36 protein-coding genes and 1 pseudogene are annotated in these 43,228 nt (G+C 53.3%); 7 read left to right on the top strand and 30 right to left on the bottom strand.

The features are described from left to right. From V3C63_RS10270 to V3C63_RS10235, 8 genes are all read right to left on the bottom strand, one after another. On the bottom strand, positions 1-115 hold a 115-nt coding region (locus V3C63_RS10270; protein WP_329887736.1), incomplete at its 3' end, for a GTP-binding protein. Positions 116-244: 129 nt separating this feature from the next. Continuing rightward, positions 245-2,320: an elongation factor G gene (gene fusA, locus V3C63_RS10265; RefSeq protein ID WP_329887732.1), complete on the bottom strand. Its 2,076-nt coding sequence runs from the start codon at positions 2,318-2,320 to the stop codon at positions 245-247. 33 nt (positions 2,321-2,353) lie between these two features. Then, on the bottom strand, positions 2,354-2,824 hold the full coding sequence (gene rpsG, locus V3C63_RS10260) for a 30S ribosomal protein S7 (protein WP_329887730.1): 471 nt from the start codon (positions 2,822-2,824) through the stop codon (positions 2,354-2,356). A 186-nt stretch (positions 2,825-3,010) separates the two neighbouring features. Beyond that, complete coding sequence (gene rpsL / locus V3C63_RS10255; protein WP_006598937.1) at positions 3,011-3,385, bottom strand: 30S ribosomal protein S12; 375 nt, start codon at positions 3,383-3,385, stop codon at positions 3,011-3,013. 85 nt (positions 3,386-3,470) lie between these two features. Then, a complete protein-coding gene (locus V3C63_RS10250; protein ID WP_329887729.1) occupies positions 3,471-3,761 on the bottom strand; it encodes a L7Ae/L30e/S12e/Gadd45 family ribosomal protein in 291 nt (96 codons plus the stop codon). An 83-nt stretch (positions 3,762-3,844) separates the two neighbouring features. Continuing rightward, positions 3,845-7,699 (bottom strand): DNA-directed RNA polymerase subunit beta', encoded by a 3,855-nt coding sequence (gene rpoC / locus V3C63_RS10245; protein WP_329887728.1) that lies wholly within the window; start codon positions 7,697-7,699, stop codon positions 3,845-3,847. Between the two features lie 8 nt (positions 7,700-7,707). Further along, complete coding sequence (rpoB, locus tag V3C63_RS10240) at positions 7,708-11,490, bottom strand: DNA-directed RNA polymerase subunit beta (protein ID WP_329887726.1); 3,783 nt, start codon at positions 11,488-11,490, stop codon at positions 7,708-7,710. Positions 11,491-11,529: 39 nt separating this feature from the next. Then, positions 11,530-11,688 carry a hypothetical protein gene (locus tag V3C63_RS10235; protein WP_329887724.1) on the bottom strand — a complete coding sequence of 53 codons (159 nt, stop codon included), beginning with the start codon at positions 11,686-11,688 and terminating at the stop codon, positions 11,530-11,532. A gap of 361 nt (positions 11,689-12,049) precedes the next feature. Here V3C63_RS10235 and V3C63_RS10230 point away from each other — a divergent pair, with 361 nt between their 5' ends. Further along, entirely contained in the window at positions 12,050-12,595 is a 546-nt protein-coding gene (locus V3C63_RS10230; RefSeq protein ID WP_329887722.1) for a nitroreductase family protein, read from the top strand. Between the two features lie 37 nt (positions 12,596-12,632). Beyond that, positions 12,633-14,621 (top strand): fructose-1,6-bisphosphatase, encoded by a 1,989-nt coding sequence (locus V3C63_RS10225; RefSeq protein ID WP_329887720.1) that lies wholly within the window; start codon positions 12,633-12,635, stop codon positions 14,619-14,621. 53 nt (positions 14,622-14,674) lie between these two features. Here the strand turns inward: V3C63_RS10225 and V3C63_RS10220 are convergent, their stop codons facing one another. Both V3C63_RS10220 and V3C63_RS10215 read right to left on the bottom strand, forming a co-directional pair. Then, positions 14,675-15,553 carry a DegV family protein gene (locus V3C63_RS10220; protein WP_329887719.1) on the bottom strand — a complete coding sequence of 293 codons (879 nt, stop codon included), beginning with the start codon at positions 15,551-15,553 and terminating at the stop codon, positions 14,675-14,677. A gap of 138 nt (positions 15,554-15,691) precedes the next feature. Then, on the bottom strand, positions 15,692-15,982 hold the full coding sequence (locus V3C63_RS10215; protein ID WP_329887718.1) for a Veg family protein: 291 nt from the start codon (positions 15,980-15,982) through the stop codon (positions 15,692-15,694). 459 nt (positions 15,983-16,441) lie between these two features. On the opposite strand from V3C63_RS10215, the gene V3C63_RS10210 reads away from it, so the two are divergent. Further along, entirely contained in the window at positions 16,442-17,368 is a 927-nt protein-coding gene (locus V3C63_RS10210; protein ID WP_329887716.1) for a prephenate dehydratase, read from the top strand. 80 nt (positions 17,369-17,448) lie between these two features. Here the strand turns inward: V3C63_RS10210 and V3C63_RS10205 are convergent, their stop codons facing one another. After that, positions 17,449-18,591 (bottom strand): acyl-CoA dehydrogenase family protein, encoded by a 1,143-nt coding sequence (locus V3C63_RS10205; protein WP_329887714.1) that lies wholly within the window; start codon positions 18,589-18,591, stop codon positions 17,449-17,451. 268 nt (positions 18,592-18,859) lie between these two features. Further along, positions 18,860-20,296, bottom strand: coding sequence for an FAD-binding oxidoreductase (locus V3C63_RS10200; protein ID WP_329887712.1), 1,437 nt, complete (start codon positions 20,294-20,296; stop codon positions 18,860-18,862). Positions 20,297-20,641: 345 nt separating this feature from the next. On the opposite strand from V3C63_RS10200, the gene V3C63_RS10195 reads away from it, so the two are divergent. Continuing rightward, positions 20,642-21,847, top strand: coding sequence for an FprA family A-type flavoprotein (locus V3C63_RS10195; RefSeq protein ID WP_329887710.1), 1,206 nt, complete (start codon positions 20,642-20,644; stop codon positions 21,845-21,847). 109 nt (positions 21,848-21,956) lie between these two features. On the opposite strand, the gene V3C63_RS10190 is transcribed toward V3C63_RS10195, so the two are convergent. Then, the gene (locus V3C63_RS10190) at positions 21,957-23,510 is read right to left on the bottom strand and encodes an L-lactate permease (protein ID WP_329887708.1); all 1,554 of its coding nucleotides are present in this window, start codon (positions 23,508-23,510) and stop codon (positions 21,957-21,959) included. Between the two features lie 192 nt (positions 23,511-23,702). Between V3C63_RS10190 and V3C63_RS10185 the strand changes: the two genes are divergently transcribed. Beyond that, positions 23,703-24,437, top strand: a complete 735-nt coding sequence (locus tag V3C63_RS10185; protein ID WP_329887707.1) for a FadR/GntR family transcriptional regulator — start codon at positions 23,703-23,705, stop codon at positions 24,435-24,437. A gap of 197 nt (positions 24,438-24,634) precedes the next feature. Here V3C63_RS10185 and V3C63_RS10180 read toward each other — a convergent pair whose 3' ends face one another. The 9 genes from V3C63_RS10180 to V3C63_RS10140 form a co-directional block, all read right to left on the bottom strand. Further along, positions 24,635-24,760 carry a hypothetical protein gene (locus V3C63_RS10180; RefSeq protein WP_329887706.1) on the bottom strand — a complete coding sequence of 42 codons (126 nt, stop codon included), beginning with the start codon at positions 24,758-24,760 and terminating at the stop codon, positions 24,635-24,637. 72 nt (positions 24,761-24,832) lie between these two features. Beyond that, positions 24,833-26,113 carry a nickel-dependent lactate racemase gene (gene larA, locus V3C63_RS10175; RefSeq protein ID WP_329887704.1) on the bottom strand — a complete coding sequence of 427 codons (1,281 nt, stop codon included), beginning with the start codon at positions 26,111-26,113 and terminating at the stop codon, positions 24,833-24,835. 239 nt (positions 26,114-26,352) lie between these two features. Continuing rightward, the gene (locus V3C63_RS10170; protein ID WP_329887702.1) at positions 26,353-27,390 is read right to left on the bottom strand and encodes an L-threonylcarbamoyladenylate synthase; all 1,038 of its coding nucleotides are present in this window, start codon (positions 27,388-27,390) and stop codon (positions 26,353-26,355) included. 15 nt (positions 27,391-27,405) lie between these two features. Next, on the bottom strand, positions 27,406-28,857 hold the full coding sequence (locus V3C63_RS10165; RefSeq protein WP_329887734.1) for a nicotinate phosphoribosyltransferase: 1,452 nt from the start codon (positions 28,855-28,857) through the stop codon (positions 27,406-27,408). A gap of 225 nt (positions 28,858-29,082) precedes the next feature. Continuing rightward, positions 29,083-29,823: a hypothetical protein gene (locus tag V3C63_RS10160; RefSeq protein ID WP_329887700.1), complete on the bottom strand. Its 741-nt coding sequence runs from the start codon at positions 29,821-29,823 to the stop codon at positions 29,083-29,085. A gap of 130 nt (positions 29,824-29,953) precedes the next feature. Continuing rightward, complete coding sequence (locus V3C63_RS10155; RefSeq protein ID WP_329887699.1) at positions 29,954-30,274, bottom strand: rhodanese-like domain-containing protein; 321 nt, start codon at positions 30,272-30,274, stop codon at positions 29,954-29,956. 161 nt (positions 30,275-30,435) lie between these two features. Then, positions 30,436-32,682: a formate C-acetyltransferase gene (gene pflB, locus V3C63_RS10150; protein ID WP_329887697.1), complete on the bottom strand. Its 2,247-nt coding sequence runs from the start codon at positions 32,680-32,682 to the stop codon at positions 30,436-30,438. Between the two features lie 99 nt (positions 32,683-32,781). Next, positions 32,782-33,522 (bottom strand): pyruvate formate-lyase-activating protein, encoded by a 741-nt coding sequence (gene pflA / locus V3C63_RS10145; protein ID WP_329887696.1) that lies wholly within the window; start codon positions 33,520-33,522, stop codon positions 32,782-32,784. A gap of 200 nt (positions 33,523-33,722) precedes the next feature. Beyond that, a complete protein-coding gene (locus tag V3C63_RS10140) occupies positions 33,723-34,460 on the bottom strand; it encodes a Crp/Fnr family transcriptional regulator (protein WP_329887694.1) in 738 nt (245 codons plus the stop codon). A 222-nt stretch (positions 34,461-34,682) separates the two neighbouring features. On the opposite strand from V3C63_RS10140, the gene V3C63_RS10135 reads away from it, so the two are divergent. Both V3C63_RS10135 and V3C63_RS10130 read left to right on the top strand, forming a co-directional pair. After that, on the top strand, positions 34,683-35,339 hold the full coding sequence (locus V3C63_RS10135) for a YARHG domain-containing protein (protein WP_329887692.1): 657 nt from the start codon (positions 34,683-34,685) through the stop codon (positions 35,337-35,339). A gap of 9 nt (positions 35,340-35,348) precedes the next feature. Then, entirely contained in the window at positions 35,349-36,170 is an 822-nt protein-coding gene (locus V3C63_RS10130; protein WP_329887691.1) for an N-acetylmuramoyl-L-alanine amidase family protein, read from the top strand. A gap of 61 nt (positions 36,171-36,231) precedes the next feature. Here the strand turns inward: V3C63_RS10130 and V3C63_RS10125 are convergent, their stop codons facing one another. The 8 genes and pseudogenes from V3C63_RS10125 to V3C63_RS10095 all read right to left on the bottom strand — a co-directional run bounded on the left by V3C63_RS10125 (position 36,232) and on the right by V3C63_RS10095 (position 42,934). Beyond that, positions 36,232-37,194, bottom strand: coding sequence for a L,D-transpeptidase family protein (locus V3C63_RS10125; RefSeq protein ID WP_329887689.1), 963 nt, complete (start codon positions 37,192-37,194; stop codon positions 36,232-36,234). Further along, positions 37,176-38,222, bottom strand: coding sequence for a chromophore lyase (locus V3C63_RS10120; protein ID WP_329887688.1), 1,047 nt, complete (start codon positions 38,220-38,222; stop codon positions 37,176-37,178). The genes V3C63_RS10125 and V3C63_RS10120 overlap by 19 nt, the downstream gene beginning before the upstream one ends. 659 nt (positions 38,223-38,881) lie before the next feature. After that, the gene (locus tag V3C63_RS10115; protein WP_329887686.1) at positions 38,882-39,223 is read right to left on the bottom strand and encodes a hypothetical protein; all 342 of its coding nucleotides are present in this window, start codon (positions 39,221-39,223) and stop codon (positions 38,882-38,884) included. Positions 39,224-39,307: 84 nt separating this feature from the next. Then, positions 39,308-39,469, bottom strand: a complete 162-nt coding sequence (locus V3C63_RS10110) for a DUF4368 domain-containing protein (RefSeq protein ID WP_483434131.1) — start codon at positions 39,467-39,469, stop codon at positions 39,308-39,310. After that, on the bottom strand, positions 39,447-39,548 hold the full coding sequence (locus V3C63_RS11860) for a DUF4368 domain-containing protein (protein ID WP_425355383.1): 102 nt from the start codon (positions 39,546-39,548) through the stop codon (positions 39,447-39,449). Before V3C63_RS11860 ends, V3C63_RS10110 begins: the two co-directional genes overlap by 23 nt. Positions 39,549-39,567: 19 nt before the next feature. After that, positions 39,568-39,786 (bottom strand): annotated as a pseudogene (locus V3C63_RS10105) (recombinase family protein); the annotation flags it as partial. Positions 39,787-39,948: 162 nt separating this feature from the next. After that, positions 39,949-41,223 (bottom strand): serine--tRNA ligase, encoded by a 1,275-nt coding sequence (gene serS, locus V3C63_RS10100; protein ID WP_329887684.1) that lies wholly within the window; start codon positions 41,221-41,223, stop codon positions 39,949-39,951. Between the two features lie 172 nt (positions 41,224-41,395). Continuing rightward, positions 41,396-42,934: a hypothetical protein gene (locus V3C63_RS10095; RefSeq protein ID WP_329887682.1), complete on the bottom strand. Its 1,539-nt coding sequence runs from the start codon at positions 42,932-42,934 to the stop codon at positions 41,396-41,398. Positions 42,935-43,228: the final 294 nt, after the last annotated feature.

The raw sequence follows: 43,228 nt of genomic DNA, 5'->3' as shown, positions 1-43,228 counted from the left end.
GCCCGTGAAGCACTTTCGTGATCGCCGCTGTTAATGTGGTTTTTCCATGGTCGACATGCCCGATGGTCCCGATGTTTACATGCGGCTTCGATCTTTCAAATTTTTCTTTTGCCATTTTATGTGGTTCCTTTCAATATTTTTCAGTATCAAGTCAAGGCTGGTTTGAAATCATTTGAGATCAAACGCTACACTGTGATCGCGGCCGGTCAGGCCTTGGCCTGCCCGGCCGATTTTATCTGATGGATTATTTCTTGCCTTCGGCGATTTCTTCAGCGATGGATTTCGGCACCGCTTCGTAGTGTGAGAACTGCATGGTGTAGATCCCGCGGCCTTGGGTTTTGCTTCTCAGCGACGTGGCATAGCCGAACATTTCGGCCAGCGGCACCACACCCTTGATGGACTGCGTTCCATTAGCGCGGGCTTCCATCCCTTCGACGCGGCCTCGGCGGGAGTTGATATCGCCCATGACATCGCCCATGTATTCTTCGGGCACGAGCACTTCCAGTTTTTCCATCGGTTCCATGATGACCGGGGCCGCTTTGCGCATCCCGTTTTTGAAAGCCATCGAACCGGCGACCTTAAAGGCCATTTCGGAAGAGTCAACTTCGTGATAAGAACCGTCGTAAACCGTCGCCTTGACATCGATCACCGGATAACCGGCAACAACGCCATTCTGCATGGCTTCCGCGATCCCGTTTTCGATCGGTCCGATGAATTCCTTCGGAATCGCTCCGCCGACCACTTTATTTTCAAAGACAAAGCCTTCGCCGGCTTCCAGCGGCTCCAAGGTGATCAGGCAGTGCCCATACTGGCCGCGGCCACCGGACTGACGGGCAAATTTCCCTTCAGCATCCACTTTCTTGGTGATCGCTTCTTTATAGGCCACCTGGGGTTTGCCGATGTTGGCTTCCACCTTGAATTCGCGCAGCATGCGGTCGATGATGATATCCAGATGCAGTTCACCCATCCCGGAAATAATGGTCTGGCCGGTTTCCTCATCGGTATGGGTCTGGAAGGTCGGATCTTCTTCCGCCAGTTTCATCAGCGCGACAGACATCTTCTCCTGACCGGCTTTGGTCTTGGGTTCGACGGCGACGGAGATAACCGGATCTGGGAATTCCATCGATTCAAGAATGATCGGATGATCCGGATCGCACAGGGTATCACCGGTGGCCGTGTCCTTCAGGCCGACGGCGGCAACAATATCTCCGGTATAGACTTCGGTGATTTCCGCTCTGTGATTGGCGTGCATCTGCAGGATACGGCCCAGGCGTTCGCGTTTGCCCTTGGATGTGTTGAGCACGTAGGAGCCGGCTTCCGCTTTCCCAGAGTACACACGTATAAAGGCGAGCTTCCCGACATAGGGATCCGTCATGATCTTAAATGCCAAAGCAGAGAACGGTGCGTCGTCGGATGCCACCCGTTCGTCATCTTCTTCCGTATCTGGGTTAACCCCCTTGATGGCCAGGATGTCTACCGGCGAGGGCATGTAGTCGACGATAGCGTCGACGAGCATCTGCACTCCTTTATTCTTATAGGAAGAGCCGCAGGTCACGGCAACGAGTTTCAGTTCAACCGTCCCTTTGCGGATGGCCGCTTTGATTTCTTCTTCGGAAATTTCCTGACCGTCCAGATATTTTTCCATCAAATTGTCGTCAACTTCGGCCAGCTGTTCAAGCATCTTTTCGTGATATTCTTCAGCTTTGTCCTGCATCTCTGCCGGAATATCGGTCATTTCAAATTCGGTGCCGTCTTCGTTTTTGTAGACTTCGGCCTTCATTTTAATCAAATCGATAATACCGACGAATCCGTGTTCGGCGCCGATCGGCAACTGAATGCAAACCGGATTGGTTCCCAGGCGATCCACCAGGGTATCCACCGACATATAAAAGTCGGCGCCGGTCACATCCATCTTGTTGATGTAAACCATTCTCGGAACGTGGTATTCCTCGGCCTGGCGCCACACGGTTTCGGACTGCGGTTCAACGCCGGCCTTGGCGTCGAACACCGCAACCGCGCCGTCGAGAACCCTCAGGGAGCGTTCCACCTCTACGGTGAAGTCGACGTGCCCGGGGGTATCGATGATGTTGATGCGATTACCCTTCCAGTAACAGGTCGTCGCCGCCGACGTGATGGTGATCCCTCTTTCCTGTTCCTGTTCCATCCAGTCCATCTGGGAAGCCCCGTCGTGGGTTTCGCCGATCTTGTGGATTTTACCGGAATAGTAGAGAATTCTTTCGGTCGTCGTGGTCTTACCGGCATCGATATGAGCCATGATCCCGATGTTCCGAGTGTTTTCCAAACTATATTCTCTAGCCACAATTTCTCCTTATTTGGTTTGCGCTTTTCGCAATTACCATCTGAAATGGGCAAAAGCCTTGTTGGCCTCAGCCATTGCATGCATGGTTTCTTTGCGTTTAACGGCGCCGCCGCTGTTGTTGCAGGCGTCCATAATTTCGCCGGCCAGGCGCTCCACCATCGTCCTTTCGGAACGTTCACGCGCAAACGCAACAAGCCATCTCAGAGCCAGAGCTTGCTTGCGGTCGGCACGAATTTCAATCGGCACCTGATAGGTGGCCCCGCCGACACGTCTCGCTTTAACTTCCAATACCGGGGTGATATTGGCCAAAGCTTCCTGAAAAGCTTCCAAGGCTTCTTTTCCTGTTTTTTCTGCCACAGTATCAAACGCACCGTAAACAATGCGCTGAGCGACCCCCTTCTTACCATCCAACATGACGTTGTTGATGAGCTTTGTCACCACCACGTTGTGGTAAATCGGATCCGGCAGTACTTCCCTTTTAGGAACTGGTCCTTTTCTAGGCACTTACTTCCCTCCTTAACAAAATTCAGATTTCATCGGTACTCGACATCCAATGTCGTCGTGCTATCGTCTTATCTCAAAAATTCGAGCCGATTCGTCGACTCAAATTGATTACATTAAGATCAATAATCGGCCAATCCACATCTCTATTAAGATGCGGCAGCTGATGGCGCATTCACGCCCGATGCACTACTTTTTGGGTTTCTTGGCCCCATACTTGGATCGAGCTTGCTTGCGGTCTTCAACACCGGCGGTATCGAGGGCGCCGCGGATAATCTTATAACGCACACCGGGCAAGTCTTTAACACGACCGCCCTTGACAAGAACAATCGAGTGCTCCTGCAGGTTGTGCCCGATTCCCGGAATATACGCGGTTACTTCCATACCGTTGACGAGCTTGACTCTGGCGATTTTACGCAGAGCCGAGTTCGGCTTCTTCGGCGTGGCGGTACGAACTGCCGTGCAAACGCCACGTTTCTGAGGGTTCTGTTTCAGAGCCGGGGTTTTGGTTTTCAGTTCAGCGGTTTTTCTTCCTTGTTTAACAAGCTGATTAATCGTAGGCATTCTGTGCTGCACCTCCTCTTTAAATTTTTATTAAAAACCGCAAAGCCGGCCGAAAGGCCAGCTTCGGGATTTAATACGCATTGTTCTAATGATCTTCGGACGGCAATGGTTCCGGGGCTTTTACAAACCCGACGACGGCCGCCGGCCGTTCGATGCCGCAGGCCCGTCCCAAATCTTTTTTCGATCCGGCCGTGACGCAGGGCACCTTTGCCGCCGCGCAGGCTTCTTTTACCTGAAGGGCGATCCCATCGTCGCAGTCACGGGATAAGACCACCCGGTCCATCTCGCCATTCGCCAGTTTTTTCAGCGTCTGTTTCATTCCGACCACCTTGGGTGCGGCCGTAAAACTTTCTGCGCTTAATCCAAATTGATTCATGCGTTACCTCTGCACGCTCCGTTCTGCCAGAGCATACCTGTTCATTTTACTTCGTTTCTCTGATAAAGTCAAACTTTTTTTGCCTAACCCAGCAGATCGTCATCCTCGGAAGATTCAATGGTTTCTTCGTCGGCCGTTTGCGATTTATCGTCATCCGTCAGGAAATCCATATCGAACATGTCGAAAGCCTTCGAGAGTTCCGGATTTTCTTCGGCATCCTTATCGACGGCCGCCCGTTCTTCTTCGACGGTCTTGGCGAGGATGTTATCGTCATCCATAAAAACGTCGAGATCTTCCCCATCGCCGCCGACAAAATCATCGATCACCACTTCATCGGCCAGCTCCTGGGCTTCGTATTCGGCATCTTCCGCCGCATAATCTTCGGCTTCATATTCGATGTCGACGCCGCGGTAAGTGCCGACCCCTGTCCCGGCGGGAATCAGCTGCCCGATAATCACATTTTCCTTCAGGCCCATCAGTGGATCCCTCTTGGCCTTGATGGCCGCATCGGTGAGCACCCGGGTGGTTTCCTGGAAGGATGCGGCCGACAGGAAGGAATCCGTGGCCAGCGCCGCCTTTGTGATCCCCATCAGGTCCCGGGAGAAGGTCGCGGGCTTAAGCCCTGCGTCGTAGACTTTGTCATTGGCTTCCCGCACGGTAAAGATGTCCTGAACGGTGCCGGTGATGAGTTCCGTATCGCCGGCGTCTTCGATCTTCACCTTGCGCAGCATTTGTCGGATGATGACCTCGATGTGCTTGTCGGAGATATGGACCCCCTGCAAGCGGTAAACCTTCTGCACTTCGGTGAGCAGATATGCCTGCACCGCTTCAACGCCTTGGATTTCAAGAATATCGTTGGGATTAATGGAGCCTTCCGTCAGCGGCTGGCCGGCGGTTACCGTGTCACCGGAAGCCACCTTCAAGCGGGAGCCGTACGGAATCAGGTAGCTCTTGGAGGCGCCGTCATCCGCGACGATCACCGCTTCGACCTTGCGCCCCTCCTGAATATCCACCGTCCCGGCAATTTCTGTGATGATGGCCTGACCCTTCGGCTTGCGGGATTCAAACAATTCCTCAACGCGAGGAAGCCCCTGGGTAATGTCGTCGCCGGAGGCCACGCCGCCGGCGTGGAAGGTCCGCATGGTCAGCTGCGTCCCCGGCTCCCCGATGGACTGAGCCGCGATGGTCCCCACCGCTTCGCCGATATTCACCGGCTTCCAGGTGGTGAGATCGACACCGTAGCACTTGCGGCAGACCCCGTGCTTGGCTTCGCAGTTAAACACGGCCCGAATGCTGACGCTTTCGATGCCGAGACTGTCAATCCTCTCGGCCATTTCGCGGGTGATGACCTCATCCTTGGCGACAAGCACTTCCCCGGTGTTCGGGTCACACACATCTTCGTGGGCATAACGGCCGGCAATGCGTTCCGCCAACCCCTCGATCACCTCGTTGTTTTCCTTCAGGGCATGGACTTCGTAACCGTGCTCGGTGCCGCAGTCTTCTTCCCGGACGATCACATCCTGGGAAACGTCAACCAGCCGGCGGGTCAGATAGCCCGAGTCGGCCGTTCGCAGCGCCGTATCGGTCAGGCCCTTTCTGGCCCCGTGGGAACTGGAAAAGAATTCGAGAATGTTAAGCCCTTCCCGGAAGTTGGAACGAATTGGCAATTCGACGATATCCCCGTCGGTTTTTGCCATCAGGCCGCGCATTCCGGCAAGCTGGCGGATCTGGTTGTCGGAACCTCGAGCCCCGGAATCCGCCATCATGTGAATCGGGTTGAGCCGCCCCAGATTTCCCAGCAGCGACCGGGTCACTTCATCGGTGGCACCGTTCCAAATGTCGCGCACGTTATTGTGACGTTCTTCGTCGGAGATCAGTCCCATATCGAAATTCATCTGGTTTTCGTCGATTTTTTCGTCGGCTGCCGCGAGAATTTCCTCTTTGTTCCCGGGCACCTGCATATCCGCCACACCCACCGTGATTCCGGAAAGTGTGGAGTGCTTGTAGCCCAAGTGCTTGATTTCGTCCAGCACCTCGCTGGTGACGGTCGGGCCGTGCTTTCTGAAGCATCGGTCGACGATGTCGCTGAGCACGCCCTTCTTCACCACCGTGTCCACTTCGAGCTTAAAATAGGTTTCCGGGCGAGCGGGATCGCGTTCGACAAAGCCCAGATCCTGGGGCAGCACTTGGTTATAAAGAAAGCGGCCGACGGTGCTTTCGGCGAGACCGATGTGATCTTTTCCGTTAATCACACGGTGTTCCCGCACCTTGACGCGCTTATGCAGGCCGACGATATGATTAGCATAAGCCATTTCCATTTCGGCTTCGTCACAAAACACCGGAATGTTTTCCGACGTCACCGTTTCGATATCCGCCGGTGCAAAGGAGCCGTGTCCGGCTTCTTCCTCATCGTTCATCTCAAGGGTCATATAATACGCGCCGAGAATCATATCCTGCGTCGGCACGACCACCGGCGTCCCGTCCTGGGGCTTTAAGATATTGTTGCAGGCCATCATCAGGAAACGGGCTTCCGCCTGAGCTTCCACCGAAAGCGGCACGTGAATGGCCATCTGATCGCCGTCAAAGTCGGCGTTATAGGCCGTGCAGGCCAGCGGGTGCAGCTTGATGGCGCGCCCTTCCACCAAAATCGGTTCGAAGGCCTGAATCCCCAGACGGTGAAGGGTCGGGGCGCGGTTAAGCAGCACCGGATGCTCGTGAATCACATCTTCCAGCACGTCCCAAACGATGGGATCCAGCTTTTCCACCATTTTCTTCGCGCTTTTGATATTCTGGCTTAAGCTCCGGGAGACCAACTCGTGCATGACGAAGGGCTTGAACAACTCGATGGCCATCTCCTTCGGTAGACCGCATTGATACATCTTGAGCTCCGGTCCGACGACGATAACTGAACGGCCGGAGTAGTCGACACGCTTGCCGAGCAGATTCTGACGGAAGCGGCCCTGCTTCCCCTTGAGCATATCGCTGAGGGATTTGTAAGGGCGATTGCCCGGGCCCGTGATGGCGCGGCCGCGGCGGCCGTTGTCGATCAAGGCGTCCACCGCTTCCTGGAGCATGCGCTTTTCATTTTGCACGATGATGTCCGGCGCATCGAGTTCGAGGAGTTTCTTCAATCGGTTGTTACGGTTGATCACCCGGCGATACAGATCGTTCAAATCCGAGGTGGCAAAACGCCCCCCGTCGAGCTGAACCATCGGCCGCAATTCCGGCGGAATCACCGGGATGGCATCGAGGATCATCCATTCCGGCTTGTTATTGGACTTGCGGAAGGCTTCCACCGCTTCAAGGTGACGCGCTGTTTTGATGCGCTTCTGCCCTCTGGCATCGCTCAACTCTTCTTTGAGCACCGCCGCATCCTGATCGAGATCGACCATTTCGAGCAGTTCCTTAATGGCTTCGGCGCCGATGCCGGCTTTAAAGGCGCGGCCGTAATTCGCTTTGGCTTCCCGGTATTCCCTTTCGGTCAACAGCTGCTTATAAGCCAGCGGAGTCTCGCCCGGATCAATCACGACATAAGATGCGAAATAAATCACTCGTTCGAGTTCCTTCGGGGACATTTCAAGGATAAGTCCCATGCGGCTCGGAATCCCTTTGAAGTACCAGATGTGGGAAACCGGAGAAGCCAGCTCGATGTGCCCCATGCGTTCTCTTCGCACCTTGGCACGCGTCACTTCGACGCCGCAGTTTTCACAGACGATGCCCTTGTGACGAATGCGTTTGTATTTGCCGCAGTTGCACTCCCAGTCCTTGGTGGGTCCAAAAATCTTTTCGCAGAAGAGCCCTTCCTTTTCGGGTTTGAGGGTGCGGTAATTGATCGTTTCCGGCTTTTTGACTTCTCCCCGGGACCATTCCCGAATTTTTTCCGGAGAGGCCAGACTCACCTGGAGCGATTTAAATTTTAATTCCTGTGGATTGATCATTGCTTATCTTACTCCTCATTATTCAAATCAGCATCAATATCGGCTCCGTCGATGATCGCGAACATATCTGCATCGGAATAATCGTCCTCGGTGGCCGGGGCGTCCTGCATATTGGCCAGATCGTCAAAAATGGCATCCACCGGATCAATCTTTGCATCATCGTCCGCCGTTTCGACGTCTTCCGCGTTATCGTGACGGTGATAGTCATGCTGATCGAATTCACCGTTGTCAAGCGCTTCCTGGGCAAGGTCAAGCTCCAGCACGTCCATCTTGTTGTCCTCACCGTAAACCGTCACGTCGAGGGCCAAAGACTGGAATTCTTTGATGAGCACCTTGAAAGCTTCCGGCAGGCCGGGCTCTGGAATATTTTCGCCTTTCACAATGGCTTCGTAGGCCTTCACTCGGCCGACCACGTCATCGGATTTGATGGTCTGGATTTCCTGAAGGGTATGGGCCGCGCCATAGGCTTCGAGGGCCCAAACTTCCATTTCGCCAAAGCGCTGGCCGCCAAACTGAGCTTTCCCGCCCAGCGGCTGCTGGGTGACGAGCGAATAAGGCCCGGTGGAGCGGGCGTGCATTTTTTCGTCAACCATGTGATGCAGCTTGAGGTAATACATCACACCCACGGTGACGCGGCCGTCAAAGGGTTCGCCGGTGCGGCCGTCGTAAAGCTGGATCTTGCCGTCCTGGGGCAGACCCGCTTTGCCGAGCAGCTCCTGAATATCCCCTTCGTTGGCAGCGTCAAAGACCGGGGTCGCGATGTGCATCCCCAGCGCCCGCAGCGCCATCCCCAAGTGCACTTCGAGCACCTGACCGATGTTCATTCGGGAAGGCACGCCCAGCGGGTTCAGACAGATATCGAGGGGCGTCCCGTCCGGCAGGAACGGCATATCTTCCTGGGGCAGGATGCGGGAAATCACCCCTTTATTCCCATGGCGGCCGGCCATTTTATCCCCGACGGAAATCTTGCGCTTGGTGGCAATATAAACCCGGACCATGGTGTTGACTCCGGGCTTAAGATCCTCGTCTTTGTTGGCGCGGGAGAAAACCTTGACGTCAACGACGATCCCGGCTTCCCCATGGGGCACCTTCAGCGAAGTGTCGCGGATCTCCCTGGCCTTTTCGCCGAAGATCGCCCGCAGGAGTTTTTCTTCCGGCGACAGATCGGTTTCGCCCTTGGGCGTGACCTTCCCGACCAGAATATCTTCGGACTTCACTTCCGCCCCGACATAGATAATCCCGTTCTCGTCCAAATTCTTCAGGGCATCTTCCCCGACATTGGGAATATCCCGGGTGATTTCTTCGGGCCCGAGCTTGGTTTCTCTGGCTTCGCATTCAAACTCTGCGATGTGGATCGACGTATAGCAGTCTTCCTTGAGCAGATTTTCATTCAAAAGGACGGCGTCTTCGTAGTTATAGCCTTCCCAGGTCATAAAGCCGATCAGGGCGTTGCGGCCGAGGGCGAGCTCCCCCATTTCTGTCGCCGGTCCGTCGGAGATCACGTCCCCCGCCTTCACATGCTGACCCTGGTCCACCCGAGGCCGCTGATTCATGCAGTTGCCCTGGTTGGTGCGTTCAAATTTATGCAGCTTGTATTCGTCGATGTCCTGCACGTCGTCCCGGCGGATGCGAATGGTATCCGCGGAGACATAAACCACTTCGCCGTCGTGACGGGCGACCTGACAGTTGCCGGAATCCTTGGCGGCCTTGGCTTCCATCCCGGTTCCGACCAGCGGCGCTTCGGGAATGAGCAGCGGCACAGCCTGACGCTGCATGTTAGCGCCCATCAGCGCGCGGTTGGCATCGTCGTTTTCAAGGAAGGGAATGAGCGCCGCCGCCACAGAGATGACCTGCTTCGGCGAGACATCCATAAAGTCGACGTCTTCCTGACGGATCGAAACGAAATCGCGATTTTTACCGGCGCGACCGGTAACCTGCTTGTTGACAAAATGATTATTTTCATCCAGCGGCTCGTTAGCCTGGGCAATGGCGTATTCCCCTTCTTCGTCGGCGGCGAGATAAACCACTTCGTCGGTCGCCACGCCGTCAACCACCTTGCGGTAGGGCGATTCGATAAAACCATATTCATTGATACGGGCGTAAGTTGCCAGCGATCCGATCAAGCCGATGTTCGGGCCTTCAGGCGTTTCAATCGGACACATCCGGCCGTAATGGGAATCGTGAACATCCCGGACTTCAAAGCCGGCGCGTTCCCGGGAGAGACCGCCCGGCCCAAGAGCCGACAGACGGCGCTTGTGAGTCAGCTCGGACAGGGGATTGTTCTGGTCCATAAACTGGGAAAGCTGGGAGCTGCCGAAGAACTCCTTGAGAGCCGCGTTGATCGGCCGGGTGTTAATCAGACTTTGAGGCGTTAAGATTTCGTCATCCTGCACGCTCATGCGTTCGCGCACCACCCGCTCCATCCGGGACAGGCCGATGCGAAACTGATTTTGCAGAAGCTCGCCCACCGAGCGCAGCCGGCGGTTGCCCAAGTGATCGATGTCGTCCACTTCGCCGATTTCGTATTCGAGACCGAGGAAGTAATTGACCGAAGCGAAAAGGTCGGACTGCAGAATATGCTTCGGAATCAACCGGTATTTATTGCGCTTGAGCGCCGTGTGTTTTTCCGCGTCCGTCAGGCTGTCATCCGCCAGAAATTCGTCCAGCGCTTCTTTGCTGACCAGCTCATCAAATTCGATATCTGAAATATCAAAGGGCAACTCCTGGGTGTGAATATCGACGAAGCCGTTGCCGATCACGCGGAAAGTGGTCTCTTCTCCGTTGTACTGGCAGGCCACCTCCACCACATTGACCCCGGCGTTCTGCACGGCCCAGGCCGTTTCGCGGTCGAATTTCTGGCCGGCCTCTGCCAGCACTTCCCCGGTGGCCGGATCGATCACGTCTTCTGCCGCGACCTGGCCCAGCAACCGGTTGGCAATAGAAAGCTTCTTATTGTATTTGTAGCGGCCGACCTTCGCCAGATCGTAACGGCGATCGTCGAAAAACATGGAATTGAGCAAAGATTCTGCCGAATCCACCGTCGGCGGTTCGCCCGGACGCAGACGGCGGTAAATATCGAGCAGCCCGTCAACTTGGGTGGCAGTATCGTTGCTTGCATCTTTCTTCAGCGTTTCAATCAGGCGCGGGTCCTCGCCGAACACCCCGAGGATTTCCGCATCTGTGCCAAGCCCGAAGGCCCGCAGCATCGATGTCAGCGACAATTTGCGCGTCCGGTCAATCTTCACATAGAGCAAATCGTTGGAGTCGGATTCATATTCCAGCCAGGCTCCGCGATTCGGGATCACCTGAGAAGCCCAAAGCCGTTTCCCGACCTTGTCCCGGCTCATCGTGTAATAAGCCCCAGGCGAACGCACCAGCTGACTGACGATGACACGTTCCGCTCCGTTCACCACGAAGGTACCGGTTTCTGTCATCTTGTGCAAATCCGCGAGATAGACCTTCTGCTCTTTGACTTCGTTCTTTTCTTTATTAATCAGACGCACGCGGACCTTCAAAGGCTGATAATACGTTTGGTCGCGTTCTTTGCATTCTTCGATGGAATATTTGGGTTCGCCGTCGAGGGCATAATCGACAAATTGCAACACCAGGTTGCCGGTATAGTCGGTGATTTCGTGAATATCATCAAAAACTTCCTGCAGTCCCTTTTCAAGAAACCATTTGTAAGAATCCAACTGGACTTCTAACAGATTGGGCATTTCCAGAACTTCCTTAATCTTGGAAAAGCTCTGTCTGGTTCTGAGTCCCGATTGAATCGGATGTACTTGTACCATATGCGCTTGTTCACTCCTTACCTGAATCCAAATGACCGTTCACAGTGCAGCCGCCTGCCCGCCGGCAGACAGCAAAAAAGAAAGGGTACCGATGAAATTTCGGCCTTTGATCAGCCAAAAAAGCACATCCTGAAATCGCGCCCGAGCCTGCAGGAGCGTCCATTCAAGCCGCCTTTGATCAGCGGCTTCATGCTTCATCCATAACCTTTTTCGCATCTTCTGTGATGATCTGTATGATTTGTAACAATCAATTATGCAATCAGATGGCTGGTATGTCTAACTTACCCATCTTAATTGGTTTTTTATTCTATCATCGCTGCTTCTTTTTTTCAAGATTTTTCATTGCTATTTTAAAAATTTTTATCTTCTTTTGACATTCGCATGGATTTTTTCTGTCCTGCGCTCGTTTTTTTAATTGATTTTAAGTTAATTTCAGGTAACACGCTGTATATTAAAAATACATTTATCAACAGAGGAAAGCGGTGTCGTTTTGCGCGCTGCCTTTCACAATGTAATTCTGCATCGCCTTGCGATACATTCCTAAAAGGAGACTGTCATCATGGACGCTTTAGACTGCATAATATCCCGCCGCTCGATCCGTCAATTTACAGCCGAAGCGGTGTCCGAAGAAACTCTCGAGTCCGTCGTCGCTGCGGCGTCTTACGCACCGAGTTGGAAAAACACACAAACGGCGCGCTACATCGCCGTCACTGATCCCGAGGTCAAGGCCGAAATCGCAGGCGACTGCGTGCTTGGCTTTCCGGGCAATACCCGTAGCATTAACGTTGCACCAATGCTCATCGTGCTGACGACCGTCAACGGACGCTCCGGCTACGAACGTGATGGCTCGTTCTCCACCCAAAAACAACGTCATTGGGAATCCTTTGACGCCGGCATCGCCGCCGAAGCCTTTTGCCTGGCCGCGCATGCCCATGGGCTTGGCACCGTCATCATGGGGATCTTCGATCCTTACAAAGTCGCTTCTGCTGCCCACGTTCCGAACGGCCAGTCGGTTTCCGCGCTCATCGCCGTCGGCCATCCGGCCACCGATCCCAGAGCGCCCAAGCGCAAAACCGTCGACGAATTGCTGACCTATCGCCGTTAGCATCTGCATTCCGCTTATTCATAAAAGGGGACATTTCATGGAAAAATTCAGCAAATCACAGTTGCGCAAACACCGCAAATACTTGGAACTTTTATCCAACGATTTCCCAAGCATCACCGCCGCCGTCAGCGAGGTGGTCAACCTGCGCGCCATTTTAAACCTGCCAAAGCCCACCGAGCATTTCCTGACCGACATCCACGGCGAAGATGAGGCCTTTAATCACGTGATTCAAAACTCTTCCGGCGCCATTCGCCGCAAAGTGATCGAAGAACTAGGCAATACCGTTTCTCTCGAAGATCTCGAGGAGCTCATACCTCTGATCTATTATCCTCAGCAGAAACTCGACCTCATCAAGCAGGAACGCACCGGCAAGTATCTTGAAAACTGGTACGAGCTGACGATTTACCGTTTGGTTAAGGTCTGCCGAGCCGCCGCCGGCAAATACACCCGGTCCAAGGTGCGCAAATCCCTGCCGAAGGACTTCTCCTATATCATGGAAGAACTCATTCAGGAAGACGAAAAGCGCTACAACAAAAAAGAATACTATAACGCCATTATCCGCAGCATTGTGGAATACGGTCTGGCCGACCAATTTATCGCGGAAATCGCCTCGGTCATCAAACGGCTGACCACAGACCACCTGCACATCATCGGCGATATTTTCGACCGGGGGCCAGCCCCCCATCACGTGATGGACACCCTAATGAGCCACCACTCCATGGATCTGCAATGGGGCAACCATGATATTCTCTGGATGGGGGCTGCTGCCGGCAACCGCGCCTGCATCGCCTGCGCGGTGCGTATCGCCATGCGCTACGCCAATCTGCGCGTGCTCGAAAACGGCTATGGCATCAATCTTTTGCCCCTGGCCACCTTCGCGCAGAAAACCTACCGCGGCGACCCCTGCGCCAGCTTCCAGCCGAAGAATATTGCCGATAAAAACGCCAGTGTCGACATCGAGCTCATCACCAAGATGCACAAAGCCATCGCCATCATTCAATTCAAGGTGGAGGAACAGATCATCGACCGTCACCCCGAATACGAAATGGGCGATCGCCAACTGCTGCGCGCCCTCGATTACGAAAAGGGCACCATCGTCGTCGACGGCGAAACTTACGAACTCAACGACACCCACTTTCCGACCATCGATCCGGCCAATCCCTCTGCCTTCACCGAGGAAGAAGAAAACGTCATGTCGCAGCTCTGTCATTCCTTCCGCCATTCGGAAAAACTGCAGCGCCACATCCGCTTCATGTATTCTGTGGGCAGCATGTATCTGGTCTATAACGACAACCTGCTTTTTCACGCCTGCATCCCCATCCGCGAAGACGGCGGTTTCGATTCCTGGAACTACAAAGGGGTGGATTACGCCGGGCGCCAGCTCATGGACAAGTTCGACCAGCTGGCCCGCGAGGCCTATTTCACCGCGATGAAGGAATACCCGCCGCGCCACGATTTTCTGTGGTTCCTCTGGTGTCATAAAAAATCGCCTCTCTTCGGCAAAGAAAAGATGGCCACCTTCGAACGCTACTTCATCGACGGCGAAAAACCCCATCACGAAGAAAAAATGCCTTATTACAAGCGCATCGCCGAATGCCCGGATCTGGCCAACGCCATTCTTGAAGAATTCGGCCTCGACCCCGAGAAGGGGCACATCATCAACGGGCACACCCCCGTCAAAACCCGCAGCGGCGAGTCTCCGATCCGCGCCGACGGCAAGGTGCTCTGCATCGACGGGGGCTTTGCCAAAGCCTATCAAAAAACCACGGGCATCGCCGGTTATACTTTAACCTATAACTCCTACGGCATGACCCTCATCAGCCTGCAGCCTTTCGAATCGGTGGATGCCGCCATCCGCAACGGCGTCGACATCAAATCGACCAAACAAATCGTTGAAACCAACGTCTCCCGCAAACGCGTAATCGATACCGATATCGGCAAAAAGTTACTGGAGCAGATCCGTGATCTCGAAATGCTCATCACCGCTTATCATAAGGGCTTCATTAAGGAAAAGGAACTCCATTAAACGCTCGGGCAACAAAAAACACTGCTAAAAGCAGTGTTTTTTGTTGCCCATTTTTAACGATAGACGTCTTTTCCCAAAAAGAAAACGCCGATGGTGTCCGGACCGCAATGGGCCCCGACCACCGGATCAATAAAATGAATCAGGCATTCGTCAGGGTGCACGCGCTCGCGGATTCGCCGGCTCAGGTACTGGGCATCCTCAATGCAATCCCCGTGGGCGATGAAAACGGTCTGTCTGTCGGGCTCCACAATGCACTTTCCCATCTCGCGCACCAAAACGTCCAGCGCCCTCTTTCGACTGCGCACCCGTTTAGCCGGCACCAATGCGCCGCGCTCGTTAATCCGCAAAATGGGTTTTTGCCCCAATAATTTGGCCCAGAACAGCCGGCCGTTATCGCGGCCGCTCTTCTGAAGAAACTGGAGGTTGCCCACGGTAAACCACTGTCTCACAAGGGAGCGATTGGCCAACAGCCATCGATAAACCTTTTCGAGATCCTCCCCCTGCTCCTGCAAAATACCGGCGTGGTACACCAACAGCCCCTCCCCCAACGATGCCGCCAAAGAGTCCACCATGCGAATAGTCCGTGCCGGATAAACCGCCGCGAGCGCGTGCAGCACAAATTTGGCCGTAGCAAAAGTATCCGACAGCGTCGAGGAAAATCCGATATAAAGCAAATCGTCGCCGTGCGCCAGCACTTCCCGAAAAACCGTTTCACACCGTTCTTTGTTCAGCGGATGGGTATTGAAGATCGCCCCCTGCCGCATTTTTGTATAAAGCTGCTTCAATTGGTCCAGCTCGTCCATCCGGTAGCTTTTAACCGTCAATTCACAGTTGTCGACATTGAGTGTCAGCGGGATCACCCGAATGGCATATTGCTCAACCAGACGTCTCGGTAAATTGCACGCCGAATCCGTCACAATGACATAACTCATACGTCCTCCTGATGTATATTGATTTCCGCGGTCACAAATATTGTTTTTACCAGATCCATTATAGCAGATTCGGCGCATTCTGCCATCCGAAATGAAAAAAGCCATGTGCGCTACATGGCTTTATAATGACTGATTGAATTATGCCATCATGGCCCCGACCGGTTCCAACCGCTGTTCGTCGATTAAAGCAATTTTGACCGACCGCGTCAAAACGTCGGAATACGAAAAGCTCAAGCGTTCCGCGGGACGGTTTTTTTCGGCTTCCACCGTCACAGTAAAAATGCTGGGATACACGGCTTCAATGCGTCCCACCTTATGGTATAACTTTTTCTTACTTTTGTGGGCTTCCAACTTGATCAAATCGCCCTTATGGGATTCAACCTCACGCTTAACGTCAATCAGCGTGGCGCGTTGTTTTTGTCGTTGCATTTCTCTTCACCTCGTACTATGATGTGAACATAGTATACCATGATATTCACTAAAAGTAAAGGTCTATATTATAGCAATTAAAAATAATCCTGTCAATATGTAAATATTTTTCATTTTCAACAACTGCTTTTCATTTTCATTTAAAACTTCAGACCTTTTCGATCCTTTAATCTGCAACATGCTCACCCCAAAATATTGCCGCTAAATATGGGCTGATTTTGATGACTACCACAAAATATGCGATAGATTCTTCCCGCAATCAACCCATCATTTTTCCTAATTTTATTTTTCAGCCGCGGCCATGCAATTTTTTCATAATCGGTGCGCCCTTCTCGCCAAAAATTTCTTTTTATTTTCATAAGTTCGTTTTTTAGGATGTTTTCAACCCAGCAGGTGCACTTTCCCCAATGATATGATATGATGCTAAAAAACCGCTTGGCGGTTACAGGGAGCTTTTTTATGTCGCAAAGCCATTCACCCATCATTTTAACCCACGAGCAACAGCAGTCCATGATGCGCTTTGAGCGCACCCGGTCCCAAATGCGTTCGCCCCACGGCGGCGGCACCATCGCCTATGCCGGCACCTCCGGATCCTACGCCGAAGAGGCCGCACTGCGGTTTTTCGGAACAGACAGTTTGTGTATTGCCCACAAAACCTTTGAAGACATCTTTAAATCCATCACCGGCGGCGGGTGTGACTACGGCGTCCTCCCCATCGAAAACACGTCCACCGGCTCCATCGCCGCTGTTTACGATTTGCTGGCCAAATACCGAGCGGCCATCGTCGGCGAAATCTCTATCGCCATCCGCCACTGCCTCCTCGGCAATCAAGGCGCCAGCCTGGCCGATATCAAGAGCGTTTACTCCCACGAGCAGGGCTTTGCCCAATCCCAGGCTTTTCTCTCCCAATATCCACAGTGGCTGCACGTGGCCTACCACAACACAGCCGTCGCGGCCAAAATGGTTCACGCGTCCGGCGATATCCACAAGGCCGCTATCGCCAGCCGCCGCGCTGCCAAAATCCACGGCCTCCAAATTCTCGCGCCCGATATCAATTCTTCCGATCTGAATACGACCCGCTTTGTCATCGCGTCCCAGGAAGCAGAACGGCGCCCCCACTGCAATAAAATCTCTTTGATGTTCCAGCTTCCCCACACCGAGGGCGCGCTTTATCACCTTCTCGGCATTTTTAACACTTATCATCTCAATATGACCAAAATTGAATCCCGGCCCATTCCCGGCATGCAGTGGCGATACCGTTTCTTTCTCGATTTTATCGGCCTGGAGGACGAAACCGAGCTCTCCGAGCTGATGCGCCAGGTCATGAGCGCCACCCAGTCGTTTTATTTCCTGGGAAATTACCCGGCGAATACCATTATTCACTGAACGCTTTCTAAAGAAATTGGCCATTTAAAAACCGGCTATCCATTGATAGCCGGTTTTTGATTGTTGGTTTTTGATCGAATTTAGAATCTGCCGATGGTATTGTTAGCCGTGACGATTCTCTGGATTTCGTTGGTCCCTTCAAAGATCTGGAAGATCTTGGCATCGCGCATGAGTTTTTCGACCGGATAGTCGCGGATGTAGCCATAGCCGCCGAACATCTGAACGGCTTCTGTGGTGCATTCCATCGCGGTATCGGACGCGAAGCATTTCGCAATGGCTGCTTCTCTGGAGAACGGAACGCCCTGATCCATCAAGGTCAGTGCGTAAGCGTTCATCTGGCGGGAAGCTTCAATCTTGATCGCCATATCGGCAATCTTGAACTGCATCGCCTGGAATTTCAGCACTGAACGGCCAAACTGTTTGCGTTCTTTCGTATAAGCAATGGCTTCATTCATCGCTCTCTGTGCCAAACCGGTGGAAACAACGCCCATCCAGGCACGAGCCTGATCCAAAGTCTTCATGGCAATGGCAAAACCCTTGCCTTCGCCGCCGAGGAGGTTTTCCTTCGGGACGCGAACATCTTCCAAGATCACGTCGGTCGTGTTGGACAGGCGGATCCCCATCTTATCTTCTTCCACACCGTGGGACAGGCCGGGGGTGTCCTTTTCGACCAGGAAAATGGACATACCGTGCGTGCCGGGGGCCTCTTTATCGGTTAAAGCAGTGATGCAATAGAAATCGGCGATACCGCCATTGGTGATGAAGCATTTCTGACCATTTAAGATATAATCGTCGCCGTCTTTAACCGCCACGGTTTTACCGGCGCTCGGGTCAGAACCGGCGCCCGGTTCGGTCAGGCCGAAAGCACCGAAGCCGCCGTTAACCAGAATATCACACACACGGGCCTTCTGGTCTTCGTTGCCGGCGATCAAAACCGGTTTGGTCCCCAGACCGGAAGCGGAAATCGTGGTTGCAAAACCGGCATCGGCAACGGCCATTTCTTCAAACAGCGCTGCAACGTCAACACGGGAGAGGCCCGGTCCGCCGTATTCTTCCGGAATTTCCAAAGCATTTAGGCCCATTTCCTTGGCCGCTTCGTACATTTCCACCGGGAATTCGCCGGTCTTATCGTATTCCTTCGCCTGTTCGACCACGTTTTGTTCACAGAACTCGTGAATATCCCGCAACAGGTCTTTTGCTTCATCAGAAATTAAGTATGCCATAATTTTTTCCCTTCTCTAAAAAATTTCGAAATTTCCCTCTCCGAATCATTCCACCCCAGCCGACACCCAATATAATGGTTTGTGCCATCCTTGCGCGCAGCGTTTGATTGTACTATGTACAAATCAAAGGTCTCGATGATCCGTCGGAGAAGCCACCGAATCATCAAGACCATTATAACACAGTTCACGACGTTTTCAATGCGCGTGTGAAATTTTTATCAATTTTTAATCGTTCCCCTATCAGGGCAACTCAAAACCGTCAGGCTCTTTATTCTGCATCCAGGTCGAAGCAGACCTTGCCCGGATTGAGGATCATGTTCGGGTCAAAGACCTTCTTGATGCCGAGCATCAGCGCCATATTTTTGTCGCCAACCATATCGCGCAAATAGCTCATCTTGCCCATGCCAATGCCGTGTTCGCCGGAGATCAGGCCGCCGAGTTCAATCGCTTTGGCATAGACTTTCTTCATGAAGATATCGGATTCCTGCATAAAGGCTTCTTTATCGTCGCCGTCACTGCACAGATAAATATGAAGGTTCCCGTCACCGGCATGACCGAAATCTTTAATGACATAGTCTTTCCCTTCGCCCAGAGATTTGGCATAGGTCAAGAATTCCGGAATCTTGGTGATCGGCACCACGACGTCACATTCGTCGAGGAGTTTGGTGTTGTCTTCGATCGTGTCGAGCAGGCCACTGCGGATCGCCCAGGCATCACGGAGCAACTGCGGAGTATCTGCCACGAGCACGTCTACCGCACCGGCTTCAAGCACAATTTCCGAAGCTTTTTCGATCTTGTCCATCACCTCGTCTTCGTCGTTGCCGTCGAAAGTCGCCAGCACGAAAGCGCCGATATCAATCCCGTCCATTTCAGAGGGGAAAACATCCTTTTCGAGCTGCTTCTGGGTATCCATGGTCACGTCTTTTTCCATGAATTCCAGCGCCTGCGGATCGAGATGCGCCGCGAACAACTTCGGCACGGCGGCAATGGCTTCTTCCAGGGTCGGATAGGGGATGATCATCGACATGGTGGTTTCCGGCGGAGTAATCACCTTCAGGGTCATTTCGGTGATGATGCCGAGGGTCCCTTCGGAACCGATCATCAGGTCGAGCAGAGAATAGCCGCTGCTGGTTTTGGAAACGGAAGCACCCTCGCGAACAATTTCGCCATCCGGCAGGACCACGGTCATCGAGCGGACATAATCGCGGGTGGTGCCGTATTTAACGGCGCGCATCCCACCGGCGTTAGTCGAAACGTTGCCGCCGACGGTCGCAAATTTTTCACCGGGATCCGGCGGATACATCACGCCGTGTTTTAAGGCATCTTCGGCCAAATCGTTGAGCAGCACGCCCGGCTGAATGGTAACGGTGTAGTTATCGAGATCATAGCTGATGATCTGGTTCATTTTAGTGGTCGAAAGCATCACGCCGCCTAAAATGGCCACCGCCGCCCCGGTCAACGCTGTTCTGGCTCCAGACGGCGTCACCGGAATTTTATTGTCGTTGCAAACCTTCATAACCGCGGCGACTTCTTCGGTCGTCGTCGGCTCGACCAACACGTCCGGCATGTTTTCGCCGTAAATGCGCATTTCATCGTGAGAAAAATCTTCGTTGATATCCCCGCCGACGATCACATGGCCATTTGCCGCTGTTTTAAGCTGCTCAATAATTTCCGGGGTGATCTGATTATACGTGTACTTACTCATTCAAGTAGTCCTCCTTTAACTCCACAACACTTGATTGACACTCATTGGGTCGTCCAACCGGTCCGACCAATTTATAAACTCATTATACGCTTTTCTTCAATCTAATTCAAGCGTGCTCGGCGTTTTCAAAAAATTACATTCATTCTTTTAAACTATCCTTAACATTTATCGAACGAATTTTTCCATTTTCATCGCAAAAAGTTACCCCATTCACACTGATTCATGATAAGATGGACACAAAACATGACCATTAATGGCTTTGGCGGCCCTGCTGCCAGTAGCCACCGTGTCCGATTCCGGACATACCGACCAATCCATTATCTTAATTATTCAGGAGGCTTATTGATGCACCATATTCGCAAAGTAACCGACGATCTTTACTGGATCGGCGCCAACGACAGAAGAACCGAACGGTTTGAAAATATTCACCCCATTCCCGAAGGCGTCAGCTACAACGCTTACATGCTCCTCGACGAAAAGACCGTGCTCTTTGACACCGTCGACTGGTCCTGTGGGCGTCAGTTTTTTGACAACGTCGAAGCCGCTTTAAACGGCCGCCCGCTGGATTACGTCATCGTCCACCACGTGGAGCCCGACCACGCGGCCACCCTCGGCGAACTGCTTCTTCATTACCCGAATGCCCGGGTCATCGGCACCGCCAAGGCCAAGCAATTTCTTACCCAGTTCAGCACCGATGTCGCCGATTGCTTCGACACCGTCAAAAACGGGGACAGCAAAAGCTTTGGCCGGCACGAATTCCATTTTGTCACCGCGCCAATGGTCCACTGGCCGGAGGTGATGGTGAGCTTTGACAGCACGAATGGCGTGCTCTTCTCCGCCGATGCCTTCGGTTCTTTCAAGGCCCTCGACGGTAAACTTTTCGCCGACGAAGTCAATTTTGACCGCGACTGGATCGACGAAGCCCGCCGCTACTACACCAATATCGTCGGCAAATACGGCAAGAACGTTCAGGGGCTGCTCAAAAAAACCGCGGCTCTCAATATCCAGATGATCTGCCCTCTCCACGGGCTCATCTGGCGCAAAGATCTAAGTTATTTCATCGACAAGCACGACAAATGGAGCCGCTACGAACCGGAATCCAAGGGCGTGCTTGTCGTCTATGCCTCGATGTATGGCGATACGGAACAGGCCGCGGACATTCTGGCAGGCAAGCTGGTGGAAAACGGCGTGACGGAGGTGCGAGTCTTCGACGTCTCCAAAACGGATAAGTCCTACCTGATTAGCGAGGCCTTCCGCCTGTCACACCTGGTGCTGGCTTCCTGCACCTACAACCTGCACATTTATCCGCCGATGGATGCCTTCATTACCGATATGGAAATGCTCGCGCTCAACAACCGCACGGTCTCTGTCATCGAAAACGGCACCTGGGCCATCAAGGCCGGCACCCTCATCGAAGAAAAGCTGGCTGCCATGAAGGATATGAAACGCCTCGAAAACAAAGTGACCGTTCAATCCTCGGTATCCGCGGATAACAAGGCCGCTCTCGACACGCTGGCCGATGCCATTGCCAGGGACATTAACAAACGCTAATTCACCCCTTCACCAGCAACAGACCATCAAAAAGCCCGCCGGCAGAACGAAGCCTTGCCGACGGGCTTTTCACTTTATGTTTTTGTTTTTTGTGTTGAATCGGTCGTTTTTATCCCACAAGACCGAGCATCGGCAGGAAGTAGCAGACCAAACCGCCGACGATCACATAGATCAGGCAGTACTTAAAGACCGAACGCAGTACTTCGCTTTCGGCCCCTGCCATGGCGATGGCCGACGTGCCAATGGCGATCCCCTGAGGGCTGATCATTTTGCCGATACCAGCTCCCATGGTATTGGCCGCCGCCAGCCAAGATGGACCCGCGCCGATGCTGACCGCCGTCTGGCGCTGCAAATCCCCGAAGAGCACGTTCGTCGAGGTGCCGGAGCCCGTCACGAAAGCCCCGATCGTCCCGATCAGCGGTGAAACCAGCGGGAAGAAGGTTCCGGTCGCCGCCACGAGCACGTTGGCGATTTCGCCGGTCATGCCGCTGTGGGTCATGATCTTGGCCAGAGCCAGCACGGAGCAAATGGTGACAATGGTCTTCCAGTTGCCAACCACGGTGTTTTTAAACACTTTGCCCTGAGTCGACATCTTGGCGCCCTGCACCAAGCCGCCGATAATCGCCGCGATAAAGATGATGATCCCCGGGGTGTTGATCCAGGTGAAGCCGAGCGGCGACGCGCCTTTGCCGTTGTAGATCGTGATCTGAGACGCGATGCTCGACAGCGGATCGTGGATCGCCGGCACCAGGCTGGAGGTTAGAATTAAGAAGACGAAAATCAGGATGAACGGGCACCAGGCCTTCACCGCCGATCCGACCGTCATTCCCTTCAAATCTACCATGCTGTCTGATTTTTTCGTCATGAATTCTTCCGGCGGATCTTTCTTCATCGAACGGGCCACGAGAATCGTAACGGCCATACAGCAAATCGAACCGATGATATCCGGCAGTTCCGGGCCGATGAATGTCCCGGCCAAAAATGCCGGCACCACAAAGGCCAGCGAGGAAATCAGCGTGATCCCCCACACGCCCTTCATGCCTTTAAAGCCTTTGCCCAGAATAAGCATGGCAAAGAACGGCGATAAGAACATCAGCAGTGCCTGAATCAGCGCGGTATTCGCCGCCAGAGTCGAAGCATTCAGCCCTGTCACGGCTGCCAGGGTCGTCGTCGGTACCCCGACGGAGCCAAAGGCTGTCGGCGTCGAGTTAACCACCAGACAGGCCACCACCGTCGGAATCGGGTCGAAGCCCAGACCGACGAGGATACTCGCCGGAATGGCCACGGCCGTCCCAAAGCCGGCCATCCCTTCCATGAAGTTGCCGAAGCCCCAGCCGATGATGAGCATCAGCACCCGCTGGTCCATCGACACCGACGACAGCATGCCTTTGATCGAATCCATCGACTTGGTCTCAAGCGTCAGATTGTAGGTGAACAGCGCGGCGATGATCACGAGAATGATCGGCCACAGCGCATTGAGCGCCCCTTCCAAAGCCGCTGTCCCCACGTTGCTTACCGACAGATTGAACTTTGCCAGCGCAATGACGGCACCGATGACCAGTGCGATCACACAGGCTTTAAAGCCCGGCATTTTCAGCACGCTCAGCGCAATGATCAGCCATAAAATCGGTAATAATGCCAGAATGAAATTAACTGCTTGCATATCTTGTCTCCTCTTTCTCCTCAAAATATGTAATCCATTAAAAAACCTTTTTTTATTATACAGTGGTCCGACCAATATGTCAAGATACACCTCAATAATTTATCTTTGTTTATTGAAGGGGGCTGTGTTAAAATGATATCTCAAAAATTAGTTAAATGACCCAGACACAGCAATCACAACGGAGCTACCATCATGACCAACTCGAAAGCACCACAAAAACGCGTTTATCAGATTATCATGGACCAAATCATGACGCAATTAAAACATCATCAACTGCACCCGGGCGATCATCTGCCTCCGGAACGCAAATGGGCCGAGGAACTCGGCGTTTCTCGCGGTGCTGTCCGCGAAGCCATCCGCGCCCTCGAAATGATCGGCCTCGTGACCATCCGTCAAGGCGGCGGTACCTTTATCAACGCGGATTACAGCCTCGCCATGACCCAGCCCATGACCATTTCCTTCTGGCTGGGGGGCGGCACGGTTTACAACGTGCATCATTTCCGCCAATGCTTGGAGCAAGAAGCTGCCTATCTGGCCGCACGCCACGCCACCGCCGACGATATTGCCACACTTCATCGTCTGGCCGATGCCATGGCCCACGAGCCGGACTCCGTCAAAAGCGCGGCCATCGACCGCCGCTTTCACGATACCATCGCCATCATCTCCGGCAACGGCCTGATCCACGACGCGCTGGCCTCCGTCGGTTCGCTGCTTGACGATATTCTCTATGAATCCCGGGTGGCCATCATTTCCGAAGAGCAGGGTGAGGGCGTTCTCGCCTTCCAGCACGGTCTCCTGGTGGACGCCATCGCCGCCGGCAATCCGGATCTGGCCCTTAAACGCATGAAAGAGCACATGCTTTACGTCGAAGACTTTCTCGTCGATCTCACCGATCTTTTCACCACCGACACCATTCAGCTCAAATAAAGTCATCAGCAAAGCGAAGCCATGCTCTTCGCTTTTTTAATTTTAAATCGGAATGGCTTCCTGACTCTTTAAACATCCCGATACAATGCGCTAAAATCCAACAGTATCTCCTTCTGTTCTGCCGCGATCCCCATGCGCGCGCCGCATCAAGTCCCTTGTTACAAACCAGCGGCGCCAGTTTTTCGCAAAAAAATCCGTCAGCCGTTCGCAGGCCAGCGCGCCCAAGGCCTCGCCCCGCTCATCTTCAAAAACGCGGCGATCTCCCGGGCCATTGCCCCGCGCTCTTTTGCTGTAAAATCAATCCCCAGCAGTCGCTGCACCATTTATTTTCTCCTCCGCTCTTTTTGCTTGCAACAAAAAACAGCCGAGTATAACTCAGCTGTTTTTGATTGCGTTTATTTCGCTTCGTTGACAATCACGGAAATTCCGTTGGGAATCACGGTGAATTTGGCGTCCTGGCCCTTGATTCCAAGCGCCTTCGCCACGGCTTCTTCAATCGTCCCGGCATACATCATCTTCATGTCCTCAATGGTCTGCCGCATTTCCGGGCGGCTGACATAAATCACCGGGTGATGAATCAAAATCCGCGCCTGAATCTGGTATTCCCATTGATCCGCTTTGGTTTCTTCCTGGGGAACCTGCAGAATTTCGTCCATCAGCGACTGCGGGGTATCACAGTTCTTCAACGCCTGATAAAAGCCTTCGCCGCCGGTACCGTCGCCGCAGTCGGCACACATGATGATCACGCCGCCTTCTTTGGCTGTGGCTTCCGCCGCTGTCATCCCCTTGACGCACTGATACATATTCTGGTCGAGAGGTGCCCCGCCATTGCTGGTGATGACGATATCCGCCGGAACCGCATCCACCTGACAATATCCCTTGAGAAAGGCGCAACCCGCTTCATGGGCTTCAAATTTATCGCCGGCAAACGCCGCGACGACCTTTTTATCTTCGTCGATCACGACATTAACGATATAAGCCAGGTTCGCCTGCTCGGCCGCGCTCTTCATGTCTTTGTGCAGGGGATTGCCTTCGAGAATCCCGGTTCTGGCATAGGGGCTGTCGATGAATTTCGAGCAGTGGTTACCCATGACTGTTACGCGGTCGCTGACACCGGGCAGCACGCTCTTGCGTCCGCCGGAAAATCCCGCGAAAAAGTGCGGTTCAATAAAGCCTTCCGCCACCAGCAGATCCGTTTCCGCCGCGACCTTGTCGATGATCAGATCCGCGCCGGAGGGCAACACACCGATTTTTACATTAGCGGCGGCATCGGCCGAATCGTGAATGACGATTTTTTCCTCGTCCACCACCTTATCGCCCAATTTGCTGCGCAGCTCCGCATCAGAAGTCAGCCGATGGAAGCCCGTCGCCACCAGCAAGGTGATGGCGATATCCGGATTCCCTTCCCGAAGCTCTTCAAGCATAAAGGGAATGATGTGCTTGCTGGGCACCGGACGGGTATGGTCCGAAATGATGATGGTGCAGGTTTTCTTGCCTGCAGCAAGTTCTTTCAGGGTTTTTCCGCCATAGGGTTTGGCCATCGCCGCTTTAACGATATCGTCCTCCGAGCCTTCAGACTTGAGTGCCCCGATATTCGATTCCAAAACGCCGGCTACCTGATCGTCAGCCAGATTTAACGTCAATTTACCGCTGCCACAGGGAATATTGAATTTCATACCTTACTCCTTTTTCTCAATCCGTTTTCTCCAAGCATGGTTAGCCAAAATTGGTCTAACCTTTTTTATTATAGACCCTTCCCTCCTTTTGTGCAAGCCCTTTTCATTATTGCTTAACTTTGCCTCAAACTTAAAACGCTTCCTGCTTCGTCTCATCAGATGTCCGCCACCCGCAAAATGCCCCCATTAAAAAAGACCGCCGAAGCGGTCAAAGAATCAAAATAAAAAATAATTAGATATCAGATAAAGGTATAGCCGGCCGCCTTGTAAAGTCGGTTGATCAGTGCCAGCGTATCGTTGCCGACGGGCACATCTTCTGCAAAAATATGGGTCGCACCGAGATCGTCGAAGGCCCGCAGGCAGTCAAAAAGATTGTGGCTCATAGCCGCCGGATCTGCCTGGCTGCCCAGAGAAAGAATCATTCCCCGGCGGTAGTGCCCCAGGGTTTCGTCCGTCGCGAGCACCGCCGGTCTATCCTGCGCCTTTAGGCCGTCGATAGCCGCGTTGATCTTGGCAGCTTTCTTCTCGTCGCTGCCCCTGGCAATCACCATTTGGCCGCGAGGCGCATAATGCCGGTATTTCATCCCCGGCGAGCGCACCTCTTCAGGAATCACCGGTCTGGTGGTATTGGGCGATACCGCCACCGGTCCGATCACCCGTTCGATATCCGCCACCGTGATGCCGCCGGGCCGCAGCACCGTCGGCGGGGTGGATGTCATATCGATCACGGTGGACTCCAGACCCACGTCCGATTCGTCCGCGATAAGCATCGCATCCACTTTCTCGAGCATATCCTCCAGCACATGCCGGCCCCGGGTGGGGCTCGGCCGGCCGGATATATTGGCCGACGGCGCTGCAATCGGCACCCCGCTGGCCGCAATCAGCTGTCTGGCATAGGGATTGCTGGGAAACCGGATGCCCACCGTCTCGAGACCGGCCGTCACCGCATCGGGAACGGCCGCCGAACGCCGCATGATCATCGTCATGGGCCCCGGCCAATAGGCCGTGGCTAATTGCCTGGCCTTCTCCGGCACTTCGGTCACCAGTTCCGGGATCTGATCCCAATTGGCGATATGCACAATCAGCGGGTTATCGTCCGGTCGGCCTTTGGCTTCAAAAATTTTAGCCACCGCCGCCGGATCGAAAGCATTTGCACCCAAGCCATAAACCGTTTCCGTCGGGAAAACCACCGTTCCCCCATCGCGGATAATCTGCCCGCAACGGGCAATGCTTTGGGCAACATCGTCCTGATTTAAATCGTATAATGCTGTTTCCATCGTTGATCCTCTGCGTTAAGATTCGGTCAAATCCACATCCCATTCGTCCAGCAGGCGCTGTTTCATCTTCCAGAGCTTCGAGGACAAATCCACATGAAACACATGGGGATTGACCATGCGCTTAAAGGCCGGCCACAGGGTCGCTTTTTCATCCACGAGATGCGCCGCAATGTCCCGAATGCTCGGCTTGTCGTAAACCAGCTTCCCCTTCACAAAAACCGGCACCAGCAATTCTTTATAATAAAAATCCCGCAGGGTCATCTTTTTCCAGGTGTGCATCGGGTGAAAAATGGTCAGCGGCTTGCTGTCGTCAATCGTTTCCTCGTCCAGATAGAGCTGATCGGCCAGAGCCATGTGATTGCTCCTGCTGTAAAAACGCACGATTTTTTTATAACCCGGATTGGTGATCTTCCAGGGATCGTTGGAAATTTTGATTTTGGGCTTGCCGTCGATCTCCGCCATTTTATAAACCCCGCCGAGGGCCGGACTGTCATAGGCCGTGATGAGTTTGGTGCCGATCCCCCAGGAATCGATTTTCGCCCCCTGCAGCTTCAAATCTTTAATCAGGTATTCGTCGAGATCCGACGAGGCGACGATGGTCGCGTCCGCAAAGCCGGCATCGTCGAGCATTTTGCGCGCTTCCGCCGTCAGATAGGCCAAGTCGCCCGAATCGACACGGATGCCGTAGTTTCCAGTGATGGCGCCGTTCGCCTTGCTCTCCCGAAAGACCTGGATCGCATTGGGCACCCCCTGCTCCAGGGTGTTATAGGTGTCCACCAGCAGCACGGCATTGCCCTGATTATAGGCGACAAATTTACGAAAAGCTTCAAGTTCCGTGTCGTAGCTGAGCACAAAGCTGTGAGACATCGTTCCCATGGCCGGCCGATCGAGCATCGCTTCTGTTTCGACCACGGAGGTACCGGCACAGCCGCCGATCACCGCGGCCCGCGCCCCGTAATACCCGGCCTCGGTGCCGTGGGCCCGGCGCAGGCCGAATTCCATGATCGGATCGCCCTTGGCCTCTTCCACAATCCGGGACGCCTTCGTTGCAATCAGCGTCTGGTGATTGATGATGGCCAGAATGGTCGTCTCCACCAGCTGCGCCTGAATCAAAGGCGCCTTGACCCGTACAATGGGCTCAAAGGGGAAGATGATCGTCCCCTCCGGCACCGCATAAATTTCCCCGGTAAAACGAAAATGGCGCATATAATCCAAATACGCCTCGGTGAATTCCGGATGATTTTTGTGCAGCAGGGCAATGTCTTCTTCGTCAAAGGCCAGCCCCTCGATATAATCGATCACCTGTTCTAAGCCCGCGGCCACAGTGTAGCCCCCCTCGAAGGGATTTTGCCGGATGAACACATCGAAAACGGCAACCTCGTTTTGCTTGTCATCATTTAAATACACGTTGCCCATACTCATCTGATACAGGTCTGTCGCCAATTGCAGCTTTCTTGGAAATTGCATCATGTCCCTCTCATCTTTTGCGCGGCACGCGACGCCGTGTGCCGCCTTGATTCAAAGCGGAGGGCTTTTTCGTTCGGCCGACTCTGCTTCATTTTTGTGACTCAATGATACCACATCCGTCGCGGCTCTGCCAAATCTTCCCGAAATAATCCCTTTCCCGCCGCCATCGCGCATCCACTAAAAAACCGCGGGCTTCCCGCGGTCAAACATCGAGAAAGGGGTCATTTATTTTTTTTTAAAGCTGCCGACCTTCAGGCCGACATCGGTTTTTCGAAGAAATTCCGTTCTCATCGTGCCCCAAGCAGATTGTTTCGTCTTGGTATTATAATGCATCACCCCGCGCACCGTCTTTTTGCCGTCCCTAGGTGTCAGTGCTTGAGGCAGCCAATAAATATCAAAGCCGTAGCGGTCGGCGTTGTAGCGGCTGCCGCGGTGCCCCGGCACAATCAGCCAGCTATAACGATGGGCCACCTTTGACGCGCTGATGCCCATGGCTTTCGCCAGGCGTTTATCCGCTTTTTCCGCTTCTTTTCCGGGAATCCCGGCCAGGAATGTATCCGTTTGATAACGGATGCCCTTCAGGCCCCGACTGTAATAATATTGCCGCAGCGAATAATTTTCTTTGGCCTTGTTTTGGTCGAGGAGCAAAGCCGCCAAGGTTTCCACTGCGATTTGATTGAGATTATCGGACGAATATTGAATTTTGTCCGAATTGACATTCTTCACGGCCGCATTGCCGTGATCCGCCGTCGCACGATGCCAGCTCCCGCGATACACCATGCCGCTGATATGGCTTGGTTTAGTAAAACCGCCTTGTATGATGATTAACGCGATCACGGCCACCATGGAAAGCACCGCGGCCGCACCCAAAATCCTGGCGCCCCTTTGGCTCAAAGCAAAAGGCTTTTTGCCTGCCTGCCGATCCCTTTGCGATTGTCGCGTCGTCCCCTGCTCGTCTTCGTGCATCTTCGTTTCTCCCATCTCGGTTGTTGGCTTATTATAGCATGAAACCCCGGCGGGCTCAATGCGGGCCGGTGACGAAACAAACGTGCCGGCTGTTCAATCGTGATCGATCGGCGTTTCAGAGGAGGGAGAGTCACCGTTCCAGTGCGCCGGTATAATCCACAATCCCGCCGATATTTGTCACCTGACGATAGCCGGCAGTCTGCATGGTCCGGGCGGCCAGACCGCTGCGCCTGCCGGTGCGGCAATATAAATAAACCGGTACGTTTTTGTCGGCCACCAACAGATCCACCGTTGCGATTTTCTGCAGTGGCCAGTTTTGACTATTTGGGATGTGCCCGGCTGCATATTCTTCCGGCGTGCGCACGTCGATAAGCATCACGCCGGGAACGGCCGACAACTGCGCGACCGCTCGATCAATGCCCGAAGGGGTTTTTGTTTTAAAAAATTGCATGGATCTCTCCTTTTTCTTTCTTCTTCTTTCTTTAAATCGCTTTTTTTCTGAGTTTTTATTTATTAGGTCACGGCCCGGGGCTTTTGGCGCATTAAAAAACCCCGGGTGCATCATTGGCACCCGAGGTGAGAGGGGATTTTATTCCGGCAAACGCCGCACAATTACATCCGGTCGTGGCAGGTCCGATTGATTACGTCTTGCTGCTGTTCGCGGGTCAGGTCGATAAATTTAACCGCGTAGCCGGAGACGCGAATCGTAAAGTTCGCATATTCTTCCTTCTCCGGATGTTCCATGGCGTCCTTCAGCTTTTCGATGCCGAACACGTTCACGTTCAAATGATGCGCGCCCTGATCGAAATAACCGTCCATGACGTGAACCAGGTTGTTCTTGCGTTCGTCTTCGCTGTGGCCCAACGCACCGGGGTTGATAGTCTGGGTGTTGGAGATGCCGTCGAGAGCGTATTCATAGGGGAGCTTGGCCACGGAGTTGAGCGAGGCAAGCAGGCCGTTTTGTTCCGCACCGTAGGACGGGTTCGCGCCGGGGGCGAAGGGTTTGTAGGCTTCGCGGCCGTCCGGCAGCGCGCCGGTCGCCTTGCCGTACACCACGTTGGAGGTGATGGTCAGAATCGAAGTGGTCGGTTCGGAGTCGCGGTAGGTATGGTGCTTTTCGATCTTCTTCATGAAGGTCTTGAGCAGCCACACGGCGATTTCGTCCGCCCGGGGATCGTCGTTGCCGTATTTCGGGAAGTCGCCTTCGGTTTTGTAATCAACCACCAGACCGGAATCGTCGCGGATGGTTCTCACCTTGGCGTATTTGATGGCCGACAGCGAATCGACCACATGGGAGAAGCCGGCAATGCCCGTGGCAAAGGTGCGGCGCACATTGGTGTCGATCAGCGCCATTTCTGCCGATTCATAATAATATTTATCGTGCATGTACTGAATCAGGTTGAGGATGTTCACATAGAGCCCGGCCAGCCAATCCATCATCAGATCGTATTTGTGCATCACGGTATCGTAGTCCAGGTATTCGCTCGTAATCGGCGCGTATTCCGGGCCGGCCTGCTCCTTGAATTTTTCATCCATGCCGCCGTTGATCGCGTAGAGCAGGCACTTGGCCAGATTGGCGCGGGCGCCGAAGAACTGCATTTCCTTCCCGGTCTGCGTGGCGGAGACGCAGCAGCAGATGCTGTAATCATCGCCCCAGATCGGCCGCATCACATCGTCGTTTTCGTACTGCACCGACGACGTGTTGACTGAAACTTTCGCCGCGTAGGCTTTGAAGCTGTGCGGCAGTCTTGAAGAATAAAGCACGGTCAGGTTCGGTTCCGGCGCCGGCCCCATATTTTCGAGGGTGTGCAGGAAGCGGTAATCGTTCTTGGTAACCATATGGCGGCCGTCCTGCCCGAGCCCAGCCACTTCGAGCGTCGCCCAAACCGGGTCGCCGGAGAACAGTTCGTTATAGGACGGGATGCGGGCGAACTTGACCATGCGGAACTTGAGCACCAGGTGATCGATGAGCTCCTGGGCTTCGCTTTCGGTGAGCACACCGGCTTTGATGTCCCGTTCGATATAAATATCTAAGAAGGTGGAGATGCGCCCGACCGACATCGCCGCGCCGTTTTGCGTCTTGATGGCCGCCAGATAGCCGAAGTAGAGCCATTGCACCGCTTCCCTTGCATCCCCCGCCGGCTTCGAAATGTCGAAGCCGTAGGTGGCCGCCATATCCTTCATGCCCTTCAGAGCGCGGATCTGTTCGGTGATTTCTTCCCGCAAACGGATCACATCGTCGGTCATCGTGCCGTCGCCGCAGTTCGCGAAATCTTCCTGTTTCTTTTCGATCAGATAATCGATGCCGTAGAGCGCGACCCGGCGGTAGTCGCCGACGATGCGGCCGCGGCCGTAGGTATCCGGCAAACCGGTAACGATATGGGTGTGACGGGCCATCTTCATTTCCGGCGTGTAGGCATCAAACACCGCCTGATTGTGGGTTTTGTGATAGTCGTTGAAAATTTTGTGGAATTTGTCGTTCACATGGTAGCCGTAGTTCTCGGCCGCTTGTTCCGCCATCTTGATGCCGCCGTAGGGCATGAAGGCGCGCTTTAACGGTTTATCTGTCTGCAGGCCGACGACCTTTTCGAGATCTTTCATCGATTCATCGATATAGCCCGGGCCATAAGCCGTCAGGCCGGAGACCACTTCGGTTTCGCATTCAAGCACACCGCCCTTGGCACGTTCTGCCTTCTGCAGTTCCTGCAGGCGGTCCCACAGCTTATCGGTGGCCTCTGTCGGACCGGCAAGAAAAGCTTCATCGCCGTCGTATTGCGTGTAGTTATTCTGGATGAAATCCCGTACGTTAACATCGTCATCCCAGTGACCACTTTTAAATCCTTGCCATTGTTCTCTCATTTTTTCCTCCATTTGCAAATCGCTGTGAATACAAATCGTTCAGAACCGGCCGCTTCTTTTTAATCTATGGATGATCATCCCCGTGGATGACATCGTCGCTTAATTTGGCGCTTCACCGCGCAGAATGCGCTCGGCCCGGGCCACATGGTCTGCCGACGGCGCTTCCACCCCTTCGAGGGGATAGCGCATGCCCAGCTCTTCCCATTTATAGGCCCCCAGATTGTGATAGGGCAACACCTCGATCTTTTCGACGCCCGTCAAAGTTTCGATAAAAGCCCGGGTGCGCCGAAGCGCTGTCACGTCATCGGTGTAGCCCGGAATGAGCACTTGGCGAATCCAGATCGGCTGGCCGATGGCCGACAGATATCGGAAGCAATCGAGGATGTTTTCGTTAGGGCAGCTCGTCAGTTTTAAATGCATCGCAGGATCGATGTGCTTGATGTCAAGCATCACCAGATCCGTCACCTGCATGAGCGCTTCAAATCGCGAGAAGAAGGGCTCTTCCCGGGTAAAAGGCTCACCGCAGGTGTCCAGGCAGGTATGAATCCCCCGGGCCTTTGCCTTGGTGAACAGCTCCAGCAGAAAATCAATCTGCAGCAGGGGCTCGCCGCCGCTGACGGTGATGCCGCCTTCGCGTCCCCAGTAAGACCGGTAACGCTCTGCCTGATCGAGCAGTTCGTCTGCCGTCATCATAATATCCGACTTCGGGTCCCAGGTGTCCGCGTTATGACAGAAGAGACAACGCATGCGACACCCTTTGAGAAAAATCACAAACCGAATACCCGGCCCGTCAACGGAGCCAAAGGTCTCGATGGAATGAATCGCACCCATTGCGCCCATGGTATTTCTCCTTTCAGCTTTTGCTTTACGTTAAAAAAATAACTGTGCCGTCAAAGATAGCGAACGCCTTAGTGCACGCGCTTCGCTTTCCCTTCGACACCGTTATCTTAACACGATCTGTCACCATGTTCTTTGATTTAAATCAAGTACTGTTATTTTTTTGTCATAGTTTTTGTCGCTGAATGAGAGCCACCTGCCAATCACCCGTCCGCATCCCCGTCATAAAGCGCTTTAAGCCCGCCATAATCCAGAATATGCAGTCGGCCCCGGCCAATCCGCTCAATCAGTCCGAGTTTTTCCAGTTCGCGCAGTTTGCGGCTCACCGTTTCCGGCCGCAGGTTCAAACTGGCGGCAATATCTTCCAGCTTGAGGGAAATCCACGCTTCCGTGCTGCGCTCCTTGCGATAAAGCAAGAACCCGGCCACCCGCGATTCAGGCTTGCGCGTGGTCAAAAGCACATTGCGGATGTTGGCGTCGTGGAGCTTGCGGCTGAGCATAACGATGACATCCATGGCCACCTCCGGCGAGGCCAGCACCGCCTGCAGTGCCTTGAGGTGAATCCCGCAGGCTTCGACCGGCGTCAGACACTCGGCCGAATACGGATAGGTGCTGTTGTCCAGAAAAAGCCCCTCCCAAATCGCCTCATAACGGTCGAAAATTCCGATGATCTGTTCCCGGCCGTCGGCTTCATATCGGCAAAGCTTCACCTGACCGCAGCGGATAATCCAAATCATATCCGCGGGATCCCCCTCCTGAAAGAGCAGCGATGCCCGCGGAACCTGCACCCGGTCCGCGCCGGCCAAAAGTTCCCGCTTCTGATCATCCGGGATACCTTGCAGCAACGGAATATCCACCGCACAAAGTTCATCACAGAAATCACATTCCTCCGGCACCAGACTTTTCTCCTTTAACATCGCGTCTCCTTTCACCTTCCCCATAATCGTGTCTCCCCGTGGTTTGATACTCCTAACTATACAATACCCGCCCGCAAAAATCAATGCTGGGCACCGGCAGTGCTATCTTAACGCGCCGTTCACGTCTGTATTTTTAAAAATTCTTACGCCATTGAACACGTAATCATGTTATAATTTTTTTTAATCCTTCATAAATATTTTCAGACATTTCATACACGAACGGTCATGAACGATGAGGAGGTTCTTATGTATTGTTCTAAATGCGGCCACTCGATAAAAGACCGAGACCAATTCTGTCCGAACTGCGGCGCGCCCAATCCCCGGGCGGAAGCCGGCGCGCAAAGCGCGATGAATCCCACGCAGGTGCAGCCGGTTTATCCCCCGCCGAAGCGGGAAAAGAGCAACCATTCTTTGGCTTTAATCATTATAGCGACCGTCGCGGCGGCAGCTATCGTCTTCGCGGCGCTGTATTTTGTGCTGAACCGTCCCAGAAGCCGCCTTTCCTCTGAGAAAACCACCAAAGTCACGGTGAATAATTACGATAGTGACGGCAACAAAACATCCGGCACCGCCTCGGACAGTCGGTCGGCCGCCAACCGAAGCAACCATCAAATCGGCAACAGCGAAATCTTCCCCACTTCGTCAAGTACCCGCCTCTCGTCCGGCGATCTCACGGGCCTGTCCGCTAAAACCCTTAACTACGCCCGCAACGAAATATATGCCCGCAACGGCCGCCTCTTTGATTCCGGCGAATTGCAAAGCTATTTCAACAACAAAAGCTGGTACAACGGCACCACCCTCCCCGGCGATTTTGACGAAGACTCTCTGTCCAGCGTCGAAAAATACAACGTGCAGCTGCTCAAATCCCGTGAAGATGCCCTCGGCGGCTATCAAGTCCATTAGGAGCGGGCAATGACCAAATCCCACGCACACCTTCTCATCGCATTGCTGGTGATCGCGGCGGCCGTTGCCCTGGCCTCCGTTGGCCTGGACCGGCATCGGAGTGCCGCACCCAAACAGGTTTCGACCGGCAAGCCGCAGAAACCGGCGCAAACCACTCCAAAAACGACACCGGCCTCAAATCCCGCCGCACCCAAAACCGGCAGGGGCAAAACCATCGTGCTCGATCCCGGACATTCGGCGGTGATGCCGGCCGGCACAGAGCCCATCGGCCCGGGATCCAGGACGATGAAGGCCAAAGATGCCAGCGGCACCCGGGGCACGACCACCGGTGTCACCGAGTACGCCTTTATGATGACATTGGCCCGCAAGCTTGTGCCGGCGCTTGAATCCCGGGGCTATAAAGTGATTTTAACCCGGAAAAACAACCAAACGCCCATCAGCTGTGCGGCCCGGGCACAGGTGGCCAACAACGCCAAGGCCGATGCTTTTGTGCGCCTCCACGCCAACGGGGTGGACAACGCCGCCGTCAGAGGCGCCATGGCCATCTGCATCACGCCCCGCAATCCCTACACGGCCGGCACCTATCAAAAATCCCGGCGCCTTTCAGAAAAATTACTGAATACCTATTGCCGGGTGACCGGGGCCGAAAACGACGGCATCACCGAGGAAGACAACATGACGGGCAACAACTGGGCCCGGGTTCCCACCACCCTCATCGAAGTTGGATATATGACCAACCCCGACGAGGACCGGCTGATGCAAACCGACGCTTATCAAGCCAAAATCGTCAGCGGCATCGCCGGCGGCCTCGATGCTTATTTTAAAAATTGAACGCATGCAAAAAGCGCCTGTTGCCCTAAAGCCGCAGGCGCTTTTTTTCTTCGGTCTAAAATCAGCGCACGTAAACCGGTGTCCCCACCGGAAAGGTCCCATATACTTTTTTAACCGCCCACAACGGCGTGTTCACACAGCCGTGGGAACCGCGCCCGATTAAATAGGCGTTGCCGCCATAGCCCTTGGCATCCTGCCAGCTCGCATCGTGAATACCGATACTATTGCGGATAAAAGGCATCCAATACCGCACATACGAGCGATAACCTGGCCCGATCAGAACCGACGGGCTTTGTTTCGCGCGAATTTTATAATTGCCGGCCGGCGTGCTCATGCCCGGCCGCCCGGTGATCACCGGCGTCGATAAAATTTCGCGTCCGTTCACATACGCCTTTAACGTCTGATGTGGCCGGTCTACACAGATACAGGTCGGAGAAACCGGTATCCATCCAAAGGCCTTTGACGATTTCGGCACCATTTTAACGTAGGGACGCGCCGTGCTTCCCGGCGCGCGGCTCCCCTTCCTGACCAGTCGGACTTCAAAGGCTTCCATGCGCAAACCGCCGCCGCTGGTGCCAGCCTCCTGGCCATTTTTAGCCCAACCGAGCCAGCCGACATTTTGAGCATGCACCCGATAATAAACATCAAATAAAGCCGCTGCTGTGCCACTCAGTTTTATTTGGAGCGCTTCTCCCCTCAGGCTGCGGCCTGTGGTGCCTGCCATTTGCCCGTCGCTTTTCCAACCCTGCCAGCCAATTTTTTGCACATGCATTCGGTAATGAACCGACGAGGCCCGAACCAACCCGGAAAGATTCAGATCAATCGCTTCCACCGCACGTTTCTGGCCCGTCGTTCCCGCCATTCGACCATTCGCAATGCGGCTTTGCCAGCCAATGCCGGACACATGGGCTCGGTAGTTCACCTGGGTACCTGCCGCCACCTGGGCGGCGCCCACCGACGGCATGGCCGTCGCGCCGGGAGCTCCCTGGCTTTTCTCCCGAAGCGTCACTTGAATAGCCTCCATTGGATAAACCAAACCCGTCGTGCCGGCCGTCTGCCGTTAGCCGTCCAATCCAGCCAGCCATAATAAGCCACGTGCGCGCGGTAATACAAATTGTAGCGCGCTGCCATCGGGCCCGTTAATTTTGCCTGCAATGCTTCCAGCCGCAGGCCCCTGCCAACGGTGCCAGCCGTCTGTCCGTCGCTTTTCCATGCCTGCCAGCCGCTGTTCTGCACATGGCCCCGATAGGTTATTTTTATCCCCGGCGGCAGATTCGCCGCCTGCGCGTTCATACGCACCGCTTCCAGGCGCAAACTGCGGCCTTCCGTCCCGGCCGTTGCCCCGTCTTGAACCGCATTTTGCCAGCCGGCCTGCTGCACATGCGCCGCATAACGCACAAAGCCGTTATTTAATTTTGAAGCATCCACATAAGGACGAACGGTGCTTCCCACAAAATGACTGTCGGCCGCAAGCATTTTGATCTGAATGGCTTCAACGCGCAAATCAAAACCTGTCGTTCCGGCGTTCTCACCATCGCAGGCCCAATCCAACCAACCATAATTTTGCACATGCACGCGATAATAAAGATGGAAACGGAAGGCCTCCGTTCCCGTCAATTTCATGCGAACCGCTTGAACGGCCAGCTTCTGCCCGACGGTGCCGGCCATACCATTGGTATCGGCGGAAGAAACCGGCGCCAGCCATCCCCGCTGCGCCACATGGGCTTCATACTGAATTCCCAATTGAGCCGGATTCAACTTGTTCGAATCTTGTTGGATGCGCAGGGCCTCAATCGCAAGGCCCTTCCCCGACGTTCCCGCGAAAACATCACCTTGATCCTGTTTCGCAAATGGAATCGGATTCTGCCAACCTTGCTGAGACACGTGTGCCTGATATTGCAGCCCCGTCTGCACATCAGCCAGCGATAATGCTTCCGGCGCGTTATCCTTTGACACAAGATCTGCCGCAAAAACCATTCCCGCGCCGAACGACAGAACAACCACCATCATCAAAAGCATCAATATTCCCCGAGCTGTTTTTTCCCGTGTCATCACCTTTCTCCTTTTCTTAATACAAACTGAATGATAAAGCTAATTATATCATGATTTTTTCTAAATCATCTATCGTTTTATTTATTTTTATAAATAATTTTTTCGTCTTTTACAGGCAATTAAAAATGCTGCTTTCCATTCATGCAAAAGCAGCATTTTCCTTTCCAGATTATAATCTTTTGTCCATTCTAAAATCGATAGGCAGCACGCGATCAAACCCATTTATTTATAAAATTCTCTCCTGACATCATTCGCATGATTGATCTGTCTGTTACTGTTTTATCTATCATCCTTTCGGCAATTTTCATTGTGCCCGTCGGCACCATCTGATTGGGCGACTCCCCGACAAAAAACCATTATCGCTGCAATCATCCGAATTCACGTTGCTCCCTTGGATTTCCGATTCCATAAGCCCTCCTTTCCGTTTTTAGACGCTTGACTTGACAATTCAAGGTAAAGAAAAACAGTAACCCCTTTTTTTGATTTACTGTTACTGTGTTAGTCTTTACCGAGTTATTGGTTATACGAAACGGGGATTTGTTAATGCACGTTCTTTTCAGATGGCTTATTAAGTAGTTTTATCCACTTCTTTTGTCTATGCGAGTAAAATGCTTTTGCCCACAAATATACAAATGGTGTTTTCCATCCTGCCCCAATTTCTACCTCGTCGGTATATTCGGTTTTGCCTTCAGCAGTTCCCTTGAGAACAATTCGATGATTCCATACGGGGCAAAATGGATTGCTCTCATTTGTATAAATGTTGTCTGGATTGAATTCCTTGACATTGATAACATGAACACCGAGCGTAATGAAGCCAAACATCTTAAAATCGAAAGAGAAACTTCTGCCAACTTCCCAAACCGATTCGGTTTGTCCTTCGGGGCTTTTGAATGTTGCGTAGGCTTGGCAATATATGCAAGTGTATCAAATCTTTGCAGTAGTGCAAAAACATTGCTTTGCTTCGCCGGAAAAACGGAAGTCTTTTTGACAATCATTTTCATTTATCGTTCCTCGTTTCCGAAGCAGGTAATCGCCTCGACAGATTCTGATTTTTCTGTTTATATTAATAAATATTATAACTATTTTTAAGCCATTTTTTCTATATCGGCTTTCTGTGGCACTTGACAGTTCCCTATAAAGTTAAAGTACACATCCACTTGTTGTTTTCTGTCTTTTCCTTTTCTTCCCCCTGTGGCTTCATGGACTACAACTTTTTCTATATACTCATTGTTCATTGGTACTGTCAAGTTCCTCAATGTCTGTATATTTCTCTATCATTTTCAGGAATTTATCGGTATCAACTTTTCTCTGATGATGGTTTTCTATTTCTTGTTCAAAATGTAGATACTTTAGTTTCTTCTACTGCTTTTATCATCTTTTGAAATCCCTCTCTGTCAAAGGTTGTTCCGCTTACGCCATCATCGGTATAGTGATAGATATTTACAAAGCCGTTTCTTTTGGCTTCAAGTAGCTGCTTTTGGTTGGTGATGGAATTGCTCTCTCCCTGCATTTCATCATCACGACTTAAACGCTCATAAAGGGCTGTTTGTCCTGTCCTTTTCATATTTGACATGAGAATTACCTCCTTTCCAAGTTTTTATTATTTTCTCTGTCCCTAAGAGGTTAATCCTTTCCGGACGATAAACAAAAAAAGGCTGTAAGTTGATGCTCACAGTCCTCTTTGTTTGCCCTTCCCATCGGAAGACGTTCTATAATTTAATTCAATTCATTTTTCAATTCTGGTCACGCCGCCCATATAATGCACCAGCGCATCCGGAATGGTGATGCTGCCGGCGGCGTTCTGGTAATTTTCCAGCACAGCGGCAAAGGTGCGGCCGACCGCCAGGCCGGAGCCATTGAGGGTGTGCACATATTGGGTGTGCTTTGTCACCGGGTCGCGGTAGCGGATATTGGCGCGGCGCGCCTGATAATCTTCAAAGTTGGAGCAGGACGAAATTTCCACATAACGGCCGTAGCTCGGCATCCACACTTCAATATCGTAGGTCTTAGCCGAGGAGAAACCCAAATCGCCGGTGCAAAGTTCCACCACGCGGTAGGGAATCGCAAGCTGCTGCAGAATCGCTTCGGCGTCATTCGTCAGCTTTTCGAGTTCATCATAAGAATCCGCCGGCCGGACAAACTTCACCATTTCCACCTTGTCAAACTGATGATTGCGGATCAGGCCGCGGGTATCCCGCCCGGCAGAGCCGGCTTCCTCGCGAAAGCAAGGGGTGTAGGCCGTGTAATAAATCGGCATCGCCTCGTCGGGAATGATTTCGTCGCGGTGGATATTGGTCACCGGCACTTCCGCCGTCGGCACCAGGAAAAAGTCTTCCCGTTCGAGGTGGAAAGCATCTTCTTCAAATTTGGGCAGCTGGCCCGTGCCCGTCATCGAGACGCGGTTCACCATAAACGGCGGCGCGATTTCGGTATAATCCTGCTCGACGGTATGCACGTGGAGCATGAAATTCGTCAGCGCGCGTTCGAGCTTGGCGCCCGGCCCCTTGAACATCGAAAAGCGCGCGCCGGTGAGCTTGTGCGCCCGGTCAAAGTCGAGAATATCCAGTTCCGTCCCCAGGTCCCAATGGGCCTTGGGTTCAAAATCGAAGGCGGTCGGTTCGCCCCATTTGCGGATCTCGACATTTTCACTGTCGTCCAGGCCGCGGGCCACCTCCGGATTGGGGATATTCGGCAAATTGAGCAGTTCGCCGCGAATGGCTTCGTTGATGCCCGCCAGCGCCTCATCGTCGGCCCTGATTTTTTCGGAGACGGCCTTCATTTCGGCAAAGAGCGGGGCGAGGTCCTCCCCGGCCAGCTTGCGTTTGGGAATTTCCTTGGATGTCGCATTTTTCTCCGCCTTGAGGACTTCCACCCGGCCGATGATTTCCCGGCGCTGATTGTCCAGTTCGAGCACCTTGTCCACCGAATATTCGCCGCCGCGGCTGCTCAGCGCCGCCGCCACGGCTTCCGGATTCTGACGAATGCGTTTAATGTCGAGCATTGATTTTCTCCTTCAATTTTTATTGCCGCGCTTTTTCGACGCGGCTTTTGTTTCATTATCAATGGATTTATGATACCACAACGGCGCGCCCTTTGGCAATTTTCTCCCGCATTAAAAAGAAGCCTGCATCGCAGGCTCCTATCGCAGGCTCCTTTTATTTTAAATTTATCGATTAATGTTGCTGTTTTCTTGCCCGCAGCCCTAAATACAGGCAGGCGCCCATCGTCACCAACAACGCCGCATAAAGCCGAGGCTCGGCGGTGTCGCCGGTTTTCGCGGCGCCGGTGCGCTTAGCCGCCGCTTTGTTCACGCTTGCTTTCGGAGTCCCTTTCGTTTTGTCATCGGTTTTGTGATTATCCGGTTTAACCGCCTGCGTTTCGCCATAGGTCAAGGCCCAATCCGGGTAACCACTCGACGTAATGATCATCTTCACCCCTTTGGGAGCCATTACGCCGGCTTTGCTCAGATCGATCCGGCCGTCTTTGCCGATAATGGGCACGGCGTTCCGCCCCGTCGCCGGATAATCTTTTCCGTTTACACGGACCTTGGTAATGTTAGCGATGTAATTGCTGAAGTCGCTGTCGGTGGCATCATTCTTCTTCACGATCGCTTCGCCCCCAGTGTATTGGGCCGGCCGCATCTCGGTGGTGATCATAAAGGTCGTGGTAACCGGTGCATACGTGCCGCTCGTATCCGTCGCGGTCAATGTCCTGGTTCCCGGCTTGAGTCCCGCGACGGGCAGCTTCCCGCCTTCGGGATTCACGCTGACACCATCAATGGCATAAGCCGGTTTAAAACCACCCGGCAAATCAGCCTTCAGGGCCGTCGTGGCGTCTTTAACGGTCGCGTTATCCGCTTTGAGCGTCGCATCCTTCGCGATAATCGGCACCTTGATATCGTTGATGTCGACGTTAAAGTTGCCGTCCGAAGTGTAATAGGTCAGGGATGTAATGGTCTTTCCCGACAAGGCCACGTCGTCCGCATTCCAGCCGATTTCAATTCCCCGCCAGATATTGGCCAGATGGCGCATGGCAAATTGGCCGCCGTCCGCAGTCTTCACAATCACGCCGTAAACCTTGGTGTTATTGTCCTTCACAAATGCACTGCTGTCCTTGAAGGTCATCTCATAATCAGCGTGATGACCGCCCGGCGTCAGTTTTGCTTCGGCTGTCACCGTCTTAACGGCCGCCGTGGTTTTGCCAAAGGTGAGCTGTCCGCCCTTAACCGTGGCTTCTTTATAAAACGCCGGTTTTTCGCTGAGCGCATAGTACGAATAATTCGGATTTTCGAACAGCTGTCCGCCATTCCTATAGGTGGTCGTCACCTTCTGCCCGCGAAGCGTTAGCGTGATGCTCAAAGGTGCGGTCGAATCGGTCACAACCGCGCCGCCTTTGGCTTTCAATGCCGCGAGTGCTTCTGCACCGCTGATCTTCACCGGATAGGTCACCCCGTTGATGGCGGCGCCGGATGCATCGGCATGATAGGATCCGCCGACCAAACTGCCGGCCCGAGGTTTGACTTTTGTCGCCGAAGTCACGGTATCCACCCCGCTGATGCCCTCGCCTTCGTAAAATGCACTGTAAGGGATATTCACCAAAAAATATTGATCGGATCCTTCGGCGCGCGCCGTCGGCAGCAGCACCGCCAACAGCATGGCCAGACAGCAGGCCATCACAAACCATTTACAGCGCCAACTGATTTTCGTTTGCATTTCTCTCTCCTTTCAGAAAACTTTCAAAAAAACATATTCAAAGCTGCCTTCTCGAGACGCTTCACCCGATTTTCTGCCGATGATCGGCACAAAGTCAGCTCCTCTTAAAAGCATCTTTATCTCATTATATTTGTAAGGGTAGACTAAGTCAATCTTTTTTGTAAGCTTATGCAAACTTTCTAAAGCCTTTGTTTGTCTGCCGTCATTCGCAAACGTGCAGGGCATGATTTCGCTGTCCTCTCTCCTAAATCGCAGGCACTAAAAAAGACCCGCCGGTCGGTGGGTCCTTGACGG

The organism is Pseudoramibacter faecis, assembly GCF_036289405.1.
GTDB classification, from domain to species: domain Bacteria; phylum Bacillota; class Clostridia; order Eubacteriales; family Eubacteriaceae; genus Pseudoramibacter; species Pseudoramibacter faecis.
This window is presented reverse-complemented; position numbering and strand designations above follow the sequence as displayed.

Bases quoted from the DNA above. Each gene is read 5' to 3' on its own strand.
- pflA (WP_329887696.1), bottom strand. From the start codon at position 33,522: ATGGGCGCAATGGGTGCGATTCATTCCATCGAGACCTTTGGCTCCGTT.
- V3C63_RS10140 (WP_329887694.1), bottom strand. From the start codon at position 34,460: ATGGGGAAGGTGAAAGGAGACGCGATGTTAAAGGAGAAAAGTCTGGTG.
- V3C63_RS10235 (WP_329887724.1), bottom strand. From the start codon at position 11,688: ATGAAGCATGAAGCCGCTGATCAAAGGCGGCTTGAATGGACGCTCCTG.
- V3C63_RS10200 (WP_329887712.1), bottom strand. From the start codon at position 20,296: ATGAGTAAGTACACGTATAATCAGATCACCCCGGAAATTATTGAGCAG.
- V3C63_RS10185 (WP_329887707.1), top strand. From the start codon at position 23,703: ATGACCAACTCGAAAGCACCACAAAAACGCGTTTATCAGATTATCATG.
- V3C63_RS10210 (WP_329887716.1), top strand. From the start codon at position 16,442: ATGTCGCAAAGCCATTCACCCATCATTTTAACCCACGAGCAACAGCAG.
- V3C63_RS10135 (WP_329887692.1), top strand. From the start codon at position 34,683: ATGTATTGTTCTAAATGCGGCCACTCGATAAAAGACCGAGACCAATTC.
- V3C63_RS10120 (WP_329887688.1), bottom strand. From the start codon at position 38,222: ATGACACGGGAAAAAACAGCTCGGGGAATATTGATGCTTTTGATGATG.
- V3C63_RS10165 (WP_329887734.1), bottom strand. From the start codon at position 28,857: ATGCAATTTCCAAGAAAGCTGCAATTGGCGACAGACCTGTATCAGATG.
- serS (WP_329887684.1), bottom strand. From the start codon at position 41,223: ATGCTCGACATTAAACGCATTCGTCAGAATCCGGAAGCCGTGGCGGCG.
- V3C63_RS10155 (WP_329887699.1), bottom strand. From the start codon at position 30,274: ATGCAATTTTTTAAAACAAAAACCCCTTCGGGCATTGATCGAGCGGTC.
- rpoC (WP_329887728.1), bottom strand. From the start codon at position 7,699: ATGATCAATCCACAGGAATTAAAATTTAAATCGCTCCAGGTGAGTCTG.
- rpsL (WP_006598937.1), bottom strand. From the start codon at position 3,385: ATGCCTACGATTAATCAGCTTGTTAAACAAGGAAGAAAAACCGCTGAA.
- V3C63_RS10095 (WP_329887682.1), bottom strand. From the start codon at position 42,934: ATGCAAACGAAAATCAGTTGGCGCTGTAAATGGTTTGTGATGGCCTGC.
- V3C63_RS10205 (WP_329887714.1), bottom strand. From the start codon at position 18,591: ATGGCATACTTAATTTCTGATGAAGCAAAAGACCTGTTGCGGGATATT.
- V3C63_RS10220 (WP_329887719.1), bottom strand. From the start codon at position 15,553: ATGAGTTATGTCATTGTGACGGATTCGGCGTGCAATTTACCGAGACGT.
- V3C63_RS10250 (WP_329887729.1), bottom strand. From the start codon at position 3,761: ATGAATCAATTTGGATTAAGCGCAGAAAGTTTTACGGCCGCACCCAAG.
- V3C63_RS10125 (WP_329887689.1), bottom strand. From the start codon at position 37,194: ATGGAGGCTATTCAAGTGACGCTTCGGGAGAAAAGCCAGGGAGCTCCC.
- larA (WP_329887704.1), bottom strand. From the start codon at position 26,113: ATGAAATTCAATATTCCCTGTGGCAGCGGTAAATTGACGTTAAATCTG.
- V3C63_RS10180 (WP_329887706.1), bottom strand. From the start codon at position 24,760: ATGGTGCAGCGACTGCTGGGGATTGATTTTACAGCAAAAGAGCGCGGG.
- V3C63_RS10215 (WP_329887718.1), bottom strand. From the start codon at position 15,982: ATGCAACGACAAAAACAACGCGCCACGCTGATTGACGTTAAGCGTGAG.
- V3C63_RS10130 (WP_329887691.1), top strand. From the start codon at position 35,349: ATGACCAAATCCCACGCACACCTTCTCATCGCATTGCTGGTGATCGCG.
- rpoB (WP_329887726.1), bottom strand. From the start codon at position 11,490: ATGGTACAAGTACATCCGATTCAATCGGGACTCAGAACCAGACAGAGC.
- pflB (WP_329887697.1), bottom strand. From the start codon at position 32,682: ATGAGAGAACAATGGCAAGGATTTAAAAGTGGTCACTGGGATGACGAT.
- V3C63_RS10170 (WP_329887702.1), bottom strand. From the start codon at position 27,390: ATGGAAACAGCATTATACGATTTAAATCAGGACGATGTTGCCCAAAGC.
- V3C63_RS10230 (WP_329887722.1), top strand. From the start codon at position 12,050: ATGGACGCTTTAGACTGCATAATATCCCGCCGCTCGATCCGTCAATTT.
- V3C63_RS10225 (WP_329887720.1), top strand. From the start codon at position 12,633: ATGGAAAAATTCAGCAAATCACAGTTGCGCAAACACCGCAAATACTTG.
- V3C63_RS10115 (WP_329887686.1), bottom strand. From the start codon at position 39,223: ATGAAAATGATTGTCAAAAAGACTTCCGTTTTTCCGGCGAAGCAAAGC.
- V3C63_RS10190 (WP_329887708.1), bottom strand. From the start codon at position 23,510: ATGCAAGCAGTTAATTTCATTCTGGCATTATTACCGATTTTATGGCTG.
- V3C63_RS10160 (WP_329887700.1), bottom strand. From the start codon at position 29,823: ATGCACGAAGACGAGCAGGGGACGACGCGACAATCGCAAAGGGATCGG.
- V3C63_RS10195 (WP_329887710.1), top strand. From the start codon at position 20,642: ATGCACCATATTCGCAAAGTAACCGACGATCTTTACTGGATCGGCGCC.